The sequence below is a fragment of the Rhizobium sp. CF122 genome (assembly GCF_000282035.1).
In the GTDB taxonomy this organism is placed as follows: Bacteria; Pseudomonadota; Alphaproteobacteria; order Rhizobiales; family Rhizobiaceae; genus Rhizobium.
Genome location: NZ_AKKA01000085.1, coordinates 1 through 54,860 on the forward strand (window position 1 = coordinate 1; position 54,860 = coordinate 54,860).

General features: G+C 60.9%; 56 protein-coding genes and 2 pseudogenes (1 of these 58 running past the window's edge). 21 read left to right on the top strand and 37 right to left on the bottom strand.

What is annotated here, in order from left to right; translation table 11 throughout:
• Positions 1-127: 127 nt before the first annotated feature.
• Entirely contained in the window at positions 128-1,621 is a 1,494-nt protein-coding gene (locus PMI09_RS21605; RefSeq protein WP_007799454.1) for an ABC transporter substrate-binding protein, read from the bottom strand.
• Positions 1,622-1,624: 3 nt separating this feature from the next.
• Positions 1,625-2,077 (bottom strand): anhydro-N-acetylmuramic acid kinase, encoded by a 453-nt coding sequence (locus tag PMI09_RS21610; protein ID WP_157213394.1) that lies wholly within the window; start codon positions 2,075-2,077, stop codon positions 1,625-1,627.
• A 948-nt stretch (positions 2,078-3,025) separates the two neighbouring features.
• Between PMI09_RS21610 and PMI09_RS21615 the strand changes: the two genes are divergently transcribed.
• Together PMI09_RS21615 and PMI09_RS21620 are read left to right on the top strand one after the other, a co-directional pair.
• Complete coding sequence (locus tag PMI09_RS21615) at positions 3,026-3,619, top strand: DUF6088 family protein (RefSeq protein ID WP_007799459.1); 594 nt, start codon at positions 3,026-3,028, stop codon at positions 3,617-3,619.
• The gene (locus PMI09_RS21620; protein ID WP_007799461.1) at positions 3,612-3,851 is read left to right on the top strand and encodes a nucleotidyl transferase AbiEii/AbiGii toxin family protein; all 240 of its coding nucleotides are present in this window, start codon (positions 3,612-3,614) and stop codon (positions 3,849-3,851) included. The genes PMI09_RS21615 and PMI09_RS21620 overlap by 8 nt, the downstream gene beginning before the upstream one ends.
• A 66-nt stretch (positions 3,852-3,917) precedes the next feature.
• Here PMI09_RS21620 and PMI09_RS30555 read toward each other — a convergent pair whose 3' ends face one another.
• The 4 genes from PMI09_RS30555 to PMI09_RS21640 all read right to left on the bottom strand — a co-directional run bounded on the left by PMI09_RS30555 (position 3,918) and on the right by PMI09_RS21640 (position 7,181).
• Entirely contained in the window at positions 3,918-4,298 is a 381-nt protein-coding gene (locus tag PMI09_RS30555) for a glutathione S-transferase C-terminal domain-containing protein (protein ID WP_081499099.1), read from the bottom strand.
• A 142-nt stretch (positions 4,299-4,440) separates the two neighbouring features.
• Complete coding sequence (guaA, locus tag PMI09_RS21630; protein ID WP_007799464.1) at positions 4,441-6,003, bottom strand: glutamine-hydrolyzing GMP synthase; 1,563 nt, start codon at positions 6,001-6,003, stop codon at positions 4,441-4,443.
• A gap of 93 nt (positions 6,004-6,096) precedes the next feature.
• The gene (locus tag PMI09_RS21635; RefSeq protein ID WP_007799466.1) at positions 6,097-6,735 is read right to left on the bottom strand and encodes a 5'-methylthioadenosine/S-adenosylhomocysteine nucleosidase; all 639 of its coding nucleotides are present in this window, start codon (positions 6,733-6,735) and stop codon (positions 6,097-6,099) included.
• Positions 6,732-7,181, bottom strand: a complete 450-nt coding sequence (locus PMI09_RS21640) for a PaaI family thioesterase (protein WP_007799468.1) — start codon at positions 7,179-7,181, stop codon at positions 6,732-6,734. Before PMI09_RS21640 ends, PMI09_RS21635 begins: the two co-directional genes overlap by 4 nt.
• A gap of 247 nt (positions 7,182-7,428) precedes the next feature.
• Here PMI09_RS21640 and PMI09_RS21645 point away from each other — a divergent pair, with 247 nt between their 5' ends.
• Both PMI09_RS21645 and PMI09_RS21650 read left to right on the top strand, forming a co-directional pair.
• Complete coding sequence (locus PMI09_RS21645) at positions 7,429-8,490, top strand: GH25 family lysozyme (protein WP_037083750.1); 1,062 nt, start codon at positions 7,429-7,431, stop codon at positions 8,488-8,490.
• A 44-nt stretch (positions 8,491-8,534) separates the two neighbouring features.
• Positions 8,535-9,110 (top strand): dienelactone hydrolase family protein, encoded by a 576-nt coding sequence (locus tag PMI09_RS21650; protein WP_007799473.1) that lies wholly within the window; start codon positions 8,535-8,537, stop codon positions 9,108-9,110.
• 33 nt (positions 9,111-9,143) lie between these two features.
• Here the strand turns inward: PMI09_RS21650 and PMI09_RS21655 are convergent, their stop codons facing one another.
• The 7 genes from PMI09_RS21655 to PMI09_RS21685 all read right to left on the bottom strand — a co-directional run bounded on the left by PMI09_RS21655 (position 9,144) and on the right by PMI09_RS21685 (position 16,662).
• Entirely contained in the window at positions 9,144-9,596 is a 453-nt protein-coding gene (locus PMI09_RS21655) for a TspO/MBR family protein (RefSeq protein WP_007799474.1), read from the bottom strand.
• A 62-nt stretch (positions 9,597-9,658) separates the two neighbouring features.
• Positions 9,659-10,747: a DUF1513 domain-containing protein gene (locus PMI09_RS21660; protein ID WP_007799476.1), complete on the bottom strand. Its 1,089-nt coding sequence runs from the start codon at positions 10,745-10,747 to the stop codon at positions 9,659-9,661.
• 5 nt (positions 10,748-10,752) lie between these two features.
• The gene (locus PMI09_RS21665; protein WP_007799479.1) at positions 10,753-11,847 is read right to left on the bottom strand and encodes an imelysin family protein; all 1,095 of its coding nucleotides are present in this window, start codon (positions 11,845-11,847) and stop codon (positions 10,753-10,755) included.
• Positions 11,847-13,385: a di-heme oxidoreductase family protein gene (locus PMI09_RS21670; protein WP_037083752.1), complete on the bottom strand. Its 1,539-nt coding sequence runs from the start codon at positions 13,383-13,385 to the stop codon at positions 11,847-11,849. The genes PMI09_RS21665 and PMI09_RS21670 overlap by 1 nt, the downstream gene beginning before the upstream one ends.
• 48 nt (positions 13,386-13,433) lie before the next feature.
• Positions 13,434-14,714, bottom strand: a complete 1,281-nt coding sequence (locus tag PMI09_RS21675; protein ID WP_007799483.1) for an imelysin family protein — start codon at positions 14,712-14,714, stop codon at positions 13,434-13,436.
• A gap of 139 nt (positions 14,715-14,853) precedes the next feature.
• Positions 14,854-16,143 carry an RsmB/NOP family class I SAM-dependent RNA methyltransferase gene (locus PMI09_RS21680; protein ID WP_007799486.1) on the bottom strand — a complete coding sequence of 430 codons (1,290 nt, stop codon included), beginning with the start codon at positions 16,141-16,143 and terminating at the stop codon, positions 14,854-14,856.
• Between the two features lie 156 nt (positions 16,144-16,299).
• Complete coding sequence (locus tag PMI09_RS21685) at positions 16,300-16,662, bottom strand: septal ring lytic transglycosylase RlpA family protein (RefSeq protein ID WP_024317743.1); 363 nt, start codon at positions 16,660-16,662, stop codon at positions 16,300-16,302.
• A 596-nt stretch (positions 16,663-17,258) separates the two neighbouring features.
• On the opposite strand from PMI09_RS21685, the gene PMI09_RS21690 reads away from it, so the two are divergent.
• Positions 17,259-18,473 carry an MFS transporter gene (locus PMI09_RS21690; protein WP_007799490.1) on the top strand — a complete coding sequence of 405 codons (1,215 nt, stop codon included), beginning with the start codon at positions 17,259-17,261 and terminating at the stop codon, positions 18,471-18,473.
• 10 nt (positions 18,474-18,483) lie between these two features.
• On the opposite strand, the gene PMI09_RS21695 is transcribed toward PMI09_RS21690, so the two are convergent.
• From PMI09_RS21695 to PMI09_RS21705, 3 genes are read right to left on the bottom strand one after another with little or no spacing between them, the layout of a single operon-like run.
• Positions 18,484-19,356 carry an SDR family oxidoreductase gene (locus PMI09_RS21695; protein WP_007799492.1) on the bottom strand — a complete coding sequence of 291 codons (873 nt, stop codon included), beginning with the start codon at positions 19,354-19,356 and terminating at the stop codon, positions 18,484-18,486.
• Entirely contained in the window at positions 19,356-20,504 is a 1,149-nt protein-coding gene (queG, locus tag PMI09_RS21700) for a tRNA epoxyqueuosine(34) reductase QueG (protein WP_007799495.1), read from the bottom strand. The genes PMI09_RS21695 and queG overlap by 1 nt, the downstream gene beginning before the upstream one ends.
• Before the next feature lie 12 nt (positions 20,505-20,516).
• A complete protein-coding gene (locus PMI09_RS21705; protein WP_007799497.1) occupies positions 20,517-21,209 on the bottom strand; it encodes a glutathione S-transferase family protein in 693 nt (230 codons plus the stop codon).
• 249 nt (positions 21,210-21,458) lie between these two features.
• Between PMI09_RS21705 and PMI09_RS21710 the strand changes: the two genes are divergently transcribed.
• Positions 21,459-22,256, top strand: a complete 798-nt coding sequence (locus PMI09_RS21710; RefSeq protein WP_007799499.1) for an undecaprenyl-diphosphate phosphatase — start codon at positions 21,459-21,461, stop codon at positions 22,254-22,256.
• 154 nt (positions 22,257-22,410) lie between these two features.
• Here the strand turns inward: PMI09_RS21710 and PMI09_RS31780 are convergent, their stop codons facing one another.
• The 7 genes from PMI09_RS31780 to dnaN all read right to left on the bottom strand — a co-directional run bounded on the left by PMI09_RS31780 (position 22,411) and on the right by dnaN (position 27,375).
• Entirely contained in the window at positions 22,411-22,563 is a 153-nt protein-coding gene (locus PMI09_RS31780; protein WP_007799501.1) for a hypothetical protein, read from the bottom strand.
• Between the two features lie 286 nt (positions 22,564-22,849).
• A complete protein-coding gene (locus tag PMI09_RS21720; RefSeq protein ID WP_007799503.1) occupies positions 22,850-23,830 on the bottom strand; it encodes a complex I NDUFA9 subunit family protein in 981 nt (326 codons plus the stop codon).
• A gap of 112 nt (positions 23,831-23,942) precedes the next feature.
• The gene (locus PMI09_RS21725) at positions 23,943-24,230 is read right to left on the bottom strand and encodes a DUF1330 domain-containing protein (protein WP_007799504.1); all 288 of its coding nucleotides are present in this window, start codon (positions 24,228-24,230) and stop codon (positions 23,943-23,945) included.
• Positions 24,231-24,255: 25 nt separating this feature from the next.
• Positions 24,256-24,951 carry an orotidine-5'-phosphate decarboxylase gene (gene pyrF, locus PMI09_RS21730; protein WP_007799505.1) on the bottom strand — a complete coding sequence of 232 codons (696 nt, stop codon included), beginning with the start codon at positions 24,949-24,951 and terminating at the stop codon, positions 24,256-24,258.
• A gap of 1 nt (position 24,952) precedes the next feature.
• Positions 24,953-25,540: a histidine phosphatase family protein gene (locus PMI09_RS21735; protein WP_007799507.1), complete on the bottom strand. Its 588-nt coding sequence runs from the start codon at positions 25,538-25,540 to the stop codon at positions 24,953-24,955.
• 5 nt (positions 25,541-25,545) lie between these two features.
• The gene (gene pmtA, locus PMI09_RS21740) at positions 25,546-26,139 is read right to left on the bottom strand and encodes a phospholipid N-methyltransferase PmtA (RefSeq protein WP_007799509.1); all 594 of its coding nucleotides are present in this window, start codon (positions 26,137-26,139) and stop codon (positions 25,546-25,548) included.
• Between the two features lie 117 nt (positions 26,140-26,256).
• Positions 26,257-27,375, bottom strand: a complete 1,119-nt coding sequence (gene dnaN / locus PMI09_RS21745; protein WP_007799511.1) for a DNA polymerase III subunit beta — start codon at positions 27,373-27,375, stop codon at positions 26,257-26,259.
• Between the two features lie 270 nt (positions 27,376-27,645).
• Here dnaN and rsmI point away from each other — a divergent pair, with 270 nt between their 5' ends.
• The 9 genes and pseudogenes from rsmI to PMI09_RS21790 all read left to right on the top strand — a co-directional run.
• Positions 27,646-28,548 (top strand): 16S rRNA (cytidine(1402)-2'-O)-methyltransferase, encoded by a 903-nt coding sequence (gene rsmI, locus PMI09_RS21750; protein WP_037083764.1) that lies wholly within the window; start codon positions 27,646-27,648, stop codon positions 28,546-28,548.
• Positions 28,538-28,900: pseudogene (locus PMI09_RS21755) on the top strand (YraN family protein). The gene rsmI and the pseudogene PMI09_RS21755 overlap by 11 nt, the downstream one beginning before the upstream one ends.
• A gap of 125 nt (positions 28,901-29,025) precedes the next feature.
• Positions 29,026-30,324: an extracellular solute-binding protein gene (locus PMI09_RS21760; protein WP_007799518.1), complete on the top strand. Its 1,299-nt coding sequence runs from the start codon at positions 29,026-29,028 to the stop codon at positions 30,322-30,324.
• A gap of 75 nt (positions 30,325-30,399) precedes the next feature.
• Positions 30,400-31,281 carry an ABC transporter permease subunit gene (locus tag PMI09_RS21765; RefSeq protein WP_007799520.1) on the top strand — a complete coding sequence of 294 codons (882 nt, stop codon included), beginning with the start codon at positions 30,400-30,402 and terminating at the stop codon, positions 31,279-31,281.
• Positions 31,282-31,290: 9 nt separating this feature from the next.
• Entirely contained in the window at positions 31,291-32,133 is an 843-nt protein-coding gene (ugpE, locus tag PMI09_RS21770) for a sn-glycerol-3-phosphate ABC transporter permease UgpE (RefSeq protein WP_007799522.1), read from the top strand.
• Positions 32,134-32,144: 11 nt separating this feature from the next.
• On the top strand, positions 32,145-33,242 hold the full coding sequence (locus PMI09_RS21775) for an ABC transporter ATP-binding protein (RefSeq protein WP_007799524.1): 1,098 nt from the start codon (positions 32,145-32,147) through the stop codon (positions 33,240-33,242).
• A 103-nt stretch (positions 33,243-33,345) separates the two neighbouring features.
• Positions 33,346-33,855, top strand: a complete 510-nt coding sequence (locus PMI09_RS21780; protein ID WP_007799526.1) for a cupin domain-containing protein — start codon at positions 33,346-33,348, stop codon at positions 33,853-33,855.
• An 84-nt stretch (positions 33,856-33,939) separates the two neighbouring features.
• A complete protein-coding gene (gene gshB, locus PMI09_RS21785; protein ID WP_007799528.1) occupies positions 33,940-34,887 on the top strand; it encodes a glutathione synthase in 948 nt (315 codons plus the stop codon).
• A gap of 104 nt (positions 34,888-34,991) precedes the next feature.
• Positions 34,992-35,766 (top strand): annotated as a pseudogene (locus PMI09_RS21790) (ATP-binding protein); the annotation flags it as partial.
• Between the two features lie 49 nt (positions 35,767-35,815).
• On the opposite strand, the gene cysK reads toward PMI09_RS21790, so the two are convergent.
• Complete coding sequence (cysK, locus tag PMI09_RS21795) at positions 35,816-36,778, bottom strand: cysteine synthase A (protein ID WP_007799535.1); 963 nt, start codon at positions 36,776-36,778, stop codon at positions 35,816-35,818.
• Between the two features lie 133 nt (positions 36,779-36,911).
• Positions 36,912-37,529 (bottom strand): LysE family translocator, encoded by a 618-nt coding sequence (locus PMI09_RS21800; RefSeq protein WP_007799536.1) that lies wholly within the window; start codon positions 37,527-37,529, stop codon positions 36,912-36,914.
• 212 nt (positions 37,530-37,741) lie between these two features.
• Here PMI09_RS21800 and PMI09_RS21805 point away from each other — a divergent pair, with 212 nt between their 5' ends.
• Positions 37,742-38,260, top strand: coding sequence for a Dps family protein (locus PMI09_RS21805; protein WP_007799538.1), 519 nt, complete (start codon positions 37,742-37,744; stop codon positions 38,258-38,260).
• Between the two features lie 21 nt (positions 38,261-38,281).
• Here PMI09_RS21805 and PMI09_RS21810 read toward each other — a convergent pair whose 3' ends face one another.
• Positions 38,282-39,178, bottom strand: a complete 897-nt coding sequence (locus PMI09_RS21810) for a DMT family transporter (RefSeq protein WP_007799541.1) — start codon at positions 39,176-39,178, stop codon at positions 38,282-38,284.
• Positions 39,179-39,281: 103 nt separating this feature from the next.
• Between PMI09_RS21810 and PMI09_RS21815 the strand changes: the two genes are divergently transcribed.
• Positions 39,282-39,752, top strand: coding sequence for an Lrp/AsnC family transcriptional regulator (locus PMI09_RS21815; RefSeq protein ID WP_007799543.1), 471 nt, complete (start codon positions 39,282-39,284; stop codon positions 39,750-39,752).
• Between the two features lie 10 nt (positions 39,753-39,762).
• On the opposite strand, the gene PMI09_RS21820 is transcribed toward PMI09_RS21815, so the two are convergent.
• From PMI09_RS21820 to dut, 3 genes are read right to left on the bottom strand one after another with little or no spacing between them, the layout of a single operon-like run.
• Complete coding sequence (locus tag PMI09_RS21820) at positions 39,763-40,731, bottom strand: serine hydrolase domain-containing protein (RefSeq protein WP_007799545.1); 969 nt, start codon at positions 40,729-40,731, stop codon at positions 39,763-39,765.
• Positions 40,732-40,781: 50 nt separating this feature from the next.
• Positions 40,782-41,681 carry a GNAT family N-acetyltransferase gene (locus PMI09_RS21825; RefSeq protein WP_007799547.1) on the bottom strand — a complete coding sequence of 300 codons (900 nt, stop codon included), beginning with the start codon at positions 41,679-41,681 and terminating at the stop codon, positions 40,782-40,784.
• Positions 41,678-42,148: a dUTP diphosphatase gene (gene dut, locus PMI09_RS21830; RefSeq protein ID WP_007799549.1), complete on the bottom strand. Its 471-nt coding sequence runs from the start codon at positions 42,146-42,148 to the stop codon at positions 41,678-41,680. The genes PMI09_RS21825 and dut overlap by 4 nt, the downstream gene beginning before the upstream one ends.
• Before the next feature lie 90 nt (positions 42,149-42,238).
• On the opposite strand from dut, the gene PMI09_RS21835 reads away from it, so the two are divergent.
• Together PMI09_RS21835 and tsaA are read left to right on the top strand one after the other, a co-directional pair.
• Positions 42,239-43,822 (top strand): peptide chain release factor 3, encoded by a 1,584-nt coding sequence (locus tag PMI09_RS21835; protein ID WP_007799551.1) that lies wholly within the window; start codon positions 42,239-42,241, stop codon positions 43,820-43,822.
• A gap of 53 nt (positions 43,823-43,875) precedes the next feature.
• On the top strand, positions 43,876-44,397 hold the full coding sequence (gene tsaA / locus PMI09_RS21840; RefSeq protein ID WP_007799552.1) for a tRNA (N6-threonylcarbamoyladenosine(37)-N6)-methyltransferase TrmO: 522 nt from the start codon (positions 43,876-43,878) through the stop codon (positions 44,395-44,397).
• 3 nt (positions 44,398-44,400) lie between these two features.
• Here tsaA and PMI09_RS21845 read toward each other — a convergent pair whose 3' ends face one another.
• Together PMI09_RS21845 and betC are read right to left on the bottom strand one after the other, a co-directional pair.
• Complete coding sequence (locus PMI09_RS21845) at positions 44,401-44,610, bottom strand: TOBE domain-containing protein (RefSeq protein ID WP_007799554.1); 210 nt, start codon at positions 44,608-44,610, stop codon at positions 44,401-44,403.
• Between the two features lie 58 nt (positions 44,611-44,668).
• Positions 44,669-46,183 (bottom strand): choline-sulfatase, encoded by a 1,515-nt coding sequence (gene betC / locus PMI09_RS21850; RefSeq protein WP_007799558.1) that lies wholly within the window; start codon positions 46,181-46,183, stop codon positions 44,669-44,671.
• A 194-nt stretch (positions 46,184-46,377) separates the two neighbouring features.
• Here betC and PMI09_RS21855 point away from each other — a divergent pair, with 194 nt between their 5' ends.
• Positions 46,378-47,295 carry a choline sulfate utilization transcriptional regulator gene (locus PMI09_RS21855; RefSeq protein ID WP_007799561.1) on the top strand — a complete coding sequence of 306 codons (918 nt, stop codon included), beginning with the start codon at positions 46,378-46,380 and terminating at the stop codon, positions 47,293-47,295.
• Here the strand turns inward: PMI09_RS21855 and otsA are convergent.
• The 6 genes from otsA to PMI09_RS21885 form a co-directional block, all read right to left on the bottom strand.
• On the bottom strand, positions 47,276-48,652 hold the full coding sequence (gene otsA, locus PMI09_RS21860) for an alpha,alpha-trehalose-phosphate synthase (UDP-forming) (RefSeq protein ID WP_007799563.1): 1,377 nt from the start codon (positions 48,650-48,652) through the stop codon (positions 47,276-47,278). The genes PMI09_RS21855 and otsA overlap by 20 nt on opposite strands.
• Positions 48,653-48,693: 41 nt before the next feature.
• Positions 48,694-49,488, bottom strand: coding sequence for a trehalose-phosphatase (gene otsB, locus PMI09_RS21865; RefSeq protein ID WP_007799566.1), 795 nt, complete (start codon positions 49,486-49,488; stop codon positions 48,694-48,696).
• A 103-nt stretch (positions 49,489-49,591) separates the two neighbouring features.
• On the bottom strand, positions 49,592-51,115 hold the full coding sequence (locus PMI09_RS21870; protein ID WP_007799567.1) for a S10 family peptidase: 1,524 nt from the start codon (positions 51,113-51,115) through the stop codon (positions 49,592-49,594).
• Between the two features lie 87 nt (positions 51,116-51,202).
• On the bottom strand, positions 51,203-52,495 hold the full coding sequence (locus PMI09_RS21875) for a CynX/NimT family MFS transporter (RefSeq protein WP_007799569.1): 1,293 nt from the start codon (positions 52,493-52,495) through the stop codon (positions 51,203-51,205).
• On the bottom strand, positions 52,492-53,169 hold the full coding sequence (locus PMI09_RS21880) for a FadR/GntR family transcriptional regulator (protein WP_007799571.1): 678 nt from the start codon (positions 53,167-53,169) through the stop codon (positions 52,492-52,494). Before PMI09_RS21880 ends, PMI09_RS21875 begins: the two co-directional genes overlap by 4 nt.
• A gap of 449 nt (positions 53,170-53,618) precedes the next feature.
• Positions 53,619-54,530 carry a pirin family protein gene (locus tag PMI09_RS21885; protein WP_007799573.1) on the bottom strand — a complete coding sequence of 304 codons (912 nt, stop codon included), beginning with the start codon at positions 54,528-54,530 and terminating at the stop codon, positions 53,619-53,621.
• Between the two features lie 264 nt (positions 54,531-54,794).
• On the opposite strand from PMI09_RS21885, the gene PMI09_RS21890 reads away from it, so the two are divergent.
• Positions 54,795-54,860 carry the beginning of a class II glutamine amidotransferase gene (locus tag PMI09_RS21890; protein WP_007799575.1) on the top strand. The gene runs 744 nt beyond the window's last position, so only the first 66 of its 810 coding nucleotides appear in the window; it begins with the start codon at positions 54,795-54,797; its stop codon lies beyond the right edge, outside the window.

Genomic DNA, 54,860 nt, shown 5'->3' on the forward strand with positions numbered 1-54,860 from the left:
CTGGCGGTGGAGCCACTCGTTCAGCCTCGCCCTCGTCGTGACGGAAGCATTGAGGCCCGCCGGGGCGACATGCCCCAGCTGACTAGTTGTCGTTGGTCCAGTACCGGAGGTCACTGACTCTCAACCCTCAGTTGGTGATGCCGAGCGACGACTTGTACAGGTTCTTCTGCATGTCCCGGCCCAAACGCTCGGTGATCTCTTCCCAGCCGGTCTCGACGTTCGCCACCGCCTCTTCAGCAGTGATCTCGCCGGCAAGGAAGCGAGCGAGCTCGCGGTCAAGCACGACACCCTGATACTCGGCGGTCCCCGGGATCTTGAGGTCCGAGGCCATGTTCGGGTTGTTCAGGCTGTCCTTGATGGCGCCAAGATAGTTCTTGGCTGACTCCTCTGTGAACCCGGCCTTGATCCACGGCTCGAGATTGTCGAGCTGCGAGTTGCGATACGGGTTGTAACCAGTCCAGCCGATCGTCACGTCGACATTCGATTGGGCCGCCTGGTTCATGTAGGACAGGAAGTCATAGCCGGCCTGTTTCACCTTGTCGTCAGCCTTGGCGTTGATGCCGCCGGTCCAGCCACCGAACGCCGCGAACGGAGAGTAGTTGATGCCGTCGATCGCATGCGGGCAACGGGTGGCATCGCAGTCGACGAGCTTGCCGGTGGCCCTGTCGAGCACCTTCTTGGTACCCATCATGATGGTAGCGCCCATCTTGTTCTTGATCGCCGCGCCGCCCGGGTCGAGAGACAGGGGGCCGATGTCGCCCCAGTCGATGGCCAATGCACAGCGACCAGTCGTGACGAGCGCCCGGGTGTCGCCGATGTCGTGGTTGAGCTCATCGGGTGGTCCGTATTCGCCGTTCCCCTTGTAGACCTTGAAGGCCTCAGCCCAGGCTTCGTTATTGACCAAGGGTTTCATGGTCGCGGGATCGAAGAACAGGCCCTCACCGGTGCCCTGAGTCTGAACGTAGGCGGCAGCGATCGACATGAGGGCGAAGTATGACTGCGCGTTCCGCTTCTTGAACATGCAGGAGCCGAAATCCGGCGTGCCGTCGCCGTTCAGGTCCTTGCCGTTGGTCGCTGCAGCAACCGCATGATACTCGTCCCAGGTGCGCGGCGGCTTCAATCCCATCTCGTCCAGAATGTCCTTGCGGTAATAGACCATCTGGAAGTCGCCATCGACGGTGATCAGGTAGGTCTTGCCGCCGACCTTCTGGTTATACTCGCGGAAGAACGGAGCAATGTCGTTGATGTCGATCTTGGTGTCCTTCGCGACATAGTCGGTCAGGTCCTGGAGTAGACCGGCGTCGACATATTCGGGCGCCCAGCTCGAAGCAAAGACACCGACGTCGATGGAGTTGGTGGCGGTCGCCCAGTCGGTGAGAAGTTTCTGGAACAGCTCCGCGAACGGGACCTCGGCGACCTCGATCTTCGCCCCGGTCATCTCGGTGAATTCTTTGCCGCGCTCGACAAGACGCTGGGCAATAACCGGTCCGGGCCGGGTCATGATCCTGACCGTGACGCCGTCATACATTTTCTGCGCTGCCGCAGGCCCGCTCGCCGCGACGCCGGCCATGGCCATTGCGCAGAGAAGCAGTGGGCTCAAAAGTTTTCCAACGTGGTACATTCGTTACCTCCCTTTGTTGGTTCGCTCGCTCGGCTGCACCTGGTTGACCGTGGTGTAGGCAAGCGTCGCAAACTTGATCGCCTCCCTGGACTGCACCGGAATGGCAAACTCGTGAGATGTCGTCAGGCGCAGACCCTTCGGCATGTATTCCCGCAGCCTACTCATCAGGTAATGATTCCGGGTGCCTCTGCCGCTGGCTATTTCGCTCAGAATTTTGACGTTGTCGGTGATCGAACGCGTAATCGCGTACGCGGCAAACTCGGTCAAAGTCGCCAGCAAATCCTCTGTCGAAAGATGACTGAACTCCTCCATCTGGCGGTCGAGATAGGAGGAGCCGAAGTCGAGATGCCAGGCGCTCCGTGGGATCGGTCGCTTGAAGAAGTCGTGCTCTTTCAATCTCGCCATCAGCATGTCGGCGACCTTGCCCTTGGAGGCGACTTCGCCGTCCTTGTTCATAGGGCCTGCCCAAAGATTGTAGAACAACTTCGCAGGTAGCGTGAGCAAATTTGTGAACATCTGTTGGGTCACGCAGGTTGCGTCGGTGCGACTCTCGATGAATTGCTGGAAACGAGGCGGCCAGCCGTCGTGGCGCTCGCACCGTGGGCATTCATACGGCCGCCTTTATGAAGGTCGCGCGGCATCTGTATGAGAGAAGCGGCTTTGTCCGCTGCCCCAGATACGACCTGCTCGTATCTGATATCTTCACCGTCGACAGGGCGTCGGGTGACGAGCAGCTTGTCGCCTGTCGGCTGGACCTCTAACCGCGCCCTCGTTCGGCGACATCTGAAGGGCTCTGAGAGCCTCCCAATTGCACTCCGTAGTACGTCAGAGTACCCCGCAGACTCGAGCTCTGTTTACTTCCCAAGCGACCGCATCCAAATTGAAGCGAAGAGAGCGAATGCGCCACCCTGACGTTGATCAACCATAGCGAAGAGGAGAGCGCCTACCGGATCCTCCAACCTACGATATGGCCGCCGACACCCCCTCACTCCCACTCGATTGTTCAGACGGACCATAAGTAGCTGATTTCGCTCGCAATTTCTCAGTTTAGGCGACAATAAGCCGACGTGGGGGCCGTCAAAAAGCTACGCTGTTGATTTTAAACAGATTTTTCAGCGAAAATTTTTTCGTGTGGCTTCGGTATCTGTCGAGGTCGATTGCCTCTGAGAACCGATTTTTAGCGGCTGGGAGCCGCTCCGCTACCAGCGGAAAAGTACCGTCATGCCTCTTATAGCAGCGTTTTGTCGCCCGAGCGAGGCCCGTCCGACCCACGTCCCAGAGCAAGCCTACAAGAGGGCCTGACGTACCGTTGTCGCTCCCTATTCCGCGCCCTTGTATGTCAGAAAACGATGTACTATTTTCTGACGCATGAAAGCCACTGTCACATCAGTTCCGGATCGGATCATGCGACGCGCCCGCGCTGGCGGGCGTGGCGGCGTCTTCACGCCTCGTGACTTCCTGGACGTGGCCGCGCGCGCAGCGGTCGACCAAGCCCTTTCCCGTCTGGCGAAGATCGGAAAGCTTCGCCGCCTGGCGCGTGGCCTGTATGATTTCCCCAAGGTCCATCCCAAGCTAGGCCCGCTTTCTCCAACTCCCGACGACGTTGCGCAGGCGCTTGCACGCGAGACCGGCTCGCAGGTGCAGATCGCTGGCGCGCGCGCGGCGAACGCGCTCGGCCTCTCGACTCAGGTTCCGGCGAAGAGCACCTATCTGACCGATGGCCCCTCCCGCCGCGTCGTGCTGGGCAAGCGCGTGGTCGATCTGCGCCACGCCTCGCCCAAGCATCTGATTGCTCCGGGCAGCGCGGCCGGCACCGTCGTCCAGGCCCTGCGTCATGTGGGGCAGGTGCGCGCCGCCGACGTCGCACAGATCGCAGCGCGTCGTCTGTCGGCCAGCGACAAGAAGACGCTCGCCTCCACTGCGGTCCAAGCACCCGCCTGGATGCGGCCGACGCTCGTCTCGATCGCAAACGCAGCGTCGGGCGATCTCGATGGATAAGGTCGCTCTTCTTCCAGCCACCGATCGGGCGGCTCTTTTTGGCGAGACCGGCGCAGGTCGAGGGGTCGCCGACACGATCATCGAAAAGGACTTCTGGGTCTGCTGGACCTTGAAGCGGCTTTTCGGCCTGCAAGGGAAGGACGCTGCCACCTTGGTCTTCAAGGGCGGCACGTCCCTTTCCAAGGCATTCGGCGCGATCCGCCGCTTCTCCGAAGAAGCTTTGATATCTTAGCATGGTCGACCGATTGTTTCATTCGGATCTCGCCAAGCTTCGGGGCTTCACCCGCGCGCAGATTTTCTAACCGGCCAGCAAAGCTTGCCGCTTGCGCAGCTCGCTTGTCAGTCGATCCGCATAATCCGGCCCCACAGCCCTCTTCACGCTATCGCGCGCCCGCAACGCCGAACGCCAGGCGGCAACGCGCGGCAAGCCTTCGAAGAACGGAGCCGAGGCTTTCTCGGACAGGCTATCGAAGAACCGGAAAATCGGCGCGGCGACGACATCGACCATAGTGAAGTCCGCAGCCGCAAAGTACGGCCCCTCGGACAACACGACCTCAAACCGAGCGAGCTTTTCGCGAAGCGCCGCGCCTTTGGTTTCGACCGTGGCTTGGCCAGGGGCGTTGAGAAGCGGCCAGGCGTCGGCGACGATCGCCGTCAGCGTCTCGAGGATGTGCGATATGACCGAGGTTCGTCAGGCGGACCGACGAAGCCAACTTACATCCACCGATAGACACTGATCGATATCGGACAAATTCATTTTTGTTTTCAGAGTGTTACGTCGTACTCTAGCGTAAATTCGGCGGCGATTGGATCGGCCTGAATCATTCCCACTCGATCGTGCCAGGCGGCTTCGAGGTGACGTCGTAGACGACACGATTGATGCCACGCACCTCGTTGATGATGCGGGTTGCGGCGCGGCCCAGGAACTCCATGTCGTAGTGGTAGAAATCGGCGGTCATGCCGTCGACGGAGGTGACGGCGCGCAGTGCGCAGACGAATTCGTAGGTGCGCCCGTCGCCCATGACGCCGACGGTCTGGACCGGCAGCAGCACGGCAAACGCCTGCCAGATGGCGTCGTAGAGACCGGCCTTGCGGATTTCGTCGAGATAGATGGCGTCGGCTTCGCGGAGAATCTCCAGCTTTTCGCGGGTGATGCCGCCCGGGCAGCGGATCGCGAGACCCGGACCGGGGAAGGGGTGGCGGCCGATGAATGAGTCGGGCAAGCCGAGCTCCTTGCCGAGCACGCGCACCTCGTCTTTGAAGAGCTCGCGCAGCGGCTCGACGAGCTGCATGTTCATGCGCTCCGGCAGGCCGCCGACATTGTGGTGCGACTTGATCGTCACCGACGGGCCGCCGGTGAAGGAAACGCTTTCGATCACATCGGGATAGAGCGTGCCCTGGCCGAGGAAGTCGGCGCCGCCGAGCTTCTTCGCCTCTTCCTCGAAGGTCTCGATGAACAGCCGGCCGATGATCTTGCGCTTAGTCTCGGGATCGCTGACGCCTTCGAGCTCGCCGATGAACTTGTCGGAAGCGTCGACGTGAACCAGGTGCAGGTTGTAGTGTTCGCGGAACATGGCGACGACGTTGGCCGCCTCATCCTTGCGCATCAGGCCGTGATCGACGAGCACGCAGGTGAGTTTATCGCCGATCGCTTCGTGGATCAGTAGTGCTGCAACGGAACTGTCGACGCCGCCCGAAAGCGCGCAGAGGACGCGCTTGTCGCCGACCTGCTCGCGGATCGCTTCGACCGCCTTCTGGCGATAGGCCGACATCGACCAGTCTGCCTTGATGCCGGCGATGTTGTGAATGAAGTTGGCAATCAGCTTGGCGCCGTCAGGCGTGTGCACGACTTCGGGATGGAACTGCACGCCGTAATATTTGCGCTTCTCATCGGCGATGAAGGCGTAAGGCGCGTTCGGCGAGGTCGCGACGACTTCGAAGCCTTCGGGGAGTGCCGTGACGCGGTCGCCGTGGCTCATCCAGACCTGATGGCGTGAGCCCTTTGACCAGAGGCCTTCGAACAGGGCGCTGTCTTCGTCCACCTCGAGGAAGGCGCGGCCGAATTCGCGGTGGTGGCCGCTCTCGACCTTGCCGCCGAGCTGCATGCACATCGTCTGCTGGCCGTAGCAGATGCCGAAAACGGGCAGGCCGCTGTCGAAGATGATATTAGGCGCACGGGGCGAGCCTTCATCGACCGTCGAGGCCGGGCTGCCGGACAGGATCACGGCCTTCGGCTGCAGGCGCTTGAAGCCTTCTTCGGCGGACTGGAAGGGAACGATCTCGCAGTAGACCCCAGTTTCGCGCACGCGGCGTGCGATCAGCTGGGTTACCTGGCTGCCGAAATCGACGATGAGAACGCTGTCTGGATGTGCTGTCTGGGTCATGGCGAGCCTTTAATGAAAAGCACTCGGTCTTGCAATGCGCGAAATCCTTCGCTGGAGGATTTTATTGTCCTGATTGTCCCTGTTTTGCAGGCTCTAGAACCAGAATACGCCGTCCTCCAGCGCCGTAAACAGGCTGTCGACGGCATAAGACAGCTTGCGGTCGACGACATGCAGGTATTCCGTCCAGCCGGAAATATGCTGCAGCTCTTCCACGCCGTCGGAAATCCCGCGCAGGCCGATCAGCGGCAGCTGGTACGCCTGGCAAGCGCGCAAGATTGCGAAGGTCTCCATATCGACCATGTCTGCGGCGATCCCGTTATAGGCCTGTCCCGACACGACATTACCGCCGGTTGAGAGGCTCGCCTCGGGAATGCCTGGAATTCTGAGTGGCAGATCGACGATGGCGGGCAAGTCGAGAAACGGCGTGCGCCCCTTCTCGAAGCCGAGCGGCGATGCGTCCATGTCGCGATAGGAAACGGAGGTTGCCTGATAGACCTCGGTCTGTTCGAGCTTTGCCGACCCGGCCGAACCGAGCGACACGACCAGCTGCGGCAACTCGTCGGTCTGCTCCAACTGCGCGAACGCCCGGGTGAGCACGATGGCCGCCTCGACCGGACCGACCCCTGTCATCAGCGGCTCGAAGCGAGAGCGCAGGAAAGGACCATACTCGGCCTCGGCCGCCATCACGAAGAGAATGGACTTGCCGGCGACCGATTTCAGCTCAAACTTCATCCCGAAATGCCCTCTCTGCCACGGATGATCATCATGGTGCTTGTCATGGAAGCGATCAGCTTTGCCGGTCCGTCGCCGATCGCGTAGCCGCGCCCGTCCGCAACGATGATGTTCGATCCCGGCTTGGTGATCTCGCCCCGAAAGAGGAAGCGATCACCACGCCCCGGCGACAGCAGATTGACCTTGAATTCGATCGTCAGAATGGATGCCTCGGCATCGATGACACTGTAGGCGGCAAAACCGCAGGCAGAATCGAGGGCAGCTGAGATCACGCCGGCATGCAGGATCCCGTGCTGCTGAGTGAGCTTGACGTCGAATGGCAACTCAATCTCCACCATTGCCCGCTCGACGCGCGTCAATTCGGCGCCGATCGTGTGCATCGCCGCCTGGCGCGCAAAGTTTTTCCGGATCCGCTCGTGGAAATCGCCACTGTCGTTGTCAGTCATCGTTTCGCCTTTCTTGCGAGCGCGAAAGTGGCATGGTGCGCCGCGTCAGACAAGCGGTTCCCGGAAATCAGTTGGCGGAGCGCTCCCGCGCGATTTGCTGCCGCCCACCGTTTGACCGCGCGTGCCAGCGCCGGGCGTAAAGATTGGATTCAGTCTTTTTTGGTAAATCTCCGTTAGCCATTGCTTCTCAGTGGTTCCCCGGTGGCAGCGAATCTGCCGTCGACAGTTGTTTTGCGTGCGGGTTCTTATGCGTCTATCGGCTGCGTCAGCTTTCTTCCTTGCTTGCCTTGCTTTGTCAGGCTGCACGTCCAGTTTGGGACCGGACAGCCTCGTTGCAGGAGCGCCATCGCGTGAGACGACCAACTCGGTCACGCGCCCAAGCGCTCCCGTGCCGGCAACGACGGTACCGTCGGCTGATGTCGCGGAGACACCAGCGCCAGCCGCGCCGCGACAGGAGGAATTGGCTTGGGCCGGCCCGGTCCCCCAGCCGCAAGCCTTCATGCCGCAGGCAGGCGTGGCCGCTGCGCCCATGCCTTCGGAAAGGCCGGTTGAAACAGTGGCGCCGGCCGTATTGGCGCCCGCAGCACCCGAAACCGACGAGGCGCCACGGACACGTTCGCGGATCTACAATCACCGTTTCCGTGACGTCAAACCCATCAACTTCGGCTCGTCGTCGCCGCGAAAACTCGCCGTTCATGGCGTCGACGTTTCGCGATGGCAGGGTGACATCGACTGGCAGAAGCTGAGGACGCAGGGCGCGAACTTCGTCTACATCAAGGCGACTGATGGCGGCGATCATCTTGATCCGATGTTCCGAAAGAACTGGCGGGACGCCAAGCAGGCCGGAATGAAGCGCGGCGCCTATCACTTCTTCTATTGGTGCCGCACGGCAGGCGAACAGGCGGACTGGTTCATCCGCAACGTTCCGAGGGAAGCCGGAGCCTTGCCACCGGTTATCGACGTCGAATGGAACGGCGAGTCGAGCTGCAAGCGGCGCGTCTCGCCCGAGAAGGTTCGCGAGAAGATGCAGGTCTTCATGGACAAGCTTGAGCGGCACTACGGCCAGCGGCCAATCATCTATACGGCGCCGGACTTCTACCGTGACAACCTGAAGGGCGCGTTTCTGAACTATCCTTTCTGGCTGCGTTCGGTTGCGGCACACCCCTCCAAGGTTTATCCCGGACGCCGGTGGGTATTCTGGCAGTATTCGGGCTCCGGCATCTCGCACGGTGTCGACGGCCGGATCGACCTGAACGTGTTCCACGGCAGCGAGGATGACTGGCACGACTGGGTCGCCCGCGCCGGTTGAGACGCTGCCGGTTCCGCCCGTGTGAAACAATCGGGAGGTCCGCCATGGTAGAAGTTGTGCTATTTCACCACGCGCTTGGATTGACGCAGGGCGTCATCGCTTTTGCTGCAGACCTGCGAGCCGGTGGACACGTCGTTCATACGCCCGACCTATTTGCCGGCCGGACGTTCGACACCTTGGAGCAGGGTGTGCAGCATGCTCAGGAGATCGGCTTCGGCGAGATTATCCAACGCGGAGCCCGCGCCGTGGATGGGCTTGCGAGTGAGCTCGTCTATGTCGGTCTCTCCCTCGGTGTTCTCCCGGCGCAGTATCTGGCTCAGACGCGTCCCGGCGCGCGGGGCGCGATCTTCCTTCACGCCTGCTTGCCGCGTTCGGAATTCGGTTCGGCTTGGCCGAAAGCCCTGCCCGCGCAGATCCATGCAATGGACGCCGACCCGTTCTTCGTGGGAGACGGTGATATCGAGGCGGTGAAGGCGCTGGCCGGCGAGTCGGCTGACGTCAGGCTTTTCCTCTATCCGGGCGACGAGCACCTTTTTTCCGACCGGTTGCTCGCGGCCTATGATCCAGCCGCGGCAGCTGTTCTTCAACGGCGATTGCTCGACTTTCTCGCGGATCGATAACTGTTCGCCCGAGTCGCGGGGGCGGGCAAATTGCTAGTTCAAATAGACGATCGAGGCATTGAGCAGCGCCTCGAAGCTCACCCAGACGGCATAGGGAATGAAGAGCAGCGCCGAAATTCGGTCCGATTTCCAGCGGTTGACGACAAAGGCAAGGATCAGCGCCAGTAGCAAAACGATCACGACCAACGCAGCCGATGGCATCCGCAGGCCGAAGAAGGATGGCGACCAGAGAAAATTCAGCACCATTTGCCAGGCCCAGAGGAGCATGCCGATGGAGAGGTGTCCTCGCAGCCACGTCCGCGCCCCGGCAATGCCGACCAGCGCGTAGAGAACGAACCAGACGGGCCCGAAAATCCAATCAGGTGGATTGAGCGCCGGCTTGACGAGAGATTGATACCATTCCCCGGGCGGATTGCTGACGCCGATAACCACGCCTCCACCCAGCGCGATTGCGACGAAGACGACGTAGGTCAGGGTCCTGCTCATTCGCCTGACATAGGGCGGCTCATATCCGTGAACCAGATCGCTAGCGATCTTTTGCGCACAATTCAGATGGTCGCAATGCGTACGATATGCTGGTCCCAGGCGACGTCGCTCTGCGTTGATAGAAACCCGCCTTCATAGGACGACACGGCAAAACCGCTCCTGGCAGCGGCAATGCCTGCCGCGTCCGGCACGAACTCCTCATGGAGCACCCGACCGCTCTTCGCATCGATCGTCACGGAAGCACCGCCCTTGGGGGAGGTGACGCCGACCAGCCCTTCCATCCGATTGATTGCGATGGCGCCGACGTAGTTTGCGAGCCGGCGTGTGGTCTCTTCCGGAAGATCGACAAAGCGCAGATCCTCGCCTTTCGCAAACGAGCCGACGAGGGGCGGCAGGTCGTTGCGATGGCCCTCGTATTGGCAGGCAAACCAGACGCGGCCGCTGTCGTCGACATCGACGTGCCGTGTAGAGAGTTGCGCCCACTGCGATGGCAAGGAGCGTTTTTCGATCAGCGTTCCCGTTGCCGCGTCTATCAGCGTCAGCGACGGTTGCATGCTGGATAGGTTGAGCTTCGTGCGGCCGAAGTCCGGATGCGTTTCGATCCCGCCATTGGCCACGATCAGCATGCGCCCGTCGTCAGACACGGTCATGTCATGCGGACCGACGCCGTAGGTCTCGAACTCGCCGACACGCTCAAAACGGCTCGTCGCGTCGTAAAGGCCGATCACGCCACGGTTGGTGTCGAAGGCGTTTTCGCTGGCATAGAGAAGCCGGCCATCCGGTGAAAAGGCGCCATGGCCATAGAAGTGGCGACCCTCGGCAGTCGTGATGATGATCGGCTCTTTCTTGCTGCGAGAATCGAAGATCATCGCATAGGTGCCGGGGCGGCGGGCAAACGCGACAGTCTTTCCCGTCATTTGGCTGAAGGCCATGCCATGCGCTCGTGCCGGAAGCGCGACTTGATCGATGATTTCACCGCGCTCCGAAACGGTGGCAACGGCGTAGGATCCGTTTGCCGTTCGCATACCAGATGCATAGACAGCATCCGCGCGCTCCAGCGCCATGAGCGCACGCGGCTGGAGCGCGGCCAGCAATGTCAGTCCGGCGGCTTTGACGAAACTGCGCCGGTCGATCGCCAAGCTATTCCACATGGCCCTCAATCGCCGTCCGAGAAGGAGAAGCCGGCTGACAGGCCGATCGCTACGCCGTAATCATCGCTGATTTTGGTGATCAGTTCGCGCGTACTGACGAGAAGGGCATCGAGCTTTGCTTTCTCCTCGGCGCTTGTCGCAACTTCGATATCCGGGTTGAGCTTCGGCACGGTCTCCAGCAGCGACTTGAAGCTGGCATCGATCGCATCGGCGATGGGCTTCTTGTCCGCAGGCAGAAGTTCGGCCATGCCGGCCTTTTGCCAGAGCGTGCGCAATCCTTCGAGGTTGGCCGTCATCGACTTCCACGTGTTGTGGGAGCGCCAGTAGATCGCCATGCGCGGACGTGGTGTGGTGTCCTTGCCCTTGTAGAACTGCTCGAGCCGTTGGTCGCGGACGGTCTCCGCGCCATGAACGAGAATCCCGAGCAGCGCGGTCACCGCTTCCTTGTTGTCCATGAAGTCTGCGCTTTGCGGGCCCGGATGCTTCCAGCTCGCCTGCACGCCATCAGGCTTTTCCCAGGCCGCGACGACTTCGCCGGCCTCGCGCTGGACGTTGCCGGCAATTGCAGCGCCGTAGAGGCATCGGAAGCTGTTCTTCTGCTTGGTCAGGTCTTCGGAGCCGGTGCCGTAGAGCACGTACTCAAGCGCCGTCAGTCCCTGCAGCGCCACGCTCTTGCCCGCGATTGCGTCGACTGTCGCATCTTTGGGGTCGGCCTTGGCGATCAGAGCCTGAACCTGTTTCAGGCCGACGCCCTTGCGATCGGGATAAAACAGGATGTGCTCGAAGAGATTGTCCTGGATAACCGGCCCGGTCTGGACAATCTCTATGACCGACCAATAACGGATCGTGTCGTCGAAGGCCGATTTCGCCTTGTCGAGTGTCTGCTGGGTCGCGTCATCGCAGAGGTCCTTCATTGCCGTTGTCAGGCGCGCTGCCGATTGCTGGGCATTGCGGTAGCCAGGGCGGATCACGTCGTCGACTGCCCGCTGCATCACGGCCGATACCGCCTCCTCGTTCAGGCCGGCTTGCGGTGCAGTGGTCTGGGCGGCAGCGGAGGAAGCAAGGGCAAGGGAGAGAACAAGGGGTTGCCAAAGGCGCATCAAAGGGACTCCAGGAATGTAATCAGTGCCTGCCGGTCATCCTTCGGCAGGGATGCGAAAGCGTCACGCGCCTTTTGCGCCTCGCCGCCATGCCAGAGAATCGCTTCGGTGAGATTTCTGGCGCGTCCGTCGTGGAGGAAAAAGCTGTGCCCGCTGACAGTCTGTGTCAGACCTATACCCCATAGTGGCGGCGTGCGCCATTCACGACCGTTGGCGCTTCCGACTTGTTGTCCGTCCGCGAGACCGTCGCCCATGTCATGCAGCAGCAAGTCGGAATAAGGCCAGATCAGCTGGAAGGATTGGGCCTTGTCGGCGCTGTCGCGGCTCGTGACGAACTTCGGCACGTGGCAGGAGATGCAGCCGCTTTGGTAGAAGATCTTCTTGCCCCGCAGGGTTGCCGGAAAGCTCGCCTTTCGCCGCGCAGGGACGGCCAGGTTGGCGGAATAGAAGGTGACGAGGTCGAGGATCGGGCCGGGGGCCTCCTCCTTGCCTAGGCGCTTCTGCACGCCTGTCGGCATCTTCTGGCACCCTGCTTCGGCTTTTGTGCAGTCGCCGTGTGGGTCGGGCCGGTCGGAGTTCGAAATGCCAATGTCGTTGGAAAAAGCATCGGCGCTCTGATCACGCACGCTTGCATTCTGGGCCTTCCAGCCGAAGCGACCGAGCGCGATCTTACCGGTGCGGTGATCACGCACGATCGCCGCCTTGCCATGGATGCCGTCGCCGTTCGCATCGTCCGGATCGGCGTGGGCTAGGATGTCCGCCTCGGGAATGGCCTCGATCAGGCCGAGCCCGATCATTGCGGGCGCGACGCGCGGCGAGATCGTTGTCGCGGGGTCGAGTGGCCCGTAGCCAAGGTTGATCACCGCATAGGTCGGACGGCGCAGCGAGGCCGTTTCGCCGTCGCCAAGCGTCACAGGCTCCTCGGTGTAGCGGATCGCCATCTTCCCCTCGGAGGGAAGACCCGGAACTGCAAGATCCTGCAACTGGTGGCCATAGACAGGGTCGGGGAAGTTGACGTTCTCGGCGGTGGCGATTGCGCGTTGCTCCTCCGGCGTTATCGCCGGGCGCGATAGGCGCAGAAACATCGAGGTGGCGCTGACGCCGCCTTCCGGGGGCCTTCCGCGGCCGTCATTCAAATGGCAACTCATACAGGAGCGGGCGTTGAAGAGCGGCCCCAGGCCATCCGAGGCCTGCGTCGAGGAGGGGGCGGAAACCCAGAGCTTCTTGAAGAGGGCATTTCCAAGACGGAACGGCTGCTCTTTCTCAAAGGGGATCGTCGCGGAAATATGCGAAAAGGAATCCTCTGTGACCGGATCGATGGAGGTGGCGCCGCCGGCCTGCATCGCCTCGTATTGCTCGACCTTGGAAAAATCGGTGGTCGGTCGCGTCACATCGGCGACGCGTTTCATATCTGCGTCGGAAAGATCGGTTCGCTTTGTCGGGAGATCGAAATCGGACGCCAGGGCGACGGAAAATCCGGCAATCGCGGCGCAGAACACTGCGCTACTGAGAAGACGAGGGGCCGGTCTGGGAGGCATTTCGGGGGTTCGGGCCGCCCCGCCAGACGAAGCGGCCCGCCTTTTCACTTATTGGAAGACCGCGTTAGGATTATCCAAGCTGTCGGAACCTTCAAGCTTCACCGTGCCGAGATCGAGTGCGGCAATAACGCGCTGCACGGACTTGGTCTGGTCGACGAGACCGTCGATGGCAGCCTGAACGACGGCGTTGCCCTTCTTGTTGCCTTCGCCGATCATCTGGTCGTACTTCTCGACATTCTGACCGCGCTTCGCCATGACCTGCATCGCATCGAGCGTCTTCTTCAGCTTCGCCTGCATGTCCTTGTCGAGCTTGTTGTCCTTGGCTGCGACGAGATCATGCAGCGACGGACCCTTTATCTTCGTGCCGTCGACGCGGGTGTAATCGCCGGTGTAAGCGGCGGCGATGCCGATCGCGTCGTTGAGGTGCGAGTTGTAGGTGTTGTCGGAGAAGCAATCGTGCTCTTCTTCCGGATCGTGCAGCAGCAGGCCGAGCTTCATGCGCTCGCCGGCCAGCTCGCCATAGGAGAGCGAACCCATGCCGGTCAGGATGGCAACGAGGCCGGCCTTCGGGTCTGCTTCGACATGCTTGGTGGCTTCGCCATCCGGAGCCCAGTTGTTGGTCATTTCCTGAAGGTCGGAAACGAGCAGCGTGGAGGCGGACTTCAGATACTCTGCGCGGCGATCGCAATTGCCGTGTGTGCAATTCTTGAGGTCATAATCGGTCGCAGGGCGGTTGCCAGCACCTGGACCCGTGCCGTTGAGGTCCTGGCCCCAGAGCAGGAATTCGATCGCGTGGTAGCCCGTTGCGACATTGGCTTCGACGCCGCCGGCTTCTGCCAGCGTGCCAGACAGGAACTCAGGCGTCAGCTTGGACGCGTCAACGTCCTTGCCGTCGATCTTGATCGTCTTGTTGGCAATGACGTTGGCCACATAGAGCGAGTTCTCGTCGCTCTCGGTGCCGTAGGACGGGTCGACATAATCGATCAAGCCTTCGTCCAGCGGCCAGGCGTTGACCTTGCCTTCCCAGTCGTCGACGATCGGGTTGCCGAAGCGGTAGACTTCCGTCTGCTGGTAAGGGACGCGAGCCTTGATCCAGGCGGCGCGGGCAGTCTTCAACGTTTCATCGGTCGGGTTCTTGAGCAGGGCGTCGATTGCCGCGTCGAGAGCTTTCGCCGTGGTCAGCGAGTCTTCGTACTTGGCATGCGCAACTTCGGCGTAATGCTTGACGACTGCAGCAGCATCCGGTGCCGCGTAGGCGGGAATGGCGAGCAGAGCGGTTGGGGCCACCGCCAGCGCCACAGCTGCGCAAAAATTCTTGTTGAGTTTCATGATCCTCTCCTGTGCGGACGTTCCGTCTGAGGTCCGACGAAAAATCTCTTCGCCCAAAAGCAAACTGGTGTCAAACACTCTAGTTTGGAATGATTTTAAGTATATTCGCCGCCGTTGCTGGGGGGCGCCGAGTGAATGCTCAGCCTTTCCTCTGCATGCGGCAGAAGAAGAAACCGTCCGTATCGGTGGAGGCGGGCGTCAGGGTGATGGTCCTGCCGTCGGGCGAGCGGGGACGTGGACTGTCCTTTCCGAATAGTCCATCCCAGGCAGGCAGGGCACTGACGATTTCGTAGTCGCCGTTCTCGGTGGTGAATCGCCGGACCTGTTCCTCGTTTTCCTGCGGCAGCACCGAGCAGGTCACATAGATCAGCTCGCCGCCCGGGCGGACAAAGGCGCTGGCCTGCTTGAGTGCATCTTGCTGCTGGGCCGTGCGCTCATCGAGGTTCTTGGCGGTCAGCCGCCATTTGGTGTCAGGCCGCCGCCGCCATGTGCCGGTTCCCGTGCATGGCGCATCGACGAGCACCTTGTCGCAGCGATCGCTGAGGCTCTTCAAGGCCTTGGCGTCATCATGCACTTGGACATTGCGGGTTCCAGCACGCTTCAACCGCTCGATGATCGGAGCGAGCCGCTTGCGATCCGCATCGTAGGCGTGGACCTGGCCCTTGTTGTGCATGGCCGCCGACATGGCGAGCGTCTTGCCGCCGCCGCCCGCGCAGTAATCGAGAACCTGTTCGCCGTCTTTGGGAAGCACGAGATCGGCAACGATCTGCGATCCCTCGTCCTGTACTTCGAACCAGCCTTTCTGGAACGAAAGCTCGGCTGTCACGTTTGGAAGCCGTGAGGCTCCTTCGCCGGCGGGAATCCGGATACCGTACCGCGCGATCGCGGCCCTTTGTGCGCCGGCTCTTTCGAGCGCCTTGACCGTCTTGTCGCGGGTGGCTTTCAGGATGTTGGCACGCAAATCGAGCGTGGGACGCCCGGCAAGGGCCTGCGCTTCGGCGAGCCACCGATCGCCGAAGGCACGTTCCAAGGAGGACTGCACCCATTCGGGAATATCGCCCTGAACATGAGCCGGGGCGTCGGCCAGCCGGCGGCTGTTGAAGGCGGAGAGCTGCGCTTCGGAAAGCGGGCTTGGCGCGAACTTATCGTCCGTGAGTTCCGCGGCAAGGCTTTCCGGCGTGAAGCCCCACTGCCGGAACATGACGGCATGGGCGATGGCGGATGCGCTATCGTCGTCCATCAGCCACGCGTGGGAGAGGCGCATACGAAGCGCATCATAGACAATATTGCCGATCGCCGCGCGATCGCCGGATCCGGCGAAGCGATGAGCGAGGCCCCAGTCCTTCAATGCATCGGCTACAGGCCGTCTGCGGGCATCGATATCTGCAAGAACCGAAATCGCCCCTTCGAGCCGTCCGCCCAAACGCATTCACACAGCTCCTAGTCGCCTCGGGTCAAAATACCGGGCTTGTGAACAATCCGCAGGAAGCGCAACAGACGCAGCAGATTGTACACAAGTCTTCAATCGCGTCGTACTCGCGATTGGCGGCAAGAGCAAGCGGACCCCTTCGGGCCGACAGATGCTTTAGCCTATGACCTCGTAGCAGACCTTCGCGGTGCCGCTGCTGACCATACCAATGTTCTGGGCGGCGGCGCGGGAGAGATCGAGGACGCGGCCACGAATGAATGGGCCACGATCGTTGACGCGGACGACGACACTGCGTCCGTTTCTGCGGTTGGTAACTTTCAGCTTCGTACCAAATGCCAGTGAACGATGTGCTGCAGTATTGATGGTCGGGTTCATACGTTCCCCGGAAGCGGTTTTGGAGCGAAGTGCGTACCATGAAGCGCCACCGCAACCATTTGCAGCAAATCCTTCAACGGGAAGGATGGTAGAACAGGCTGCAATAGTTGCTGCTGCGATAACAGAACGGCAAATTTTCTTCAAAACGGATTGTCCCTCAACTGTTGAACTCGCGCCTTGTGGGCGGTGGGAGGGTTGAATCCGGCCAAGTGTGGCGAAAAAGTGCCCCCAATTATCACGGAATATTACAAAGTGTAATATTTGTGATGGCAAGATGCGCGACATGGAGCCGCTAAAAATCAAGGAGATGGGAAAAAAGATAATGAAATCAAGTAAAATTAGAACGTTTTTTGCAAGACCAAATCCACGCAACCCACGATCACAAAATTAACGAAAATAATTTTGCGTGAGCGCCATAATTAATGCCTCATTTGAGCAAATTCAGGGGCCGTTAACCATAAACCGGCGCTGGATTGTGCGCGCTGTGTCGGCGAAGTAGGAATTTTCTACCCTTTTGCTGAACTGCTGATGGCTGCCTTGGACAACCACAGGAAGTAAAATCTGCAGCCCGCTCCCGCAGCGTTGGTAACTCATGATATCAAGCTGGCAGGGGAGTTTGCCGAGGTATCGCACAAAAAGCACGACGGCGTTGTCGAAAGTGCGGCTGTGCGAACGTCTTAGCTTGCAAGCGCGCAAGCGGTGCGCGCCTCGTCAACTTGGGCAGGGAGGCTGCGGAAGTTATGAGCATACCCTACAGTTGGATTATTGTCGCGGCCGGGGCATTGATGACCTGCGTTGCGCTCGGCGCGATGTTCTCACTGGCGATCTTCCAGGAGCCGATCGCCATCGAGACCGGCTGGTCACACGCGGGCATCGCGACTGCGATGACGCTCAATTTCATTGTTATGGGGATTGGCGGCTTTCTCTGGGGCGCCGCAAGCGATCGCTTCGGTCCGCGCATTGTCGTTCTCATCGGCGCAGGCGCGCTTGGGCTGGCACTCGTATTGGCAAGCCGCGCGGAGTCCCTTCTGCAATTTCAGCTGACCTACGGCATTCTGGTCGGACTTGCGGCCAGCACGTTCTTTGCACCGATGATCGCCACGACGACAGGTTGGTTCGAGGAGAACCGCAGCCTTGCCGTCTCATTGGTTTCTGCCGGCATGGGTGTCGCGCCGATGACGATCTCGCCCTTCGCGCGCCTGCTTATCTCTGCTTATGATTGGCGCACCGCAATGCTGTTGATCGGCATCACGGCCTGGGTGCTGCTGATACCCGCAGCCTTGCTCGTCCGGCGTCCGCCGGCTGAAGCGAGCGACGGTGCCGCCGCCACTATATCGGACGGTGAGCGACCCAAACTCTCGCGGGTGTTGCGCTCACCGCAATTCATTGTGCTCGGCCTGACGTTCTCTGCCTGCTGCGCCGCGCATTCCGGCCCGATCTTCCACATGGTCAGCTATGCCACGATCTGCGGCATCGCACCGATGGCTGCCGTCAGCATCTACAGCGTCGAGGGGCTTGCGGGGCTCGGCGGCCGGCTTCTCTATGGTGGGCTTGCCGACAGGATCGGGGTGAAGCCCGTCCTCGTTACCGGCCTGCTCGTCCAGGCGATCGCGCTGGCAACCTATCTCTTCGTCAGCCGGCTCGGCGAATTCTATGTTCTCGCGATTATCTTCGGCAGTGCCTATGGCGGCGTGATGCCGCTTTATGCCGTGCTTGCGCGGGAATATTTCGGGCCGCGTATCATCGGTACTGTGTTCGGCGCAGCCACAATGCTGTCCAGCCTCGGCATGGCATTCGGGCCTCTGATCGGCGGCTGGATCTTCGACACGTTCCACAGCTACTCGTGGCTCTTCATTGGATCCGCGCTGGTCGGGCTGGGCGCGGCAGCGATCGCACTGGCGTTCCCGCCGCTCGCAAGGGTAAAGACCGAACCGGCTCTCGGGGTCTCGGCCTGAGGCGGTGCCGCTAACCGCGCCAGCTGTTGCTCTGCATCAGCTGCGCGAGCGAGGCGGGATAGGTTGGGAAGGAAAACGTGAAGCCAGCGGCCTTCAGCTTGGCGTTCGAGACCCGCTTGTTCTCGCCGTAGAAGGACCGCGCCATCGGCGTGAGTTCAGCCGTCTCGAAAGGCTGCTCCGGCGGGGGCTCGACGCCCATCAGGCGTGCGGCCTCGACAATGACGTCCTGCGGCGGGCCGGGCAGATCGTCCGTCACATTATAGATGCCGCCGAGCCCGCGCTCGGCGAGAAACCGCGTCGCCGCGCCGATATCCTCCACGCGGATCCGGTTGAAAACCTGATCCTCCTTGATCAGCCGTCGCGCGCTGCCGCGTTCCAGATTGCAGAAGGCATTGCGGCCCGGGCCATAGATGCCCGAGAGGCGGAGAACGGCTGCCGGTATATCGGCCTCGGCGCCGATGGCCATCCAGCCATCTTCCGCTTCCAGCCTCTCCTTTGACCGCCCGGAAACCGGTGTGCATGGCGTGTCTTCGGTGACCCAATTGCCCTTGTGATCGCCATAGACGCCGACCGTCGAGAGGTAGCCGATCCACTGGAGCTCCGGCATCATCTCCCGCAAGCGATCGCCCGCCAGCCTGATCAGCGGGTCGCCATTTTCCCGCGGTGCAATGGATTGCACGAGATGCGTCGTATCCCGCATTGCAGCGCGCAAGTCGTTCCCCAGGGTTTCGCCGTCGAAAAGGAACGCGTTAATGTCCTGGCCGCGCAGGGCAGCTGCTTTGTCGTCCGCCCGTGTGGTCCCGGATACGCGCACTCCATCAGCATTGAAGGCCTTGCCGATTGCCTTGCCCGAATAGCCGCAGCCGAAAATCATCACATCCATCACACAGCTCCCGCTAGCCGCCACTCGTTTAGGACATCGCTGTCCGACTCATCCGGCCTTTGTGCCGCAAAGGCAAAAAATTCTCCAGCCTCAAGAAGGCGCGAAAGCGCCCAAACCGCCATGCCACGCGCGACGGGCGAGGGGTCCCGTGTCAGTTCCCGACATCGCTCGACAAATCGGCGGTCGCCCGAATTGCCGGCGGCGATGAGCACATTCCGGATGAATCGATCGCGGCCGATACGCTTGACCGGCGAACCGCTGAAGAACGTGCGGAAGGCGGCGTCGTCAAGGCTGAGCAGGAACTCGATCGTCGGTTCCTTGAGGTCCTCGCGGGCCTGCAGCTTCATCTCGGACGCCTCGTGGGCAAATTTGTTCCATGGGCAGGCGGCAAGGCAATCGTCGCAGCCATAGATCCGATTGCCGATCAGCGGGCGCAACGCCGGATCGATCGGTCCCTTGTGCTCGATGGTCAGGTAGGAGATGCAGCGCCGCGCGTCGATCTGGTAAGGACCGGGAAAGGCATTGGTCGGGCAGATGTCGAGACAGGCGTGGCAGGAGCCGCAGTGGTCGACTTCCGGGGTGTCGATGTTCAAATCCGCGGTCGTGAACATTGAGCCGAGGAAAAGCCAAGAACCGAGCTCACGGCTGACGAGGTTGGTGTGTTTGCCCTGCCAGCCGAGGCCGGCCGCGGCAGCCAGCGGCTTCTCCATCACCGGAGCGGTGTCGACGAAGACCTTTACATCCGCCCCGGCGCGCGCTGCAAAACGCGTCGCAATCTCCTTCAACCGCCCCTTGATGACGTCATGATAGTCGCGATTGCGCGCATAGACCGAGATCGCAGCCTTGTCGGGCTTTGTCAGAACTTCGCGGGGATCTTCGTCGGGTCCATAATTGAGGCCGAAGACGACAATCGACCGGACATCGCTCCAGAGCGTGCGCGGATCGCCGCGCCTGTCGCGGGTTTCCGCCATCCACTCCATCGTGCCATGCCGCCCCGCGTCGATGAATTCGCCAAGCCGCTCCTTGGCCTCCGGTATGGCGTCCGGCTGCGTGATGCGACAGAGGTCGAATCCCAACGCCTTTGCCTCCGAGCGAACGAAGGCGGTGAGAGTGTCGCGGCGTTTCTGTTCCTTGTTTTCCGTGGCCATCGAAGGCCCTCGTCAGAAGTCCAGATCGGCGTAGTGCGACACCGGCGTCAGGCCCCGCACGCGCTCAGTGAGCAACGGTCGGAAGGATGGACGCGACTTCAGGCGCTGATACCACTCTTTCACAAGAGGGGCTTCCGACCAGTCGATTTCACCGAGATAATCGAGAATGGAAACGGCGGAGGCAGCAGCCAGATCGGCATAGCTCATGCGGTCACCCGCCAGCCACTGGCGCGAGCCTGCGAGCCATGTCAGGTATTTCATGTGCTGGCGGATATTCGCCCGCGCCGTGCGAAGGATCTTCGAGTCAGGCGCGCCGCCGCCCTGGTCTGCCGTCATCTGCAGCTTATAGACCCGCTCGCGGGCAAGCGGCTTGGTCACGTCGGTTTCCATCTTCTGCATGAACCATTCCGTCAGCCGGCGAATTTCGGCGCGCTGGAATGGATCTTCGGCCAGCAGCCGGCGGTCACGCTTGAGCACGCCATGCGTCTCGTCGAGATATTCGGAGATCACAGCGGCGCCGCACAGCGCCCGCATGCTGTCGTCGACATAAACCGGCAATGTTCCGGCTGGATTCAGCGCGAGGAAATCCCTGCGCTTCTCCCATGTCTGTTCCTCGATCAGGTCCGCCTGATAGCCGTACTCCGTCAGGATCAGCCGGACGAAGCGTGATGCGGATGACATAGGGTGATGATAGAGCGTGGGCATCGATTCTCGGATTTTTTGAGGGGTGTGGCACGTTGCAGGTGCGCGATGATTATAGCGCCCTAGTCATGACTCATTCGTTGAAGCTATAGGAGCTTGGCCCTTCCAATACAAGCGAGTCGGGCTGCCGACCGCCTGGACAAGGGAAGTGTACGTGCCCGAAAACCGATTTTTGCTTTCTCGCCCTGCCTTCGTCACTTCCAGACGCCATAACCCCACCGCAAGCTCGACCAAACTCCACGGAGAGAATTTATGGACTATGTGAACTCTATAATTCTAGGCATAATAGAGGGAATTACCGAGTTTCTGCCGATCTCGAGCACCGGTCATCTTATCATTGCTGAGCAATGGCTTGGCCATCGATCGGACATGTTCAACATCGTCATTCAGGCAGGCGCGATCCTCGCCGTCACCATCATTTACTGGCGTCGTCTTCTGGATCTCGTTCTGGGTTGGCGTGATCCGCGCAACCGCTCTTACGCCGCTAAGCTGATTGTCGCATTTCTCATCACGTCGATCCTCGGACTGATCGTGAAGAAGCTCGGATTTCAGCTGCCTGAGAATGCGACGCCGATCGCCTGGGCGCTGATCATTGGCGGTGTCTGGATGATCTTTGCTGAATGGGCGGCCGCCCGCCGACCGCCCCACAAGGAGATAACCTGGCTCGTTGCCATCTTGGTCGGCATTGCCCAGGTGGTCGCCGGCGTCTTCCCGGGAACGTCACGCTCCGGCGCAACAATCTTCGTTGCCATGTTGGCAGGCACCGGCAATCGTGCAGCCGCAACCGAATTCGCCTTTCTGGTCGGCATCCCCACAATGTATGCCGCAAGTGCCTACGAATTGGTGAAGACGTTCAAGGATGGTGGCGCAGCAAACGAGGACTGGACAAGCCTCGGAATCGCCTTCGTCGTTTCGACGATTGTCGCATTCGTCGCCGTGAAATGGCTGCTGTCCTACATCAGGAGCAACCGGTTTACGGTGTTTGCGATCTACCGCATGATTCTCGGCGGCATTCTGCTCGCTATGGCGGCGACCGGGATGATTGCCTGAGACGGTTTTTGATTGCCGCATTCGCGCACCGATGGCGCGGATGCGGATTGCGCGCTGAAGCAACGAACAAACACCATGAAGCGCGCGGGCTTCAGCTTCTGATCGAACTTGCGGTATCTGATAGAAAAACCGGCGCTACGGCGCCGGTTTCTTGTTATCGGCTGATGGAGCCGGTCTCGCAGGGATCAACGCCGTAGGCTGGCGAGCACTCGCCCTTCACCGCTGCAACCGAACCGGGTGCAATGAAGGAGCCTGCCAGAATCACCAGCGCCGCACACGCAAACAGGAGCGCGATTGACCTACCCATCGAAAAAAGCCTTTCAAAAGTCGTTGGCGCGCCGTCAAGGCGCTGAGTCCATTGGGAGACGCGCGGGGTGTGTAGTCAGTGGAATGACAAATAGCAATAAATCTTCCTGCTAAATTTGGTGTTAATTCCGCTAATTTTTTCGTGCGGCTTTTATGCAACGAATGCCTTCCGGACATAGAGAAAAAAAGCATCCACAACTTGCGCGATTCCGGAAGACTCTTCCAAGAAAAATGCCGCCCGCGAGGTCACGAGCAGCACTACTGATTACAAGATCGACAGCTGGCCTTTAGGCGGCCTTGCCTGATCCAGTGTATTGGCCGTGCGGACGATACTGCACGAGGTACGAGCCGATCACCGAGCTCACCAGAGTTGGAGTGATGCCGATGCCCTTCAAGGTGCGGCCCTCGGCTTCCGCTTCCTTGGAGACGATGTTGTTCTTCTTTAGAAGCCGTACCTGATCTGCGGTGATCGGCGGTGTGATGAATGGAACGAGCGAGGCAACCCTGCCGATCAGGGAGGCAATGCCGAAAGGAAGCGAGACCAGGCGATTCTTGCGCCAAGTTGCCTTCAGCATGATCTCGAGACATTCGCGGAACGTCAGCACTTCGGGTCCGCCAAGCTCGTAGACTTCGCCTGCGGTCACCTTGTTCTCGACGGCTTTGGCTACGGCCTCGGCTACGTCGACGACATAGACCGGCTGGAACTTCGTCTTGCCGCCACCGATCAACGGCAGGAAGGGCGAGATGCGCGCCATGTCGGCAAACTTGTTGAAGAAGCCGTCCTCGGGCCCGAAAACGACCGACGGGCGGAAGATGATGGCATCCGGTTTGATCGCGTGGATCGCTGCCTCGGCGCGACCCTTGGTGCGGGCGTATCCGGAATCGGAATGGGCGTGAGCGCCGATCGCCGAGATATGGATCAGCTTGGCGCCGACGCCGCGAGCCGCCTCGGCGACAGCACGCGCACCGAATTCCTGGACCGCTTCGAAGGAATTGCGGCCGGTCTCGTGCAGGATGCCGACACAGTTGACGACGTAATCGGCGCCTTCGACGGCGCGGTCGACCGAGTTGCGGTAGCGCAGATTTGCCTGGACGAAGGATATCTGTCCGACATTGCCAAGCGGTTGCAGGAAGCCGGCGAGGTCAGGGCGGCGGACGGCAACGCGGATGCGGTAGCCGCGCTTTGCCAGCACGCGCACGATATGCCTGCCGATGAAGCCGGACCCTCCGAACACGGTGACGAGTGGCGGCAGGTTGGCAAGGGTCATGGCAGGCTCCTCGAAAGGCTCAATTGTTTGGTCGATCTGGTTTCGTCTTAGACCAATCGCGGCGCGACGAAAAGGGCCATCGCGCCGCAGTTATCATGGCTGAGAACTCGCCTCAGATGCCTTCGACGACGACCATCTCGGCGTCGGCGACTTCCTGGCGGATTTTCGCCGCGATCTGGTATTCCGGCGAATTGTAGCAATCGACAGCGTGCTGCATCGAAGGAAACTCGATCACCACGTTGCGCGCGCGCGCCTTGCCCTCGAGTTCGGTGATCGCGCCGCCACGGGCGAGAAAGTTGGCGCCGTACTTTTCGAAGGCCGGCTTTGCCGCCGCGACGTAATCCTTGTAGCGCTCCGCGTCACGAACATCGACGCGCGCAATCCAATATCCTTTTGCCATTTTAGATGCTCCCTGGCTCACGTGATTATTGAAGGGCCGCCGACATCTCGGCGAGGATCGCCAGGGCCGCCTCCTTGGGATCGGCTGCCTTGACGATCGGGCGGCCGACAACGAGATGGCTGGAGCCGGCCTTCAGCGCGGCAGCTGGTGTCATCACACGCTTCTGGTCGCCCCGGTCGGCGCCGACGGGGCGAATGCCCGGCGTGACAAGCGCCATATCGGGGCCGATGATCTTGCGGACGGCGGACGCTTCCTCAGCGGAGCAGACAACGCCACCCATGCCGGCGAGGTGCGCCTGTTCGGCGCGGCGCAGGACGAGCGTGTGCGGGTCATATTCGTAGCCGGCCGCGATCAGGTCCTGTTCGTCCATCGAGGTCAGGACGGTCACGCCGAGAAGGCAGAGATCGGAACCCTTTGCGGCCTCCACCGCAGCTTTCATCGCCTTCGGATAGGCGTGCAGCGTCAGCATCGACATGCCCATCTTGACGATGTTCTCGACGCCGGAGGCGACGGTGTTGTCGATGTCGAGCAGCTTCATATCGAGGAAGACCTTCTTGCCGCTCCTGGCAAGGTCGCGCGCAAACTCCAGGCCGCCGGCAAAGGCCAGCTGATAGCCGATCTTGTAGAAGACGACGTCGTCGCCGAGCGTGTCGACGATCCGTTCGGCCTCGCCAAGCGTTGGAACATCCAGCCCGACGATCAGCCGCTCGCGTGCATCCATGTCACATCCATCCCTGCCACTCTTCGATAGGCGTCCAGTCGCACGACAGGCGTCGATCCGCAAGGCTGAAACAGTAGAGATTGCCGCCGCCGCCCGGTTGATCGCCATCGCGCCGGATCGGGCGGCCTTGCAAATGGCACTTTAGCAAAGTTCCCACGCCTCCGTGGCCGACGAATGCAATGGGCAGGGCGGGATCATGCGACGCAAGAATATTGGTAACGGCCGAAATGATACGGCGCTGCGCGTCGATTGCCCGTTCCCAACCCCTGAAGCTGTCTTCGGGATGCGCAAAGAACCAGTTGGCGGCCTTCTCGAACTCAGGTGGCGGCAGGAAGCCGGTTGCCGAGCGGTCGTTCTCATGCATGCCGTCGACAATCTCGATGGCCAGCCCGGCCGCGGCGGCAAGGATCTCGGCGGTCTCGATCGCCTTCGTCTCGTCGCTGGAAGCGACGCGCCGCAGCTGCTTTCCCCAGTCGCTTTCGGCCGCTTTGTGGGCGCGCGCGGCGCCAAGCTCTGACAGCCCCCATTTCGGTACGGGAACCGCCGGATCGATCCTCACCTGCGGATGCGTGATGTAGAGGCCGAACACAGGGTTCAGCCGCGCCGGTAGATCCAGAGCTGCGCCGGCGGGATGTTACGGACGATAAAGTCGAAGTGCTGGATATGATAGCGATCCGGCCGCGCGATGATCGGCGACACAGGGCCGTACGAAATCTGCACGACGGGCCGGCCTGCCGGAAGGCGGTCGAGCAGGCTCTCGAGAAGCGCGATGCGGGCCTGCATCGGGAAGTTTAGCAGCGGGACGGCGGAAACGACGGAATCGAACTTTTGATCCCTCATGGCGCCGAGCGTCTTATCGAGATTGAACGCATCGCCATTGATGAAGTTCACGCCCGGATAGAGCCGGACCAGGTGCTCGTAGAAGTCCGTCGAATACTCGACAGCGACCAGGTTCTCCGGCTTCACGCCTCGTCCGAGGATTGCCTTGGTGATCGCCCCGGTGCCTGGCCCGAGCTCGAGGACCGGCAGTCCGGAGTGAAGGTTGATAACGCTCGCCATCTTGCGCGCTGTAATGGAGGAGGTGGGAACAATCGAACCGACAGTCTTCGGCCCCTGCATCATTCCCTTGAAGAAGCGGATCTCTTCGTCAAACTTCTTGCCCAGCCGTTCCTTCAGGCGCAACGCCATTCCACCATCCTCCTAGATATGCAACAAAGCAGCCCGGTCTTTAATTGCAGTTGGTTCGAGCGAAAAACAAGGCCCGACGTCGCAATTGGCAAAGTTTGCACGGCAAATGCGACGCGGTTAGACCCGCATCGGCATCAGCACGTAGAGAGCGTCGTCGCCGGTCGTGTCGCGAATGAGCGTCGGCGAGCCGGCATCGGCAAGCAGGAAGATCGCCTCATCGCCGGAAAGCTGCGCCGTAATGTCGAGCAGATATTTCGCATTGAAGCCGATTTCCATCGAGTCGGTATCGTAGCCGACCGCGACTTCCTCCGTCGCGCTGCCGGAATCCGGATTGTTGACGGTGAGCAGCAGTTGACCGTCGGAGAGCGCGAGCTTGACGGCGCGGCCACGCTCCGAGGAGATCGTCGAGACACGGTCGACGGCTTGCGCAAACGTCGTGCAATCGACGCGCATTTCCTTGTCGTTATTGGTCGGAATGACGCGCTGGTAATCCGGGAAGGTGCCGTCGATCAACTTCGAGGTCATGACGATCGAGCCGATACTGAGTCGGAGCTTAGCGTCGGAAACCTCGACGGTCACGATCGCATCCGGCACATCGACAAGCTTCTGCAGTTCGCCCACGGTCTTGCGCGGGATGATGATGCCGGGCATGCCTTCCGAGCCCGATGGCGCATTCACGTCGGCGCGGGCGAGGCGGTGGCCGTCGGTTGCGACGGCGCGCAACTTCAGGTCGCCCTTGCTCTCGATCGTGTGGAAGAAGATGCCGTTGAGGTAGTAGCGGGTTTCCTCGGTCGAGATCGCGAACTGCGTGCGATCGATCAGCATCTTGAGGTCGGTCGCCTTCAGCTTGAAGGTATGGCTGAAGGTGCCGGCGGTGAGATCCGGGAAGTCAGATTCCGGCAGGCACTGCAGCGAGAACTTCGAGCGGCCGGACTGAACCGTCATCGAGCCGCCGTCGGTACTGGTCGCCAGCAGGACTTCGGAGCCGTCCGGCAGCTTGCGCACGATGTCGTAAAGAAGATGGGCAGGAACGGTCGTGGCACCAGCCTGTTCGACATTGGCGGGGGTCGCTTCGGTCACTTCGAGATCGAGATCGGTCGCCTTCATGTCGAGGTTCTGGCCCTCGGCGCGCAGCAGGATGTTGGACAGGATCGGGATCGTGTTCCGGCGTTCGACCACGCGATGCACGTGGTTCAGCGACTTCAAAAGGTTGGACCGCTCAATTGTAATACGCATGGGATGCTACCGCTTTCGACCGTTACTGCTTGAGCGCACATGTTGCGCGCCGCAAGGAATGCTTTTGCCCAAGAGGGACCAGAGAGTGGACAGGCAAAATGGCAGGAATTTGCGATCGATTGCAAGAGGTACCAGCGGAAGCGTCAATGCAATTGCCGTTTTCCCGTGCAATGCTCACAGAAATCGCAGCGGCCTTGCCGAACTGCAAGGCCTCGCCCATAAAGGCGCGAAGCCAAAGAAAGTGAAACTATCTTGAGCAATGACGATGTGATGGCCGAAGGTGGCAGGCAACGCAGCTTCCGCCTGCACAATATGTCCATTCCGGCGCGACCATTGGAACCGGCGCTCTACCTCGTCGCGACGCCGATCGGCAATCTCGGCGACATCACATTGCGGGCGCTGGAAACGCTTGCAGGTGCGGATGTGCTGGCCTGCGAAGACACGCGCGTCACCCGCGTCCTGCTTGACCGCTACGGCATTCAAAACCGGCCCTATGCCTACCACGAACACAATGCCGATGAAGCCGGGCCACGGCTCTTGCAGGCGCTGGAATCCGGCAAGTCCGTTGCCCTGGTCTCGGATGCCGGGACGCCGCTGGTCTCGGATCCCGGCTATCGTCTGGCGCAAAAAGCCATCGAGGCAGGCTATCGCGTCATACCCATTCCAGGGGCCTCCGCGCCGCTCGCCGCTCTGGTTGGCTCCGGCCTGCCCAATGACGCCTTTCTCTTCGCCGGGTTTCTGCCGACCAAGGACAAGGCGCGTCGCGATCGGCTGGCCGAGTTCGAAGCCGTTCCCGCAACGCTGATGTTCTTTGAATCGCCGCATCGCATAGCCGCAACGCTAGCCGCCGCCGCCGATGTGCTCGGCGGTGATCGCGTTGCGTCGGTCTGCCGTGAATTGACCAAGACCTATGAGGAGTTTCGTCGTGGCACGCTGGCGGAGCTTGCTGCCCATTATTCCGACGTCGATAGCGTCAAAGGCGAGATCGTGCTCGTTATCGGTCCGCCTCCAGAGCGCCCGGTAGAACCCGCGAATGTGGATGCGATCCTGGCCGACCTGGCGAAGACCTTACCGACCTCCAAGGCGGCTGCGGAAGCGTCGCGGCTCACAGGCATTTCCAAGAAGGAGCTCTACCAGCGTCTCCTCGATATGAAGGGCAGCGATGAGCGATAGGGCCAACGACCGCCGCAAGGCGCTTGGCCGGGGCCATGTCTCCGAGTATCTGGCTGCTCTTTATCTCATGCTCAAGGGCTATCGCATCGTCGCACTGGGCTATCGCACCAAGCTCGGCGAGATCGACATTATTGCACGCAAGCGCAATCTGGCGATTTTCGTGGAAGTGAAGGCGCGCCGTGACCACATGAGCGCCATCGACGCCGTGTCGCCAACGGCGCAAAACCGCATCAGAGCTGCCAGTGATCTGTGGTTGGCGAGGCAACGCGATTATGCTGTGCTTTCGTAGCGTTACGACATCGTGGCCATCCTGCCTGGCCGCCTGCCGCGGCATTTTCCGAATGCCTTCTAATGTGGATTGCAATCGCGTGCAAAAAGGTATCGATGTAACACTCCTGTCATCAAATCATTAAGGAGGCGTCATGGAAGGCCTCTATTGCACTCCTCACCCCAACAACTGGTGGAGAGGGATTAGCCATGTTCAAGAAAATTTCGATGGCGACTGTGGCCGTAAGCTTTTCGGCATCGTCGTCCTTTGCTGCGACCAACATCACGTGGTGGCACGGCATGGGCGGCCGCAACGGCGAAGTCATCAATGAGGTTGCACAGAAGTTCAACGCTTCGCAGTCCGCCTGCGCCCTGACCCCGGTCAGCAAGGGTACCTACGAAGAAGCGCTTGCTGCCGGCATCGCTGCCTTCCGCTCCGGCGAACAGCCGAACATCCTCCAGGTCTTCGACGCGGGTGCTGCAACCATCATCAACGCCAAGGGCGCCGTCGTTCCGGCCGAAGACCTGATCAAGGACGCCGGCTACAAGTTCGACCGCAATGCCTTCATTCCGGGTGTTCGCTATTTCTACGCTGCTGCTGACGGCAAGTTCGTCGGCATGCCCTTCAACTCTTCCGCGCCGATCATGTACACCAATCCGGAAGCGCTGAAGAAGGCTGGCGTCGAAGCCCCGAAGACCTGGGAAGAATTCGAGGCGATCGCTCCGAAGCTCAAGGCTGCAGGCTACATCCCGCTCGTCCAGTCGCAGCTGACCTGGGAGTTCACCGAGAACTTCTTCTCGCGCAACAACATTCAGTTCGCCACCAACAACAACGGCTACGACAGCGTCGTCGACACCAAGCTCAAGGTCACCGATCCGAACCTCATCATGATGTTCGACAAGCTGAAGGCCTGGTCCGACGAAGGCTACTTCAAGTACTACGGCGCCGGCTGGGCCGACAACCAGAAGCCCTTCGAAGAAGGCAAGGTCGCTCTCTGGATCGGTTCCTCGGGTTCCTTCGGCGGTCTGAAGAAGACGGCAACGATGTCCTTCTCGGCAACCTTCCTGCCCTACTGGGGTTCGATCAAGGGCGCTGGCACCCATAGCTTCATCGGCGGCGCCGCACTCTTTGCCATGTCCGGCAAGTCGGCTGAAGAGAACAAGTGCGTTGCGGACTTCTTCCAGTTCCTGACCTCGCCCGAGATCCAGAAGTTCTACCACCAGGCAACCGGCTACGTCGCCATCACCGAGGCAGCTTACGAGCTCGCCAAGAAGGAAGGCTACTACGACAAGGAGCCGGCGGCCGAAGTCGGCATCAAGCAGCTGAAGCTCGAAGACGGCGAGTGGTCGAAGGGCTATCGCCTCGGCTTCTATCCGCAGATCCGCGAAATCATGGAACGCGAATACGGCCGTATCTTCTCGGGCGAAACCTCCGTCAAGGACGCTTTCGATACCATCGAGAAGGAAGGCAACCAGCTCCTCGAGCGTTTTGCCAAGACTGCCGGCTGATAAAGCCCATTGCTGAAAACCACGGTTCCGGAGGCGCTCGCCGTCTCCGGAACCGCTTTGCAAAAAGGTCCCGCCATGAAGCGCGTGCAGTTTTCGTCGCCGACGCTGCCTTATCTCTTCCTGCTGCCGCAGATGGCGGTCATCTTTATTTTCTTCTACTGGCCGTCCGTTCAGGCGGTGAAGTCCTCGTTCTTCCTGGAAGACCCGTTCGGCTTCGGCTCCAGCTTCGTCGGCTTCGACAATTACAAGGGCGTTCTCGAAAGCGCCGAGTACCGCTCGATTGCTGGCTTCACAGCCATTTTCACGGCACTCGTCACTTTCTTCTCGCTGTCGCTAGGCTTGCTTCTCGCCGTCAAGGCCGATGCCGTCATCCGCGGCAGCTCGACCTACAAAACATTGCTGATTTCGGCCTACGCGATCGCCCCGCCGGTCGCCGGCCTGATCGGCATGATGTTCTTCGACCAGCACATCGGTCCCTTCGTGCGTTTCGCTGCCCTGTTCGGCTGGGACATGAAGATCGGTCTCAATTATTTCGACACGGCGTTTGCGATGGTGGTCGTCTCCGTCTGGAAACAGATCCCGTACAATTTCATCTTCTTTCTGTCGGGCCTTCAGGGGATTCCCGTTTCCGTTCGCGAGGCTGCGGCGCTCGACTGCCGCTCGGGTTTCCGCCGGTTCTGGACCGTCATCCTGCCGCTCTTGGCACCGACCGCCGTCTTCCTCTTCGTCATCAACGTCACCTATTCGCTCTTCGATACTTTCGGCATCGTCGACGTGATGGTGAAGGACAAGGCCGCCAACAACCCGATCACGCTCGTCTACAAGGTCTACATGGATGGCTTCCGCGGCAACGACCTCGGCGGCTCCTCGGCCCAGTCGGTGATCCTGATGATCGTCGTCTTCGTGTTGACCGTCTTCCAGTTCCGCTTCCTTGAGCGGCGCGTTCACTACAATTGAGGAGCGGGAATGTACCGTCTCAAGATAGTCGATCACATCATCCTGCTTCTCGGCGTCTTCGTCATGATGGCGCCTGTCGTCGTTGCCTTCTTCACCTCGACGCACGATGCCGCCGAGATCCATCGGCAAGGTTTGACCCTCACCTGGGGCAACCATTTCGCCGAGACCTACAGCACCGTGCTCAATCGCGAAGGCGGCTTCACCGGGCAGGTGACCGGGACGCGTATGCTGATGAACTCGTTGATCCTCGGCATCGGCTTTGCCGTCGGCAAGATCATCCTGTCGATGCTCGCCGCCTATGCGATCGTCTACTTCCGTTTCCGGCTCGGAACGCTGTTCTTCTGGATGATCTTCACGACGCTGCTGCTGCCGCTCGAAGTCCGCATCCTTCCCTCTTACGAGGTGATGCACCAGCTGCACCTGATCAACACCTATACCGGCATGATCGTGCCGCTGCTGGCATCGGCAACCGGCACCTTCTATTTCCGGCAGTTCTTCAAATCGATCCCGGACGAGTTGCTGGAAGCGGCGCGTATCGATGGCGCCGGTCCGATCAAGTTCTTCTTCGACGTGATCGTGCCGCTTTCGAAGACGATGGTGGCCGCCATCTTCATCATCATGTTCGTCTATGGCTGGAACCAGTATCTCTGGCCGATGCTGATGACCAACGACGAGAGCTTCTACACGCTGGTGCGCGGCATTAAGCAGATTCTGCTGGTCTGGGTCGGCGCGCAGATCCCCGACTACAACGAAGCCTTCGCCATCGCGATTCTCGCGATGCTGCCGCCTGTCATCATCGTCGTGGTGTTCCAGCGCTGGTTCATCAAGGGCCTCACCGAAAGCGACAAGTAAAGGAAACGCCGATGGCCGCCATCGAAATCAATCAGGTCTCCAAGATCTATACCGGGGACGTGCATGCGGTGAAATCCGTGAACATCGACATCAAGGACGGTGAGTTCATCGTCCTCGTCGGCCCCTCCGGCTGCGGAAAGTCGACGCTTCTGCGCATGGTCGCCGGGTTGGAGGAAATCTCCAAGGGCGAGGTGAAGATCGGCAACCGCGTCGTCAACAAGGTCGACCCCGCCGAACGCGACATCGCCATGGTGTTTCAGAACTATGCGCTCTATCCGCACATGACGGTCTACGACAACCTCGCTTACGGCCTGCGCAACCGCAAGACGCCGAAGGCCGAGATCGATGCCCGCGTCGCTGAAGCGGCCCGCATGCTGCAGCTCGAAGCCTATCTCGAGCGCAAGCCGCGCGCCCTTTCCGGCGGCCAGCGTCAGCGCGTCGCCATGGGCCGCGCCATCGTCCGCAAGCCCGCCGCCTTCCTGTTCGACGAGCCGCTCTCGAACCTCGATGCAAAGCTGCGCGTCTCGATGCGCGGCGAGATCAAGCGGCTGCAGCGCCGTCTCGGCACCACCTCGATCTACGTCACCCACGATCAGCTGGAGGCGATGACACTCGCCGATCGGCTGGTCGTTCTCAACGGCGGCGAGATCGAGCAGATCGGCGCGCCACTCGACGTGTACCACACCCCAGCGTCGACCTTCGTCGCGAGCTTCATCGGCTCCCCGGCGATGAATCTGCTGCAGGGCGAGCTGCATGGCGACAAGCTTGCACTGGGCCCGAACCTGATCGACCTTGGCGGTCATGCACCTGCATCCGGATCTGTCACCGTCGGTATTCGCGCCGAGGACCTGCGCCTCGCAAGCCCTGGCGAACATGCCATGACTGTTGCAGTGGACTATGTGGAAGAGCTCGGCTCCCAACGTCTCGTGCACGGAAATCTCGGCGATCAATCGCTGACGGCAGCCCTGTCTCCGGAGGCGGAATTAACGTCCGAACTGCGGCTGGTCGTGGGTGCCGAGAGACTGCATTTCTTCACTCACGACACCGGAAAGCGTATCGGCGGAACGGCTCTTCAACAGGCCATGGTGGCAAAGACGGAAATCGCCTAGTCCTTTGGGCGTTGTGATCGTTCAAATTGTAGCCACTGCTTGTACGGTGCCTTTACGACTCTCTGCTATCCCGACAAGGATCTAATAGCAGCGGGGGTTGCTCATGGGTATGCAGATGATGCTGGCCAGTGTGGTCGCGATGGCCGCGCGGGTGGTGCCTTTTCCGAATCTGCCGCAACCGGCGGCAAAGACATTTGTGGCGAAGTCCGGCGACAACCTCGTCATGCACGCGACGCCGATCAATCCAGACTGGATCATCAGCGGCGATCCGCAGGCACGCACCGGTGAGCATTCCCGCAGTAACGACGATGCAGCCTACACGGCGATCTGGGACTGCACGGCCGGCGAATTCCGTTGGTACTTCTACTGGGACGAAACGGTGATGATTCTTGACGGCGGCGTGCACATCCTCGCCGAGGATGGCACGGAGCGCACGCTGGAGGCCGGCGACGTTGCCTTCTTCGCGGCTGGCACCTGGGCGAGCTGGAGCGTCGACAATTACGTGCGCAAGGTCGCGTTCCTCAGGAAGCCGTTTCCGAAGCCAGTTGCGCTTGCCTATCGGCTCCGCAGCCTGCTACGCGGCGACGCTCCCAAGAGCGGCATCGCGGCCTGAAGATTTCGTCTCGCGACGCGAGCACGGCGTTGCTTTCGGGGCATCTGCAGCCTACATCTGTCCGGCATTAGCTAAGGGACGGAAATGGCCAAGATCAAGAATGTAGCGGTCCAGATGGACCATGTCGCCGGCATCAATATTGCAGGGGATTCCACCTTCGCGATGAGCCTCGAAGCGCAGGCTCGCGGCTATAAACTCTTCCACTACACGCCCGAGCGACTGAGCTTCAGAGATGGGAATCTATACGCCACCGTCGAGCCGATGGTGTTGCGCGACGTCAAGGGCGATCACTTCGAGCTCGGAGCGCCCGAACGTCTCGATCTGTCGACGATGGATGTGATCCTGCTGCGCCAGGACCCGCCGTTCGACATGGCCTATATCACCTCGACTCATCTGCTGGAGCGGATCCACCCGAAGACACTCGTCGTCAACGATCCGGCCTGGGTGCGGAACTCTCCCGAGAAGATCTTCGTCACCGAATTTGCCGATCTGATGCCGAAGACGCTGATCACGAAGGACGCGGGCGAAATCCGTCGTTTCCGGGACGAGATGGGCGACATCATTTTGAAGCCGCTCTACGGCAATGGCGGCGCCGGCGTGTTCCACTCGACCAGGGACGACCGCAACCTATCGTCGCTGCTCGAAATGTTCGGACAACTGTTCCGCGAACCCTTCATCGCGCAGCAGTACCTTCCCGACGTCCGCAAGGGCGACAAGCGCATCCTGCTTGTCGATGGCGAGCCGGTCGGTGCCATCAATCGCGTCCCCGCCGAGCACGACAGTCGTTCCAACATGCATGTCGGCGGACGTGCCGAGGCAACCGAACTGACGGCACGCGAAATCGAAATCTGCAAGCGCATCGGCCCTGCGCTTAGGGAACGCGGCTTCCTCTTTGTCGGCATCGATGTCATCGGCGACTATATGACGGAGATCAACGTCACGTCGCCGACAGGTATTCGTGAAGTGCGCAAGTTCGGCGGCGCCGATATTGCCGCTCTGCTTTGGGACGCGATTGAGCGGAAGCGCGTCTAGCGCTCCTTGGCGGCATGGCTTCGTGCGGCGAGGACGGTTTTCGCAGTGACAACTCGCCTCTGAATGATCACGGATCCTGTCGATCCGGGTGCACCGCCTATTTTATGATTCATTCGGTAGCCGGACAACTATCAGGCGGAAGACTTTCGGATCGCAGCCCTTCCGGACCCCGCATCATTCGGCGAAGATGGCCGCCCTGGTGGGAGGCGGCTTGCGCGCGAGGCCGGGCGAGGCGTCGCTCGCCCACCATGGCGTGCTGTTCCTTGATGAGTTTCCTGAGTTTTCGCCGCAGGCGCTCGATGCCCTGCGGCAACCGCTGGAGACGGGCGAATGCATCATCGCCCGCGCCAATCGTGCGGCCTATCCCGCCAACATCCAGCTCGTCGCAGCCATGAACCCCTGCCGCTGCGGCATGGCGGGCGAACCCGGTCATAGCTGCGCGCGGCCCACGCTGCATGACGGACTACCAGGCGCGAATATCAGGCCCGCCAATGGATCGCATATGTGCCTGCCGTCTCTGCCGTCGATCTTATCCGACCGATGCCTGCCGAAAGGAGCGCGGATATCGGCCGCCGCGTTGCCCGTGCACGTGACATTCAGCGAAACCGCTTTGAAGCAGTCGGACTCGGAGGCATCGGCACAAACGCTCGGTGTTCGACCGCCATGATCGAGAAATACGCCGCACCGGATGCTGCTGGCCAGCAGTTGCTCCGCGACGCGGCCGGGAAAATGAAGTTCTCGGCGCGAGGCTACTATCGTGTGCTGAATGTGGCGCGCACCTTGGCCGATCTCGATGGCAACGAGACCGTAGGCCGCATTCACCTTGCCGAGGCGATTTCCTATCGAATCGCCGGCGAGCGGCTGACGATAGCCGCCTGAAACGAAAAGGGGCGCCGAGGCGCCCCAGGTTCATTCAGGATGAGGGCGTTCAGTTGCCGAGGCCGTCGAACAGTGCGGTCGAGAGATAGCGTTCGGCAAAAGACGGAATGATGACGACGAGATTCTTTCCCGCATTCTCCTCGCGGCTGCCGACCGCGATGGCCGCGGCCAGTGCTGCGCCGGAGGAAATGCCAACGGGCACGCCTTCGAGCTTGGCAACCTCGCGGGCAAGTTCCAGCGCCTCGAGACTGCTCACAGTGATGATCTCGTCGTAGATGTGCGTATCGAGGATTGCCGGCGCAAAGCCGGCGCCAATGCCCTGAATCTTGTGAGGTCCCGGCTGGCCGCCGGAAAGAACCGGCGATTCCGCCGGCTCGACAGCGACCACCTTGATGCCGGGCTTCTTCGACTTCAGCACCTGTCCCGCCCCGGTGATGGTGCCGCCGGTGCCGATGCCGGCAACCAGGATGTCGACCGCACCCTCGGTATCGTTCCAGATCTCTTCGGCTGTCGTGCGGCGATGGATTTCTGGGTTGGCCGGGTTCTCGAACTGTTGCGGGATGATGGCATCCGGGAGCGTCGCAGCCAGTTCCTCGGCCTTCGCGATCGCGCCCTTCATGCCCTTCGGGCCCTCGGTCAGAACGAGCTCGGCGCCGAGCAGCGCCAGCATCTTGCGGCGCTCGACGGACATCGTTTCCGGCATCGTCAGGATCAACTTGTATCCCTTGGCGGCCGCAGCAAAGGCGAGCGCAATTCCGGTATTGCCGGATGTCGGCTCGATCAGGGTTGTTTTGCCAGGCGAAATCTTGCCCTGGGACTCCAGCGACTCGATCATGGCAACGCCGATACGGTCCTTGACGGAAGCAATCGGATTGAAGAATTCCAGCTTGGCGAGCAGGTTTGCCTTTACGCCCTTCGCCTTGGCGAGCTTGTCGAGCCGCACGATCGGCGTGTCGCCGATGGTTTCGGTGATCGAGGAATAGATACGGCCACGGCCCGGTTTCTTCGACATTCGGCTCTCCCTTGATGAAATGTGCGGAGAGAATAGGGTCAAAGGCGGCCGGAGACCAGTGTGGCATCACTCGCGCGAAGGCGCCTTCGGAGAAAAAATCCTTTGAAAACCGACCTTTGCCGAACGAACTTTTTCAGGCTGCGCGGGTGGCGATGAAGGCTGCCGTGCCGACCAGAATGCCAGCCGCCATCTTGTTCAGTGCCTGCAGCGCACGCGGTTGCTTCAGCATCATTCGCGCACGTGCGGCAAGCAGCATATAGGGCACCAGAACAACCAGCAGGACCACGAAGGTGGTAGCGAGCAGGATGCCGTATTCGCGAAGCCCGATGCTGTTGAGGTCGATCAGCGTTGGCACCAGCGCGACGTAGAAAAGCATGGTTTTGGGGTTGCCAAGCGTTACCAGCAGGCCGGACAGGAAGCTCATGCCGATGTTGCTTGCCTTCTTTGCTGCGACGTCCAGTGGCAGCAGTCCGGCCGTCCAGAGCTTGTAGGCGATGTAGCCGAGATAGAGCGCACCGGCGATCTTGATGACAATGAAAACTTCCGTGAAGGTTTGTGCCACGAAGGCAAGACCGAGGATAACTGCCGTCAGATAGGTCATGTCGCCAAGGACGAGACCGAGGCCCATGAAAAACGTCTCGCGGAAATTCGAGCCTAGCGCGCGGGCAACAATCGCCGTGATGCCCGGTCCCGGAATCGCCGCCGCGATGAAAAGTGCTGCTGCATAAGCGAAAAGGGCGGTGAACGACATGACGGTAGCTCCTGCTTCAACCGCCTTCTACGCCTGCGGCCTGGTACTTTCAAGGATCGGAGCTCTTGTCATCATCCTGCGGTAGCTTGCCGCTATTGACGCTGGCTGTCGCGGTTCTAGTTCCACGGCGGTGATCGATGGCTGGTGAAAGCCGACACCTTGTCAACCGCCCCAATAACCAATTGCCCGCCGCTCGCCAAAGGAGACACCCGATGAGCCCTACGTCAGCCGAAAAGCGCAAACTCGCCCCGCTCGCTACCCCCACGGACCTGAAGAGCAATGCCATTCAGGATATCTCAGCCGTTCTGGCTGCGTTGCTGGCGGATGTTTTTGCGCTCTACATTAAGACTAAGAATTTCCATTGGCATATGTCGGGACCGCATTTCCGCGACTATCACCTGATGCTCGACGAGCAGGCCGAGCAGATCTTCGCCACGACCGATGCGATTGCCGAGCGCGCCCGCAAGATCGGCGGCACCACACTGCGCTCCATCGGCCATATCGGCCGCCTGCAGCGCATCAACGACAATGATGCCGAGTATGTCACGCCGGAAGACATGCTGGCGGAACTGCGCGACGACAACAGGCAGCTGGTCTCGCTGTTGCGCGAGACCCATGATGTCTGCTCCGAGCACAATGACGTCGCCACGACGAGCCTGCTGGAAGTGTGGATCGATGAGGCCGAGCGCCGCACCTGGTTCCTGTTCGAAACGACGCGGCAGCAGAAGTAGCCTCGTTCGCTTCTCGGATTATCAGCTCGCCCGCGCGCGCAAAAACTGCGCGGGCGTCCAGCCAAGATTCATGCCTGCGGCGGCGACAAGGATGACGGCTGCGCCAAGCAGCTGCATCGGCTGCAATGCATGTCCGAAGGCCAGTCGATCCACAAGGATCGCCGCGATCGGGTAGATGAATGACAGCGCGCCGGTCAGATGGATCGGCAGCTTCTGGATCGCACCGTAGAGCAGCACATACATCAGGCCGGTGTGCACGATACCCATGGTGATCAGGATCGACCATGAGGAGCCGTCCGCGGGCAGGTCCGAGAAGTTCATGGTCGGCAGCAGCATGAGTACGCCGGTGGCAACCTGGATCAGCGCGATAAGGTGCGGCGGCGTACCCTTCAGCCACTTTGCCGCCAGCGCCGCGAGAGCGTAGAAGAATGCGGCACCAAGCGCCAGCAAGATGCCGAGGCCGTAGCCCTCGTGCCCACCAGTGGTGGCAGGCTTCGCCTCGACGATCGCCGCCATGCCGGCAAAGGCCAGCGTCAGCCAGAACAGCTTTGCGGCGGTGATCTTCTCGCCGAGAAACAAGGCGCCCAGCGCAAGCAGCATGAAGGGTTGCGTGTTGTAGACAGTCGTAGCGATCGAAATCGATGCATGGGCGTATGATGCAAAGAGCAGCAGCCAGTTGAAAACGATGGCCACGCCGCCGAAGATCGCGATACCGACCGATTTCAAGCTGATGATACCAGGTCGAAGCAGCCCCATGGCAGCGCAGACCGCAAGCAGGCTGATCGCGCCGAAAAGGCAGCGCCAGAACACCACGCCGCTCACCGGCTGGCCTGACATGACCACGAACCAGCCGATTGTTCCCGATATCAGCATTGCTGCGGTCATTTGGGCGGTGCCGGTGCGGATTTCGCTATGCATCACGTTTCTCCATCTCGATAGATGAAGATTATTGCGGTCCTGTCCCGGTTTATATAGTTTGCATTAGGTTGATTGTGCCGCTCTCCTGTCATTGTGAGGAATAATGTCGGTTTCGCCTAATGATAATGCGATCGATGATGTCGATCAGAGAATATTGGAGGCGCTGGCGGAAAACGCTCGCATCTCGTTGAAGGAGCTGGCACAGGCTGCCGGGCTTTCTTCACCGAGTGCCGCCGAACGCCTCCGTCGCCTGGAAGAGCGCGGGATCATCGCGGGTTTCACCATTGATATCGACGCTGCAGCACTCGGATACCCGCTGCAGGCGATCGTACGCGTCCGTCCGCTGCCGGGACAGCTGCATGTCGTTCAGCGGATCATCCAGGACACGCCGCAGTTCGTGGAATGCGACAAGGTGACGGGAGACGACTGCTTCATTGCCCGGCTTGTCGTCCGCTCGATGGCGGAGCTCGACACGATCCTCGACAAGGTGGCGGAGAAGGCCGAAACGAGCACCTCGATGGTCAAGGCATCGCCCGTCAAGCGTCGGCTGCCGCCGCTCGCAGCAAAGCCCTGAAAGGTAAGTGCTATCGGTTCGAGCGCGCCGAAATGGCAAGCCGCATCAGCTCTCCCATACGGATATGGCTGATGCCGTAATCGACCCGCGCGGCGCGGTGCACAACGACGAGATCGAGTGCCGGAACGACGATGATGTATTGCCCGCCAAAGCCGCTGGCATAAAACAGCGGCGTTTGGATGGAGAGCGGATCCTTCGGCGCATTCGCCTCCGCCGTCAGCCAGAGATAGCCATAGCCCCTGCCGCCCCCGAGATCAGAATGCGGTTGCGTTGACAGGCGAACCCAGTCCTCGGGCACAACCTGTACGCCGTTCCAGCGGCCGCCTCGCAGATAAAGCAGTCCGACCCTTGCGAAGTCGCGAGCACTCATTGCCATCTTGTAAACGGGATGCAGCGATTCGGGTCCATGCTGATAGCGGCAGTCGTCCGGCGAAAAGTCCTGCATGCCGAGGGGCGCGGCGATACGGGCGGCAAAGCTTTCGAACAGGTTCTCGCCGGTCTGGGCTTCGAGAATCGTGCCGAGGACGTTGAAATCCCAATTGTTGTAAAACCAGAAAGAACCCGGCGGGTGGTTGCCGCGCTCCGGTCGTCCCCGCTTCGTGTCATAGACCGAAGGGAGATAGACGCCGGATCGCGCGGCGAGAAGGTTGCGAACCGTGGCCGTCCGTTCCTCTGCCGTCAGCGGCGCGACGTCGATGATACCGAGATCGGCGAGCGTGGCGGAAAGGTCGATCCGGCCGGCCTCGGCATGGATGCCGAAGAGCATGCTGATCAGGCTCTTGCGCACTGAAGCGATGCTCGACTTGTAGGCCGTGTCGCCCCAGGAAAAAGCGAGACGTCCGCCGTCGATAATCATCATCGCGGTTGATCCGCTGCGCTCCAGCTCGCGGACGAGGTTTTCCAGCACCGCGGCATCCCAGCCGCCCTCGGTACGCTGCCGCCATTCCGAATCCGGGTAAATGAATGCGGCCTCCGCCATTTCAGCCCTCCTTCGATCTGCATAAGTCTCGGCTGGCCAACGCGCGGGTGTCAGAAATCGGCCATCGGCGAAAGCATGGCGGGCGCTTCAAGCGCGATTTCGTCGCTGGCGCGAAACATAAAGCACGTGCCGCCTCCGGGTGCCCGCGTTTCGCCTTCCCAGCCAAGCCTGTCAGGGCAGAAGAGCACTTCGGCCATGGCCGGTCGCAGACCGAGGCTGCCGATGATTTCGGCAAGGGCGGCGATTTGCTGTGCCACGACATCGAGCAGCATGAAACGATCGCCATCCGCCTTCCAGGCGATGACCGTCTGCCTGTCCTCGATAAAGCTCAGCCGCACGCTCGGATCGAGCCGGGTGTTGATGAGGAACATCGCCGTGCTTTCCACGACGGCCAGCGTCTCCGACACCGGCATGCGGCGCTTCAAGGCCGCCTGCAACACGGAGAGGTCGGCTGGCCGCGAGGGATCGAGCGTGCGGGCAGGGCGACCCGAAGCGGCAGGCGCCGGCGCCGGGCCGGAATAGGCGTGCATCGGCAGCGCGTGAAAGCCGTAGGGTTCGTAGAGCGCCGGCTTGTCCGTGTAAAGGACGATGGCTTCGAAGCCCTTTTCCTCGCACCAGGCGAGTGCCTTTTGCGTGAGGTCGCGATAGAGGCCACGTCCGCGCCATGCGGGACGAACGGCACCCGATTGAAATGCGGCGGCATTCACGGTGCGCCCGTTGACCATAAGCGGCATTGCGAAGGCCGAAAGATTGGCGGCAAGCTGGCCATCAGCGGCGAACCAGCCGAAGGGCATGCTGCTCGGGTCGGGTCCGCCCATTTGCTGCAATGGGCCGATGTCGATATCGAATGTGTCCTTCAAGAGATCGACCAGCGCCTGCCAGGCCGTGAGGTCGCCGAAATAGTCTCGGCGGAAGGTCAGGCCGGAATGATCGATGCTCTTGGAGGTCATACTCCGGTCGATCCGAAACCGCCGGCGCCACGCGTCGTTACGCTCGCCTCGGAAATCTCTGAGATATGTGCCTGGATCGCCGGAGCGATCACCATCTGCGCGATGCGCATGCCTCTGGTGATCGCGAACGGCTCATCGCCGAGATTGATCAGCAGCACCTTGACCTCGCCGCGATAGTCGCTGTCGATGGTGCCGGGCGTGTTCAGGCAGGTGATGCCGTGCTTGAAGGCGAGGCCGGAACGCGGGCGCACCTGACCTTCGAAACCTTCAGGAATTTCGAAGATGAAGCCCGTCGGCACCAGCGCGCGCTTTCCGGGCTCGAGGGTCATCGGCATGGCGCCATCGACGGCGGCGCGTAGGTCCATTCCTGCCGCCCCCTTGCTTTCGTAGGAGGGCAGATCGAGATCCTGGCCGTTGGCGAGGCGGATGATATCAAGCGTCGGGCGGGTATCGGTGTGGATTGTCATGGGGCATTAGTTTGCGCCCGATGCGCCAAGGTCAATTGCAATGCCGGGCTTTAATCGCTAGATACGCCGCAATTCCACAGGATTCACACTATGGCCGAAAGTCTCGCCGAGGCGGTCTCCCGCCGCCGCACATTCGCTATTATCGCGCACCCGGACGCTGGTAAGACCACGCTCACCGAAAAACTGCTGTTGTTCGGCGGCGCCATCCAGCTTGCCGGCGAAGTCAAGGCAAAGAAGGACCGCATGCAGACGCGCTCCGACTGGATGAAGATCGAGCGCGAGCGTGGCATCTCCGTCGTTACGTCGGTGATGACGTTTGAATATAAAGACAACGTCTTCAACATCCTCGATACGCCCGGCCACGAAGACTTCGCCGATGACACCTATCGCACGCTGACCGCCGTCGATGCCGCGGTCATGGTGATCGACGCCGCCAAGGGTATCGAACCACGGACGCTGAAGCTGTTCGAAGTCTGCCGCATGCGCGACATTCCGATCATCACCTTCATCAACAAGATGGACCGCGAAAGCCGCGATCCCTTCGAGATCCTGGATGAAGTCGAGGAGAAGCTGGCGCTTGATTGCGCGCCGGTGACGTGGCCGATCGGCCGCTCGAAGACTTTCTGCGGCACCTACCACCTAGCCAACAATGAAGTGCGCGCCTCCGACACGCAGGAGATCATGACCAAGGTCACCGATCCCGAGATGGTGTCCCACCGCCTGCCTGAAAACGAGAGGGACGCGTTTGTCGAGGAGACGACGCTGGCGATCGAGGCGTGCAAGCCGTTTGACAAGAAGGCCTTCCTGGAGGGGCATCTGACGCCGGTTTTCTTCGGCTCGGCGCTGCGCAATTTCGGGGTGCGCGATCTCATCGATGCGCTCGGCGAGTTTGCGCCGCCGCCGCGCGATCAGGTCGCCGATATCCGTACCGTGCATGCGACCGACAACAGGATGACGGCGTTCGTCTTCAAGATCCAGGCGAACATGGACCCGAACCATCGCGACCGCATCGCCTTTGCCCGCATCTGCTCCGGCAAGCTCGAGCGCGGCATGAAGGCGCGGCTGTCGCGCACTGGCAAGCAGCTCGGCCTTACCGCGCCGCAGTTCTTCTTCGCCTCGCAGCGGCAGCTTGCCGATACTGCTTATGCCGGCGACGTCGTCGGCATTCCCAATCACGGCACGCTGCGCATCGGCGATACGCTGACGGAGGGCGAAGCGCTGGTGTTCCAGGGCGTGCCGAACTTTTCGCCGGAAATCCTGCGCCGCGTGCGCCTGGAAGACGCGATGAAGGCGAAGAAATTGAAGGAAGCGCTGCAGCAGATGGCTGAAGAAGGCGTCGTCCAGCTGTTCCAGCCGGAGGATGGTTCGCCGGCTATCGTTGGCGTTGTCGGTGCGCTGCAGCTCGATGTTCTCAAGGAGCGTTTGATGGCCGAATATGGCCTGCCCGTCTCCTTCGAAATGTCGCGCTTCTCCGTCTGTCGCTGGATCTCCGCCGATCAGCCCGCCGAGCTCGAGAAATTCGTCACCGCTCGCCGCGGCGATATCGCGCGGGACTTAGACCACGATCCCGTGTTCCTGGCGCAGGACAGCTTCTCGCTCCGCTACGAAGCGGAGCGCTATCCGGCGATCAAGATGGCTGCCCTCAAGGAATATCACGCCGTCAAGGCAGCGTGATATTGGATCGGATATAACGATCTGCCATGATGCCTTAAGAAAAGGAGCGTTTCATGGTTTGCGAGAATGAAATCAGAGAAAACGAAGTCGCCGTCGAACTACCGCCGGCGACCGACGCCGGCCTGGTGTTCATCGGGCGCATACTGACGCCCTGGACCTCTCGCAAGGAGACGCCCCGCCAGGGGCGGCATGACGGTCCGCTCTGCAAAATCGAAATATTCGAGCCGTGGAGACAGGCTCTCCAGGGTGTGGAAGCCTTCGAGCGGCTGGAGGTGCTCTATTGGCTGGATCGGTCGCGGCGCGACCTCGTTCTGCAAAGCCCGGCCAGCAGCGGAAAGGTGCATGGCACGTTTTCTCTTCGCTCGCCGGTGCGCCCGAACCCGATCGGAACCTCCATCGTCAAGCTGGAGGGAATAGAAGGTGGCGTCCTGCTGGTTCGGGGGATGGATTGTCTTGACGGTACGCCGCTTCTCGATCTGAAGCCCGATCGCACATTGTTCAAGCCGATAGCGCTGCCGCAGACTGGAGATTTCCAGGCCGGCGACGACGTGGCGCATTCTTGCAAGAGGGCCTGACGATCAGTCGACGGCGATCATGACGTCCGAGGCTTTGACGACCGCATAGGCGTCGCCGCCGAAGGCGAGCCCCAGTTCATCGACGGCTTCGTTGGTGATGGAGGCCGTGACGATCGACCCGCCGCCGATATCGATTCGGACATGCGCCGTGGTCGCACCTTTCTTCACCTCGACGATCTTTCCCTTCAGTCGATTCCGTGCGCTGATCTTCATGAGATGTCTCCTGGCTCGGGATGGCAGACTGTATCGGCTCGGCCCCGGTGTCGCAATCTTACTCGCCGCGCGGATAGCGTTGGCTTTCTTCCAACACATTCAAATCCATGTGGTTGCGCATGTAGCGTTCGGAAGCCTTTTGCAGTGGTTGATAGTCCCAGGGATAGTATGCGCCGTTCCGCAGTGCCTCGTAGACGACCCACCGGCGCGCCTGGCTTTCGCGCACGGCGGCATCGAAGCCCTGCAGGTTCCAGCGCTTCTCGGCCAGGGACTTGAGGTTCTCCAGGATTTCGACATGTCCTGCATCGCCGGCAAGGTTGTTCAGTTCCTTGGGATCCGCGTCGAGATCGAACAGCAGCGGCGGGTCCTTGTCGCAAAGGGTGAGTTTGAAGCGACCGTCGCGCAGGCAAACGAGAGGGGCTTCGGAACCTTCGGCGGCGTACTCCATCGGCACTGGGCCACGCCCGCCGGTCCCGGTCGCGAGTGGCGCAAGGTCTTCGCCATCCGTCCATGGTGCGAGCTTGGTCATGTCGATGCCCGCCAGTGCGGCCAGCGTCGGCGTCACGTCGAGCGTCGAGACCGGTTGCTGGATGCAGGCGGCATTCCAGCCCGGAGCCGCGATCGTCAAGGGCACTCGTGAGGAGCCGTCGAAGAAGCACATCTTGAACCAGAGGCCACGGTCGCCGAGCATATCGCCATGGTCGGAAACGAACAGCACGATCGTGTTGTCGGCCATCCGCGCGCGCTCGAGGACGTCAAGGATCTCGCCGATCTTGTCGTCGACGTACGAGATGTTGGCGAAGTAGCCTTGGCGTGCGCGCCGGATCTGCTCCGGCGTGATTTCGAACGCATCATAGTCGCAGGCCTTCAAAAGGCGCTGCGAGTGCGGATCCTGCTGGTCGAACGGAATCGCATCGACATCAGGATCGAGCGCCGGGGAGTTCTCGTAGAGGTCCCAATATTTGCGGCGTGCGACATAGGGATCGTGCGGATGGGTGAAGCTCACCGTCAAGCACCAGGGACGGTCGTCGTGACGGCGCGACAGGTCGTAGAGCTTGCGGGTCGCGTTGTAGGCGACCTCATCGTCGTACTCCATCTGGTTTGTGATCTCGGCAACGCCTGCGCCGGTCACCGAGCCGAGATTGTGGTACCACCAGTCGATGCGCTCGCCGGGCTTGGTGTAGTCAGGCGTCCAGCCGAAATCGGCGGGATAGATGTCAGTCGTCAGACGTTCCTCGAAGCCATGCAATTGGTCGGGACCGACGAAATGCATCTTTCCGGAGAGGGCAGTATGGTAGCCGGCCGCACGCAGATGGTGCGCGAATGTCGGGATATCAGATGCGAACTCGGCGGCATTGTCATAAACGCGGGTCCGGCTCGGCAGTTGGCCGGACATGAAGGATGCGCGTGCCGGCGCGCAAAGCGGACTTGCCGTGTAACTATTGGCAAATCGGACGGAGCGTTGCGCCAACGCTTTCAGATGCGGTGCGTGAAGGAAATCGGCCGGTCCGTCGGGAAACAGCGTGCCATTGAACTGATCGACCATCAGAATGAGAATATTCGGGCGCGCCATGCGTATGGTGTCCTTCGGCTTTCGGGAGCGGGAACTTAGCCGCGTCCGCGAAGCTATTCCAGTCTGCGTTGACTGGAAATCGCGCCAGGAATCTCGGCCTCATCTCGCTTATGCCATTTGATTGCTTTATTGATTATCCATATCGGATGACCTGTGAAGCAGGCATTTTTTGATATCCTATCTAAGGATTTTTTATGGAAAGCCGCCGTGTCGAACTTGGATGGATGCGCATATTCGCTGAGATCGGCAAGGCGGGAAGTCTGTCGGCGGCTGCAGGCGTTCTTGGCCTGACGCAACCTGCCGTCAGCTATCAGATCCGCCGGCTGGAGGAGCAGGTTGGCGTCAGCCTCTTGAAACGCCAGCATCGGGGCGTGGAGTTGACGCCCGAAGGCCAGCGTCTTTTCGACATCGTCGCAAAGAGTGTCAACGAGATCGACCAGCTGGCGCGGCGCTTCCGCAATGAATCTGATCGGCCAATCATAAGGCTGCGCACGGATTATGCGTTTTCCGCCCTATGGCTAATCCCGCGCATGCATGCCTTCCGCACGCTGTACCCGAATGTTGATATTCAGATTGTCGCGACGCAGCGAACACAACGCGACCGGTCGGACGACGGCGATGTTGCTGTTGTCTTTGGCAGGCGGTCGGAGTTCGAGCGCCACGCCGTTCTGCTTTTGCCGGAGAGGGTCGCACCCGTCTGCACCCAAGGCTTCCTCGATCGCTACGGTGCCATCTCCACGCCGACGGACCTTGCCCGAGCGCGCCTGATCCATCTCGATGCCGCGGAACCTTCGCCCTGGTTCGACTGGCGGCATTATCTCGCGGAATTCGGTGTCAGCCGCGATACTCACGCGGGGCAGGGCGATGTGAGCTTCAATACATACTCGCTGGTCGTGCAGGCCGCGATCGGCGAACAGGGGGTTGCCATCGGATGGATGGGCCTCGTCGACTCGCTGCTCGCCTCGGGGATGCTGAAAACCGCAGGTCCGGCGCTGGAAGCGCCGGAACGTGGTTACTGGCTATTGCCACCACGCACGCGTGATGCCCAAAGCGATCTGCTTGCGGCATGGCTCACGGTGGAAGCCGGTATCGTCAGTCGACTAGATCCTTGAGAAAATCGTCGCACCAACGCGACACATCGTACTCCAGCAGATAGTCCATCATCCGCTGCCAACGCTCGCGGCGTTCTTCCAGGGGCATATTCAAGGCACGCGCCAGCGCGTTGGCGGTTCCTTCGATGTCATAGGGATTGACCAGCAACGCCCCCCTCCTCAATTCGCGCGCTGCGCCGGCGAAGCGGGATAGTACGAGCACACCAGGATCTTCGGGATCCTGTGCGGCGACATATTCCTTTGCCACGAGGTTCATGCCGTCGCGAAGCGGCGTGACCAAGCCAACCTTGGCCAGTCGATAAAGACCCGCGAGGATCGGACGACTGACGGAGCGGTTGATATAGCGGATCGGCACCCAGTCCACCGTCCCCAGTGCGCCGTTAACTCGGCCTGCCTGTTCCGCGACGGTGCGCTGCATTTGTTCGTATTCCGGGACTTCCGAGCGTGATTTCGGTGTGATCTGCAGATAGGTGACCTTCCGCTGGTGGGCTGGATTGTTGACGACGAAGCGCTCGAAAGCGTCCAGCCGCTGGGTGATGCCCTTGGAGTAATCCAGCCTGTCGACGCCGATGATAAGGTCGCGGTCCTTGATGCTCTGCCGCGCTCTTTGCACCAGATGGTGGCTGCCGGCCTTCTTGGCGAATTCGGCGAAGGCGGCGGTCTCGATGCTGATGCCGTAGGCTCCGCCCTTGAAAACCTTGTCATTCGCTGTGAAGCGGCCGTCGCCGATGGCGTCGCCCATATCCTCGCGGCGAAGGCAGCCGGCAAAGTTTTCGAGATCGTGGTCCGTCTGAAAGCCGACGAGATCGTAGGCGGCAAGACCGTGCATGATTTCCTCGTGAACCGGCATGGTGTAGAGCACATCGGCCGGCGGCCAGGGAATGTGCAGGAAAAAGCCGATGCGGTTCTTGAAGCCCATTTGCCGCAGTTCCGCGGCGAGCGGGATCAAATGGTAGTCATGGACCCAGATGATGTCGTCCGGCCGCAGCAGCGGCGCAAGCCGATGCGCGAAGAAACGATTGACGCGGAAATACCCCGCCATTTCCTTGCGGCCATACTCCGCGAGGTCCAGGCGGTAGTGACAAATCGGCCAGAGCACGCGATTGGCGAAGCCGTGATAGTATTCCTCGACATCCTTGCCGGTGAGATCCGTCAGTGCATAGGTGATCTTGCCCTCTTCCGTCAGCGAGAGCGGGCCGGGCTCGTCGTTTTCGCTCGATTTGCCGGACCAGCCCATCCAGATGCCGCCCCGTTCTTCGAGTGCCGCTTTGAGCGCCACCGCCAGTCCGCCGGCGGAGGCCGCGCCCTCCTTCACGGGAGCTGGCACGCGATTGGAGACGATGACAAGACGGGTCACGGAGGTTCCTTTCATCGGGAGGGCGGCACATCGTGCATGGATCAAACGGCGAGCTGCTCAATCAGTTCCCGCACCGCCGATGAGGAAGGCAGCGCCAGAGTGGCGGCAGTGTCCGAAGACGGCCCGACACGAACGGAATGGCCGCCAAAGCGATTGGCGACACGGAACATCGCCTCGTCCGTAACGTCGTCACCGATGGCAATCGGACGCCTGCCGGCAAAGGGCGGCATCGACAGAAACGTCTCCACAGCGTGACCTTTGTCGGCGCTCGCGGGTCGGATTTCGAGAACCATCTTGCCGCGCTGCAAGGTCCAGTTCGGCCCGACCTTGGACTGCAGCCTCTCCATGATCAGCTCCACATCCGCCTGCCTTTGCGGCGCGAGGCGATAGTGAGCGGCGACCGCAGCTCCCTTGTCTTCCACGAGTACGCCTTGCAGATTTTCGGTTGCGGCGCGGAGCTCCGCCTTCAATGCCTCGAATGCGGCAGTGGTCTCGGCTTTCATGATGCTGCCGTCCGGCCAACGCAATTCGGCGCCGTGCAAGCCGGCGATCGGAAATCGGAATGGTGCGAACAGCTCGTCGGCATAAGCGAGTGCCCGTCCTGTGACCAAGGCTAGCGCGCCACCGAGCCTTCGCGACGCGGCATAAAGCGCTGCCGGCAGCGACGGTGGCATGACGATCGCATCCGGCACCGCGGCCAGGTCAAGCAATGTGCCATCGATATCGAGAAAAAGAGCGCAGTCTTGAGGGGAGGATAAAACGGCGCTCAGCAATTCCGTCTGCCCTGAGGCCGGTTGCGGCATCATGGCAGGAAATGGCTCACTGGGGTATGACATGGTGACTTACCTATGTCGGCATCTGCCGAAGGCAACCCGTTTTGGCTCAATAATGCGAGGAAATCTCAGATTTTGCCGTGGTATCCGTGCGCTGATCAATTGTTCATTCAGCCGGCATTGTGCCGGAATGCTCGGTGAAGAAGGCCTTGGCATCGGCGGTAAAGGCGGCGCGCTGAACGCTCCGCGTGTAAAACATGTGACCGCCGCGATAGACCTTCAGCGCCACCCGCTCGCCGGCAAGCGAAGGCGGCAAGTGGTCAACAACATAACGGCTCACGCCATAAGGAGTGACGAGATCGCTGTAGCCGTGGGCGATCAACAGGCGGAATTTCGGATTGGAGGCGAGGAACTGGCGAATATCGTCGGTGACGCTCGCCTGCAGCCTAGAACCACCGCCGCGTCCGCCCCACTCCCATCTGCGGCTGATGTCGCCGTCCAGCAGCGAATAGGTCATCTCGGTCTTGAAGCCGAGTTCATTGCGCGCATAGTCGGCGAAGGCCCCGCCATAGGCGCGGGTGAAGCCGTCGAGGATGGCATCGTCGCCACGGTCAGAGTCCGACTCCGGATAAGGATCGGGCGTCGAGAACGCCGCGTCGTAAGGGCTGACAATTCGACCATCCTGCCCGCTTGATTGCTTCGCATAGGCGTTTCCGAGGAAGCCGCGGTTCTTTGCCACGATATCTTCGGGAATGCCGGTCATGCCGGCAACCTTCCCGTAGAAGGCTTTGGCCGCCTGGCCAGTCGGCAGCGGGCCAGCGAGTGTCGTCAGATAGTCGCCAAGCGCAAATTTCTCCGCATCGCGCTGCTGCGCTTCATCGAAGGCATTGCGTCTGTCCATGTTCGCTGCCGCAAGCGACGGAAACTCGAGTGCCGCGCCCAGTGCAAACTGATCGGCATTGAACATCAGTTGCCCTTCGAGCAATGGCGAAAGCATGATCGCGCCCGAGACGATGATGCCTTGGCTATCCTTCAGCGCGCCGACCACCTTGGCGGCGCGGAAGCCGCCATAGCTCTCTCCGAGAAGATATTTGGGCGAACCGGACCGGTTGTTGTGGGCGACATAGAGAGCGATCGCCTTCGCAACGCTCTGCGCGTCGGAATTGACGTTGTAGTAATTGGAGGCGTCGTCGGCCTTGGCGGTTCGGCTCCATCCGGTTCCGATCGGATCGATGAGGACAATGTCGGTAAAGTCGAGCCAGCTCTGCGGATTGTCGGTCAATTTTGCATCGGCCCCATCGGCCCCATCCGGGCCGAAATCCAGGATGCGCGGCCCTACGAGGCCGAGATGCAGGAACGCCGATGCGGCGCCGGGGCCGCCGTTGAAGGCAAAGGTCAGGGGCCGGTCGGACCTCCCGTTCTTGGCGACATAGGCCGTATAGAATACGGCGCCGGCCTTGGAGCCGTCTTGCGCAAAGAGATCCAACGTGCCGGCCGTCGCCACGAAGTCGAGGGTCCGGCCGCCGATCGTCATTGTGTGCTGGGTGACCGAGTCGCTCGGCAGCAGCTTCAACACGCCCTCGCTCGATGAACCCTGTGCGGCAGCCTCGCCTCGACCCTCCTGCGATAAGGCGGGGGGCAGCGGAGCAAGCAAGGCGGTTGCAAGCAGAATGGCGGATAGGAAACGCAAGACTTCTCCTCCGACGGAAGCGGCATGGGAGGCGTCAGCGTAGCATCGCCCCGTTGGGGGAGAAATCAACAGATGGTGAGGCCGACGTCAGTCCGCCTTCTCGATCGTCTGCGCATTCACATACTGCGCGCGACCGGCGTTCCAGCCGTTGATAGCGGCGCCGGCACCAAGCACCACGAAAAGCACTGCCGACCATGCGAAGCTGCCGGTCCAGCCGCGGATGAGCCCGACCAAGAGCGGGCCGATCGCGGCAAGAAGGTAGCCCACGCATTGGGCCATGCCCGAAAGATGGGCCGCGACATGCGGATCGCGCGACCGCAACACGATCGTCGTCATCGCGACAGCGATCAGGCCGCCCTGGCCAATGCCCTGCAGCACCGCCCAGACCCAGATGGTGAAGAGCGGCGCAAACAGCAGGCCGAACAATGCGACGACGGCAACGACGCAGAGCGACGCATTGATCACGCGCTGATCCTTGCCCCTGACGGCGATCTGCGGGGCAACCAGGCATGCCGCAGCCTGAACCATCACCGATACCGAAACGATCGCTCCAGCGGTGACGCCGTCAAGACCGCGCTCGCGCAGGATCGGGACGAGCCAACCAAACACGCAATAAGCCAGAGCCGACTGCAGGCCCATGAAGAGAGTGACCTGCCAGGCCAGGCGATCCCGCCACAGCCCTTGGACGGAAAAGCCGCTGCGCTTGACTTGATTCTTGGTGGACAGCACCTGCGGCAACCAGATCATCCCGACGACCAATGCAGGCAGACCCCAGGCGGCCAGCGCTCCGGAGAGCGAGCCGCCGAGGATGCGCTCGAGCGGCAGCGTGAAGCCTGCGGCGCTCGCCGCGCCCGCGCATAGCGCCATCGTGTAAAAGCCGGTCATCAGCGCTGCGCGATCGGCAAAGTCGCGCTTGACCAGCCCTGGCAGCAGCACGTTCCCGACCGCGATGCAGGCGCCGGCAAGCGCAGTGCCGACGAAGAGCAGCGGAACGGATGATAAGCCACGCAGACCCGTCCCGAGCGCCAGCAGGACGAGGACCGCCAGAAGCGTGCGCTCCGATCCGATCCGCTGGGCAAGCCGCGGCGCCAACGGCGAAAAGGCGCCGAGGCAGACGACGGGCAGGGTGGTCAGCAGGCTGGCACCGAGGGATGAAAGGCCGAGTTCCGTCTTGATTTCGGGCAGCAGCGCGGAGGCGCTGGAGAAGACGGGACGCAGATTGAAGGCGATCAGGACGAGGCTGGCGCCAAGGAGAAAGCGCACCGCTGCGCTGCTGCCAACGGGGGGCTGCGGCTGCGGTACGCTATCGGCTTCGGCATCGATGAGCTGTTCGTCCGCCAGGTCGTAGACGTGTGCGGCATCCTGAAGGGGTGTGGTCATGAATGGAGCATCCGGTCGAGAGCGCCGATGATGGGGGCCATGAAGCGGCGAACGGCCGCATCGGCCTGTTGCGGATCGCCGGTGGCGAGCGCGTCGATGATGTCGGCATGCGCCCGCATATCAGGCTCGGGAATCTCGTCGTCCAATGTCGCCGCGATCGTTTCGGCAATCGAGGCGGAAAAAAACTGATAGATTTCGATCATCGCGCGGTTGGCGGAAGCGGCAATGATCGCCTTGTGGAAAGCAAGATCGCGTTCGACGAAGACGCTTCTGTCGCCGCCTTCGAAATTGCCCCGCTTGGCGAGAAGCGCCCGCAACTCCGCAATGATCTCAGGCGTTTGTCGTATCGCGGCCAGCCGTGCGGCCTCGACATCGAGTGCGCACCGGGCTTCGAAGAGATCGCGCAGACCGGCGCGACGCGCCATGGTGAGCGGCAGCCGGGTGTCGGTGGTCGAGAGTACGTAGGTTCCCGAGCCCTGCCGGGTTTCGAGCAGGCCTTGCGACACCAACACCCGCACCGCCTCTCGGATCGTGCCGCGGCTGACGGAGAGCGTGGAAGACAGCGTCGCCTCGTTGGGCAATTTCTCGCCAACGGCCCATCGCTTACCCAGTATCTCCGTGCGGATCGCCTCAATGGCCGTGTCCGCAAGTTTCGTTTTTGCAATTGGTTGCATCGCCCGTATTCATAAAGTCATCAGATGACTTTATGAATACCTTGAGGCCGTTGCCCTCGTCAATCCTGTGCTGAAAAATGAAAAGGGCCGCTCGAGGCGACCCTTTCCATGAGTTCTGGCCTGTAAATGGCCGGACCGTCAAAGCGATCCTAGGAAGGTGGGCTTAGAGCGAGGGCTGCCTCGCTTTCATCACCACTTCCATGCCTTTTACGAGGTCCGAAATCTCATTAGACATTGGATCACCTTCCTTTCGTTCTGTTGAAGATGGGTAAAAGGTAGGATGATTCGCCGGAGATGCAAGAAAAAACGAGGTGTCAGGTGCTGCGCAGCTTCCCTGGCAGCGGTGTTTCACTTTACGGTCGCCGACAATACACCAATGTTTACAATGATGTCCTGTATGCTGCCGTAGTGAGCAAACATTGCGGCAGAGGGCTGTGGATTAAGCCGGCTCAGTGTGCGGCCTTGATGAAGGTGCCGTTCTGTAACTCTCGCATCGCCTGCATGATCTCCTCTCGCGAGTTCATGACGATCGGCCCATGCCAGGCAACCGGCTCCTCGATCGGCTTGCCTGAAACGAGCAGGAACCGGATGCCTTCGTCGCCGGCCTGCACCGTCACTTCGTCACCGCTGTCGAAGACGACGAGCGTCCGGTTGCCGGACATGTCGCGAATGTTGAGTTCCTCGCCGTTGACCTCCTTCTCGACACGGACGCCGAACGGCTTGGAGGCGTCGCGGAATGTGCCGGAGCCTGCGAAGATATAGGCAAATGCGTTGCGATAGGTGTCGACGGGCAGGCGCTTCTTCTTCCCCGGAGGGACCGAGACATCGAGATAGATCGGTTCGGCCGCGACGCCGTCAACTGGCCCCGCTTTGCCCCAGAAGTCGCCACAGATAACGCGCACGGCCGTACCGTCGTCATCGACAACGACGGGAATGTCGGCGGATTTGACGTCCTGATAGCGCGGCGCCGTCATCTTCAGCGACGAGGGCAGGTTGGCCCAGAGCTGGAAGCCATGCATGCGTCCGGCAAAATCGCCCTTCGGCATTTCCTGGTGCATGATGCCGCTTCCTGCCGTCATCCACTGGATGTCGCCGGCGCCGAGCAGACCGCGATTGCCGAGGCTGTCGCCGTGCTCGACCGTGCCTGCAAGCACGTAGGTGATCGTCTCGATGCCGCGATGCGGATGCCAGGGAAAGCCGCGGATATATTCGGCCGGATTGTCATTGCGGAAATCGTCCATCATCAGGAAGGGGTCTGTCATCGACGGATCCCCGAAGCCGAAGACGCGGTGCAGCTTCACACCGGCGCCTTCCATGGTTGGCGTTGCGGTGCTCGTATGCTTTACGGGACGTATCGACATGGCATCCTCTCGAAGGTTTCAACTTGCCCGGGACTATAGCCGCCGGGCCAGCCTCTGCGAAATTAGCCGCCGCGGGAACGCACTGTTCACAAAAGAAGATGTCGCATTGCGCAATTCGATCGCATCGACCGTCAGAAATTTGTCATCTTCCGCTTGCAAGTCAGGAAGCCGTTCAGGTCTTATTAACCATCAGATTCGACAATCGTTGTCGCGTTTCAGCATTTCTCCCGCCTCCAACAACGCGGGCTCCGGAGTGGAAAGAGCATGTGTCGCTGGGCAGCCTATCGCGGAGACCCCCTCTATCTGGAGGAACTGGTGTCCTCGCCCGCG

What these genes read in the sequence shown, in the direction of transcription:
- PMI09_RS21710 (WP_007799499.1), top strand. Translation starts at nt 21,459, where the DNA reads ATGGACTATGTGAACTCTATAATTCTAGGCATAATAGAGGGAATTACC.
- PMI09_RS21705 (WP_007799497.1), bottom strand. Translation starts at nt 21,209, where the DNA reads ATGCCCACGCTCTATCATCACCCTATGTCATCCGCATCACGCTTCGTC.
- PMI09_RS21810 (WP_007799541.1), bottom strand. Translation starts at nt 39,178, where the DNA reads ATGCATAGCGAAATCCGCACCGGCACCGCCCAAATGACCGCAGCAATG.
- betC (WP_007799558.1), bottom strand. Translation starts at nt 46,183, where the DNA reads ATGGCGCGCCCGAATATTCTCATTCTGATGGTCGATCAGTTCAATGGC.
- PMI09_RS21610 (WP_157213394.1), bottom strand. Translation starts at nt 2,077, where the DNA reads ATGAACAAGGACGGCGAAGTCGCCTCCAAGGGCAAGGTCGCCGACATG.
- cysK (WP_007799535.1), bottom strand. Translation starts at nt 36,778, where the DNA reads ATGTCGAAGAAACCGGGCCGTGGCCGTATCTATTCCTCGATCACCGAA.
- PMI09_RS21775 (WP_007799524.1), top strand. Translation starts at nt 32,145, where the DNA reads ATGGCCGCCATCGAAATCAATCAGGTCTCCAAGATCTATACCGGGGAC.
- PMI09_RS21670 (WP_037083752.1), bottom strand. Translation starts at nt 13,385, where the DNA reads ATGCCTCCCAGACCGGCCCCTCGTCTTCTCAGTAGCGCAGTGTTCTGC.
- PMI09_RS21660 (WP_007799476.1), bottom strand. Translation starts at nt 10,747, where the DNA reads ATGTGGAATAGCTTGGCGATCGACCGGCGCAGTTTCGTCAAAGCCGCC.
- ugpE (WP_007799522.1), top strand. Translation starts at nt 31,291, where the DNA reads ATGTACCGTCTCAAGATAGTCGATCACATCATCCTGCTTCTCGGCGTC.
- pyrF (WP_007799505.1), bottom strand. Translation starts at nt 24,951, where the DNA reads ATGGATGCACGCGAGCGGCTGATCGTCGGGCTGGATGTTCCAACGCTT.
- pmtA (WP_007799509.1), bottom strand. Translation starts at nt 26,139, where the DNA reads ATGGCGTTGCGCCTGAAGGAACGGCTGGGCAAGAAGTTTGACGAAGAG.
- dnaN (WP_007799511.1), bottom strand. Translation starts at nt 27,375, where the DNA reads ATGCGTATTACAATTGAGCGGTCCAACCTTTTGAAGTCGCTGAACCAC.
- PMI09_RS21720 (WP_007799503.1), bottom strand. Translation starts at nt 23,830, where the DNA reads ATGACCCTTGCCAACCTGCCGCCACTCGTCACCGTGTTCGGAGGGTCC.
- PMI09_RS21765 (WP_007799520.1), top strand. Translation starts at nt 30,400, where the DNA reads ATGAAGCGCGTGCAGTTTTCGTCGCCGACGCTGCCTTATCTCTTCCTG.
- PMI09_RS21855 (WP_007799561.1), top strand. Translation starts at nt 46,378, where the DNA reads ATGGAAAGCCGCCGTGTCGAACTTGGATGGATGCGCATATTCGCTGAG.
- PMI09_RS21825 (WP_007799547.1), bottom strand. Translation starts at nt 41,681, where the DNA reads ATGACCTCCAAGAGCATCGATCATTCCGGCCTGACCTTCCGCCGAGAC.
- queG (WP_007799495.1), bottom strand. Translation starts at nt 20,504, where the DNA reads ATGGCCACGGAAAACAAGGAACAGAAACGCCGCGACACTCTCACCGCC.
- otsB (WP_007799566.1), bottom strand. Translation starts at nt 49,488, where the DNA reads ATGTCATACCCCAGTGAGCCATTTCCTGCCATGATGCCGCAACCGGCC.
- PMI09_RS21665 (WP_007799479.1), bottom strand. Translation starts at nt 11,847, where the DNA reads ATGCGCCTTTGGCAACCCCTTGTTCTCTCCCTTGCCCTTGCTTCCTCC.
- PMI09_RS21650 (WP_007799473.1), top strand. Translation starts at nt 8,535, where the DNA reads ATGGTAGAAGTTGTGCTATTTCACCACGCGCTTGGATTGACGCAGGGC.
- PMI09_RS21780 (WP_007799526.1), top strand. Translation starts at nt 33,346, where the DNA reads ATGGGTATGCAGATGATGCTGGCCAGTGTGGTCGCGATGGCCGCGCGG.
- PMI09_RS21820 (WP_007799545.1), bottom strand. Translation starts at nt 40,731, where the DNA reads ATGGCGGAGGCCGCATTCATTTACCCGGATTCGGAATGGCGGCAGCGT.
- gshB (WP_007799528.1), top strand. Translation starts at nt 33,940, where the DNA reads ATGGCCAAGATCAAGAATGTAGCGGTCCAGATGGACCATGTCGCCGGC.
- PMI09_RS21640 (WP_007799468.1), bottom strand. Translation starts at nt 7,181, where the DNA reads ATGACTGACAACGACAGTGGCGATTTCCACGAGCGGATCCGGAAAAAC.
- PMI09_RS21725 (WP_007799504.1), bottom strand. Translation starts at nt 24,230, where the DNA reads ATGGCAAAAGGATATTGGATTGCGCGCGTCGATGTTCGTGACGCGGAG.
- PMI09_RS21875 (WP_007799569.1), bottom strand. Translation starts at nt 52,495, where the DNA reads ATGACCACACCCCTTCAGGATGCCGCACACGTCTACGACCTGGCGGAC.
- PMI09_RS21605 (WP_007799454.1), bottom strand. Translation starts at nt 1,621, where the DNA reads ATGTACCACGTTGGAAAACTTTTGAGCCCACTGCTTCTCTGCGCAATG.
- PMI09_RS21680 (WP_007799486.1), bottom strand. Translation starts at nt 16,143, where the DNA reads ATGCGTTTGGGCGGACGGCTCGAAGGGGCGATTTCGGTTCTTGCAGAT.
- PMI09_RS21645 (WP_037083750.1), top strand. Translation starts at nt 7,429, where the DNA reads ATGCGTCTATCGGCTGCGTCAGCTTTCTTCCTTGCTTGCCTTGCTTTG.
- PMI09_RS21815 (WP_007799543.1), top strand. Translation starts at nt 39,282, where the DNA reads ATGTCGGTTTCGCCTAATGATAATGCGATCGATGATGTCGATCAGAGA.
- PMI09_RS21620 (WP_007799461.1), top strand. Translation starts at nt 3,612, where the DNA reads ATGGATAAGGTCGCTCTTCTTCCAGCCACCGATCGGGCGGCTCTTTTT.
- PMI09_RS21885 (WP_007799573.1), bottom strand. Translation starts at nt 54,530, where the DNA reads ATGTCGATACGTCCCGTAAAGCATACGAGCACCGCAACGCCAACCATG.
- dut (WP_007799549.1), bottom strand. Translation starts at nt 42,148, where the DNA reads ATGACAATCCACACCGATACCCGCCCGACGCTTGATATCATCCGCCTC.
- guaA (WP_007799464.1), bottom strand. Translation starts at nt 6,003, where the DNA reads ATGACCCAGACAGCACATCCAGACAGCGTTCTCATCGTCGATTTCGGC.
- PMI09_RS21800 (WP_007799536.1), bottom strand. Translation starts at nt 37,529, where the DNA reads ATGTCGTTCACCGCCCTTTTCGCTTATGCAGCAGCACTTTTCATCGCG.
- tsaA (WP_007799552.1), top strand. Translation starts at nt 43,876, where the DNA reads ATGGTTTGCGAGAATGAAATCAGAGAAAACGAAGTCGCCGTCGAACTA.
- PMI09_RS21695 (WP_007799492.1), bottom strand. Translation starts at nt 19,356, where the DNA reads ATGGATGTGATGATTTTCGGCTGCGGCTATTCGGGCAAGGCAATCGGC.
- PMI09_RS21835 (WP_007799551.1), top strand. Translation starts at nt 42,239, where the DNA reads ATGGCCGAAAGTCTCGCCGAGGCGGTCTCCCGCCGCCGCACATTCGCT.
- PMI09_RS21675 (WP_007799483.1), bottom strand. Translation starts at nt 14,714, where the DNA reads ATGAAACTCAACAAGAATTTTTGCGCAGCTGTGGCGCTGGCGGTGGCC.
- PMI09_RS21635 (WP_007799466.1), bottom strand. Translation starts at nt 6,735, where the DNA reads ATGAAGTTTGAGCTGAAATCGGTCGCCGGCAAGTCCATTCTCTTCGTG.
- PMI09_RS21760 (WP_007799518.1), top strand. Translation starts at nt 29,026, where the DNA reads ATGTTCAAGAAAATTTCGATGGCGACTGTGGCCGTAAGCTTTTCGGCA.
- PMI09_RS21615 (WP_007799459.1), top strand. Translation starts at nt 3,026, where the DNA reads ATGCGACGCGCCCGCGCTGGCGGGCGTGGCGGCGTCTTCACGCCTCGT.
- PMI09_RS21845 (WP_007799554.1), bottom strand. Translation starts at nt 44,610, where the DNA reads ATGAAGATCAGCGCACGGAATCGACTGAAGGGAAAGATCGTCGAGGTG.
- PMI09_RS21690 (WP_007799490.1), top strand. Translation starts at nt 17,259, where the DNA reads ATGAGCATACCCTACAGTTGGATTATTGTCGCGGCCGGGGCATTGATG.
- PMI09_RS21655 (WP_007799474.1), bottom strand. Translation starts at nt 9,596, where the DNA reads ATGAGCAGGACCCTGACCTACGTCGTCTTCGTCGCAATCGCGCTGGGT.
- PMI09_RS21880 (WP_007799571.1), bottom strand. Translation starts at nt 53,169, where the DNA reads ATGCAACCAATTGCAAAAACGAAACTTGCGGACACGGCCATTGAGGCG.
- PMI09_RS21805 (WP_007799538.1), top strand. Translation starts at nt 37,742, where the DNA reads ATGAGCCCTACGTCAGCCGAAAAGCGCAAACTCGCCCCGCTCGCTACC.
- rsmI (WP_037083764.1), top strand. Translation starts at nt 27,646, where the DNA reads ATGGCCGAAGGTGGCAGGCAACGCAGCTTCCGCCTGCACAATATGTCC.
- PMI09_RS31780 (WP_007799501.1), bottom strand. Translation starts at nt 22,563, where the DNA reads ATGGGTAGGTCAATCGCGCTCCTGTTTGCGTGTGCGGCGCTGGTGATT.